48 protein-coding genes (1 of these 48 running past the window's edge) are annotated in these 57,310 nt (G+C 70.5%); 16 read left to right on the top strand and 32 right to left on the bottom strand.

Annotated elements, in window-relative coordinates:
- The 3 genes in view from ACWEOW_RS07380 to ACWEOW_RS07390 are tightly spaced (at most 9 nt apart) and all read right to left on the bottom strand, a layout consistent with a single transcriptional unit that may run on beyond the window.
- Window positions 1-453, bottom strand: partial view of an aldehyde dehydrogenase family protein gene (locus tag ACWEOW_RS07380; protein WP_452268527.1) — the 5' end (the start) only. Its footprint begins 1,044 nt before the window's first position; only the first 453 of its 1,497 coding nucleotides appear in the window; the start codon lies at window positions 451-453; its stop codon lies off the left edge, out of view.
- Window positions 450-1,811, bottom strand: coding sequence for a 4-aminobutyrate--2-oxoglutarate transaminase (gene gabT / locus ACWEOW_RS07385; RefSeq protein WP_452268528.1), 1,362 nt, complete (start codon window positions 1,809-1,811; stop codon window positions 450-452). The genes ACWEOW_RS07380 and gabT overlap by 4 nt, the downstream gene beginning before the upstream one ends.
- A 9-nt stretch (window positions 1,812-1,820) precedes the next feature.
- The gene (locus ACWEOW_RS07390; RefSeq protein WP_452268529.1) at window positions 1,821-3,332 is read right to left on the bottom strand and encodes an APC family permease; all 1,512 of its coding nucleotides are present in this window, start codon (window positions 3,330-3,332) and stop codon (window positions 1,821-1,823) included.
- A 149-nt stretch (window positions 3,333-3,481) separates the two neighbouring features.
- On the opposite strand from ACWEOW_RS07390, the gene ACWEOW_RS07395 reads away from it, so the two are divergent.
- The gene (locus tag ACWEOW_RS07395) at window positions 3,482-5,011 is read left to right on the top strand and encodes a PucR family transcriptional regulator (protein WP_452268530.1); all 1,530 of its coding nucleotides are present in this window, start codon (window positions 3,482-3,484) and stop codon (window positions 5,009-5,011) included.
- A gap of 135 nt (window positions 5,012-5,146) precedes the next feature.
- Window positions 5,147-5,782: a LuxR C-terminal-related transcriptional regulator gene (locus ACWEOW_RS07400; protein WP_452268531.1), complete on the top strand. Its 636-nt coding sequence runs from the start codon at window positions 5,147-5,149 to the stop codon at window positions 5,780-5,782.
- 92 nt (window positions 5,783-5,874) lie between these two features.
- Here the strand turns inward: ACWEOW_RS07400 and ACWEOW_RS07405 are convergent, their stop codons facing one another.
- Window positions 5,875-7,302 carry an APC family permease gene (locus tag ACWEOW_RS07405; protein WP_452268532.1) on the bottom strand — a complete coding sequence of 476 codons (1,428 nt, stop codon included), beginning with the start codon at window positions 7,300-7,302 and terminating at the stop codon, window positions 5,875-5,877.
- 354 nt (window positions 7,303-7,656) lie between these two features.
- On the opposite strand from ACWEOW_RS07405, the gene ACWEOW_RS07410 reads away from it, so the two are divergent.
- Entirely contained in the window at window positions 7,657-8,505 is an 849-nt protein-coding gene (locus tag ACWEOW_RS07410) for a hypothetical protein (protein ID WP_452268533.1), read from the top strand.
- A 178-nt stretch (window positions 8,506-8,683) separates the two neighbouring features.
- Here the strand turns inward: ACWEOW_RS07410 and ACWEOW_RS07415 are convergent, their stop codons facing one another.
- Window positions 8,684-10,123 carry a biotin carboxylase gene (locus ACWEOW_RS07415; RefSeq protein WP_452268534.1) on the bottom strand — a complete coding sequence of 480 codons (1,440 nt, stop codon included), beginning with the start codon at window positions 10,121-10,123 and terminating at the stop codon, window positions 8,684-8,686.
- A 62-nt stretch (window positions 10,124-10,185) separates the two neighbouring features.
- The gene (locus tag ACWEOW_RS07420; RefSeq protein WP_452268535.1) at window positions 10,186-11,499 is read right to left on the bottom strand and encodes a serine hydrolase domain-containing protein; all 1,314 of its coding nucleotides are present in this window, start codon (window positions 11,497-11,499) and stop codon (window positions 10,186-10,188) included.
- Between the two features lie 40 nt (window positions 11,500-11,539).
- Here ACWEOW_RS07420 and ACWEOW_RS07425 point away from each other — a divergent pair, with 40 nt between their 5' ends.
- Window positions 11,540-12,748: a serine hydrolase domain-containing protein gene (locus ACWEOW_RS07425; protein ID WP_452268536.1), complete on the top strand. Its 1,209-nt coding sequence runs from the start codon at window positions 11,540-11,542 to the stop codon at window positions 12,746-12,748.
- Between the two features lie 24 nt (window positions 12,749-12,772).
- On the opposite strand, the gene ACWEOW_RS07430 is transcribed toward ACWEOW_RS07425, so the two are convergent.
- Window positions 12,773-14,218: a gamma-aminobutyraldehyde dehydrogenase gene (locus ACWEOW_RS07430; RefSeq protein ID WP_452268537.1), complete on the bottom strand. Its 1,446-nt coding sequence runs from the start codon at window positions 14,216-14,218 to the stop codon at window positions 12,773-12,775.
- Window positions 14,219-14,366: 148 nt separating this feature from the next.
- Between ACWEOW_RS07430 and ACWEOW_RS07435 the strand changes: the two genes are divergently transcribed.
- Window positions 14,367-16,310, top strand: a complete 1,944-nt coding sequence (locus ACWEOW_RS07435; protein WP_452268538.1) for a primary-amine oxidase — start codon at window positions 14,367-14,369, stop codon at window positions 16,308-16,310.
- Between the two features lie 1,087 nt (window positions 16,311-17,397).
- On the opposite strand, the gene ffh is transcribed toward ACWEOW_RS07435, so the two are convergent.
- The 7 genes from ffh to smc form a co-directional block, all read right to left on the bottom strand.
- Complete coding sequence (gene ffh / locus ACWEOW_RS07440) at window positions 17,398-19,020, bottom strand: signal recognition particle protein (RefSeq protein WP_452268539.1); 1,623 nt, start codon at window positions 19,018-19,020, stop codon at window positions 17,398-17,400.
- Between the two features lie 46 nt (window positions 19,021-19,066).
- Window positions 19,067-21,433 (bottom strand): [protein-PII] uridylyltransferase, encoded by a 2,367-nt coding sequence (locus tag ACWEOW_RS07445; protein ID WP_452268540.1) that lies wholly within the window; start codon window positions 21,431-21,433, stop codon window positions 19,067-19,069.
- Between the two features lie 20 nt (window positions 21,434-21,453).
- Window positions 21,454-21,792, bottom strand: a complete 339-nt coding sequence (locus tag ACWEOW_RS07450) for a P-II family nitrogen regulator (RefSeq protein ID WP_452268541.1) — start codon at window positions 21,790-21,792, stop codon at window positions 21,454-21,456.
- The gene (locus ACWEOW_RS07455) at window positions 21,789-23,264 is read right to left on the bottom strand and encodes an ammonium transporter (protein ID WP_452268542.1); all 1,476 of its coding nucleotides are present in this window, start codon (window positions 23,262-23,264) and stop codon (window positions 21,789-21,791) included. Before ACWEOW_RS07455 ends, ACWEOW_RS07450 begins: the two co-directional genes overlap by 4 nt.
- A 533-nt stretch (window positions 23,265-23,797) precedes the next feature.
- Window positions 23,798-25,012 (bottom strand): signal recognition particle-docking protein FtsY, encoded by a 1,215-nt coding sequence (gene ftsY / locus ACWEOW_RS07460; RefSeq protein WP_452268543.1) that lies wholly within the window; start codon window positions 25,010-25,012, stop codon window positions 23,798-23,800.
- A gap of 64 nt (window positions 25,013-25,076) precedes the next feature.
- The gene (locus tag ACWEOW_RS07465; RefSeq protein ID WP_452268544.1) at window positions 25,077-25,256 is read right to left on the bottom strand and encodes a hypothetical protein; all 180 of its coding nucleotides are present in this window, start codon (window positions 25,254-25,256) and stop codon (window positions 25,077-25,079) included.
- Between the two features lie 73 nt (window positions 25,257-25,329).
- The gene (smc, locus tag ACWEOW_RS07470; protein WP_452268545.1) at window positions 25,330-28,911 is read right to left on the bottom strand and encodes a chromosome segregation protein SMC; all 3,582 of its coding nucleotides are present in this window, start codon (window positions 28,909-28,911) and stop codon (window positions 25,330-25,332) included.
- Between the two features lie 146 nt (window positions 28,912-29,057).
- Here smc and ACWEOW_RS07475 point away from each other — a divergent pair, with 146 nt between their 5' ends.
- Window positions 29,058-29,705, top strand: a complete 648-nt coding sequence (locus ACWEOW_RS07475) for an MSMEG_1061 family FMN-dependent PPOX-type flavoprotein (protein ID WP_452268546.1) — start codon at window positions 29,058-29,060, stop codon at window positions 29,703-29,705.
- 20 nt (window positions 29,706-29,725) lie between these two features.
- Here ACWEOW_RS07475 and ACWEOW_RS07480 read toward each other — a convergent pair whose 3' ends face one another.
- Both ACWEOW_RS07480 and ACWEOW_RS07485 read right to left on the bottom strand, forming a co-directional pair.
- Window positions 29,726-30,028, bottom strand: a complete 303-nt coding sequence (locus ACWEOW_RS07480; protein ID WP_452268547.1) for a chorismate mutase — start codon at window positions 30,026-30,028, stop codon at window positions 29,726-29,728.
- Between the two features lie 18 nt (window positions 30,029-30,046).
- Window positions 30,047-30,358 (bottom strand): acylphosphatase, encoded by a 312-nt coding sequence (locus ACWEOW_RS07485; RefSeq protein WP_452268548.1) that lies wholly within the window; start codon window positions 30,356-30,358, stop codon window positions 30,047-30,049.
- Window positions 30,359-30,512: 154 nt separating this feature from the next.
- On the opposite strand from ACWEOW_RS07485, the gene ACWEOW_RS07490 reads away from it, so the two are divergent.
- Both ACWEOW_RS07490 and ACWEOW_RS07495 read left to right on the top strand, forming a co-directional pair.
- Entirely contained in the window at window positions 30,513-32,489 is a 1,977-nt protein-coding gene (locus ACWEOW_RS07490; RefSeq protein ID WP_452268549.1) for an acyltransferase family protein, read from the top strand.
- A 50-nt stretch (window positions 32,490-32,539) separates the two neighbouring features.
- Window positions 32,540-33,532 (top strand): alpha/beta fold hydrolase, encoded by a 993-nt coding sequence (locus ACWEOW_RS07495; protein WP_452268550.1) that lies wholly within the window; start codon window positions 32,540-32,542, stop codon window positions 33,530-33,532.
- A gap of 40 nt (window positions 33,533-33,572) precedes the next feature.
- Here ACWEOW_RS07495 and ACWEOW_RS07500 read toward each other — a convergent pair whose 3' ends face one another.
- From ACWEOW_RS07500 to ACWEOW_RS07515, 4 genes are all read right to left on the bottom strand, one after another.
- Window positions 33,573-34,109, bottom strand: a complete 537-nt coding sequence (locus ACWEOW_RS07500) for a DUF1269 domain-containing protein (RefSeq protein ID WP_452268551.1) — start codon at window positions 34,107-34,109, stop codon at window positions 33,573-33,575.
- A 119-nt stretch (window positions 34,110-34,228) separates the two neighbouring features.
- Window positions 34,229-35,071: an MOSC domain-containing protein gene (locus tag ACWEOW_RS07505; RefSeq protein WP_452268552.1), complete on the bottom strand. Its 843-nt coding sequence runs from the start codon at window positions 35,069-35,071 to the stop codon at window positions 34,229-34,231.
- A gap of 10 nt (window positions 35,072-35,081) precedes the next feature.
- The gene (locus tag ACWEOW_RS07510; protein ID WP_452268553.1) at window positions 35,082-37,001 is read right to left on the bottom strand and encodes a M3 family metallopeptidase; all 1,920 of its coding nucleotides are present in this window, start codon (window positions 36,999-37,001) and stop codon (window positions 35,082-35,084) included.
- Between the two features lie 42 nt (window positions 37,002-37,043).
- Window positions 37,044-38,342: a hydroxyacid-oxoacid transhydrogenase gene (locus ACWEOW_RS07515; RefSeq protein ID WP_452268554.1), complete on the bottom strand. Its 1,299-nt coding sequence runs from the start codon at window positions 38,340-38,342 to the stop codon at window positions 37,044-37,046.
- A 24-nt stretch (window positions 38,343-38,366) separates the two neighbouring features.
- Here ACWEOW_RS07515 and ACWEOW_RS07520 point away from each other — a divergent pair, with 24 nt between their 5' ends.
- From ACWEOW_RS07520 to ACWEOW_RS07530, 3 genes are all read left to right on the top strand, one after another.
- The gene (locus ACWEOW_RS07520; protein ID WP_452268555.1) at window positions 38,367-39,635 is read left to right on the top strand and encodes an NAD(P)/FAD-dependent oxidoreductase; all 1,269 of its coding nucleotides are present in this window, start codon (window positions 38,367-38,369) and stop codon (window positions 39,633-39,635) included.
- Window positions 39,636-39,701: 66 nt separating this feature from the next.
- Complete coding sequence (locus ACWEOW_RS07525) at window positions 39,702-41,459, top strand: sodium:solute symporter family protein (RefSeq protein ID WP_452268556.1); 1,758 nt, start codon at window positions 39,702-39,704, stop codon at window positions 41,457-41,459.
- Between the two features lie 13 nt (window positions 41,460-41,472).
- A complete protein-coding gene (locus tag ACWEOW_RS07530; protein ID WP_452268557.1) occupies window positions 41,473-41,799 on the top strand; it encodes a hypothetical protein in 327 nt (108 codons plus the stop codon).
- A gap of 29 nt (window positions 41,800-41,828) precedes the next feature.
- On the opposite strand, the gene mutM is transcribed toward ACWEOW_RS07530, so the two are convergent.
- From mutM to ACWEOW_RS07570, 8 genes are all read right to left on the bottom strand, one after another.
- Window positions 41,829-42,683: a bifunctional DNA-formamidopyrimidine glycosylase/DNA-(apurinic or apyrimidinic site) lyase gene (mutM, locus tag ACWEOW_RS07535; protein WP_452268558.1), complete on the bottom strand. Its 855-nt coding sequence runs from the start codon at window positions 42,681-42,683 to the stop codon at window positions 41,829-41,831.
- 6 nt (window positions 42,684-42,689) lie between these two features.
- A complete protein-coding gene (rnc, locus tag ACWEOW_RS07540) occupies window positions 42,690-43,454 on the bottom strand; it encodes a ribonuclease III (RefSeq protein WP_452268559.1) in 765 nt (254 codons plus the stop codon).
- A 19-nt stretch (window positions 43,455-43,473) separates the two neighbouring features.
- Window positions 43,474-43,668 (bottom strand): 50S ribosomal protein L32, encoded by a 195-nt coding sequence (gene rpmF / locus ACWEOW_RS07545; RefSeq protein ID WP_452268560.1) that lies wholly within the window; start codon window positions 43,666-43,668, stop codon window positions 43,474-43,476.
- A gap of 1 nt (window position 43,669) precedes the next feature.
- A complete protein-coding gene (locus ACWEOW_RS07550) occupies window positions 43,670-44,245 on the bottom strand; it encodes a YceD family protein (RefSeq protein ID WP_452268561.1) in 576 nt (191 codons plus the stop codon).
- An 89-nt stretch (window positions 44,246-44,334) separates the two neighbouring features.
- Window positions 44,335-44,826 carry a pantetheine-phosphate adenylyltransferase gene (gene coaD, locus ACWEOW_RS07555; protein ID WP_452268562.1) on the bottom strand — a complete coding sequence of 164 codons (492 nt, stop codon included), beginning with the start codon at window positions 44,824-44,826 and terminating at the stop codon, window positions 44,335-44,337.
- A gap of 125 nt (window positions 44,827-44,951) precedes the next feature.
- Entirely contained in the window at window positions 44,952-45,533 is a 582-nt protein-coding gene (rsmD, locus tag ACWEOW_RS07560; RefSeq protein WP_452268563.1) for a 16S rRNA (guanine(966)-N(2))-methyltransferase RsmD, read from the bottom strand.
- A gap of 2 nt (window positions 45,534-45,535) precedes the next feature.
- Window positions 45,536-47,788, bottom strand: a complete 2,253-nt coding sequence (locus ACWEOW_RS07565) for an ATP-dependent DNA helicase RecG (RefSeq protein ID WP_452268564.1) — start codon at window positions 47,786-47,788, stop codon at window positions 45,536-45,538.
- 2 nt (window positions 47,789-47,790) lie between these two features.
- A complete protein-coding gene (locus ACWEOW_RS07570; protein WP_452268565.1) occupies window positions 47,791-49,545 on the bottom strand; it encodes a DAK2 domain-containing protein in 1,755 nt (584 codons plus the stop codon).
- A 75-nt stretch (window positions 49,546-49,620) separates the two neighbouring features.
- Between ACWEOW_RS07570 and ACWEOW_RS07575 the strand changes: the two genes are divergently transcribed.
- Both ACWEOW_RS07575 and rpmB read left to right on the top strand, forming a co-directional pair.
- The gene (locus ACWEOW_RS07575; RefSeq protein ID WP_452268566.1) at window positions 49,621-50,439 is read left to right on the top strand and encodes a fructosamine kinase family protein; all 819 of its coding nucleotides are present in this window, start codon (window positions 49,621-49,623) and stop codon (window positions 50,437-50,439) included.
- A gap of 195 nt (window positions 50,440-50,634) precedes the next feature.
- The gene (gene rpmB, locus ACWEOW_RS07580) at window positions 50,635-50,823 is read left to right on the top strand and encodes a 50S ribosomal protein L28 (RefSeq protein ID WP_452268567.1); all 189 of its coding nucleotides are present in this window, start codon (window positions 50,635-50,637) and stop codon (window positions 50,821-50,823) included.
- A gap of 261 nt (window positions 50,824-51,084) precedes the next feature.
- Here the strand turns inward: rpmB and thiL are convergent, their stop codons facing one another.
- Entirely contained in the window at window positions 51,085-52,050 is a 966-nt protein-coding gene (gene thiL, locus ACWEOW_RS07585; RefSeq protein WP_452268568.1) for a thiamine-phosphate kinase, read from the bottom strand.
- Between the two features lie 258 nt (window positions 52,051-52,308).
- On the opposite strand from thiL, the gene ACWEOW_RS07590 reads away from it, so the two are divergent.
- Both ACWEOW_RS07590 and ACWEOW_RS07595 read left to right on the top strand, forming a co-directional pair.
- Window positions 52,309-52,542, top strand: a complete 234-nt coding sequence (locus ACWEOW_RS07590; protein WP_147063373.1) for an Lrp/AsnC family transcriptional regulator — start codon at window positions 52,309-52,311, stop codon at window positions 52,540-52,542.
- Window positions 52,543-52,675: 133 nt separating this feature from the next.
- A complete protein-coding gene (locus tag ACWEOW_RS07595) occupies window positions 52,676-53,005 on the top strand; it encodes a DUF3515 family protein (protein ID WP_452268569.1) in 330 nt (109 codons plus the stop codon).
- Window positions 53,006-53,105: 100 nt separating this feature from the next.
- Here the strand turns inward: ACWEOW_RS07595 and ACWEOW_RS07600 are convergent, their stop codons facing one another.
- On the bottom strand, window positions 53,106-54,245 hold the full coding sequence (locus ACWEOW_RS07600; protein ID WP_452268570.1) for a D-alanine--D-alanine ligase family protein: 1,140 nt from the start codon (window positions 54,243-54,245) through the stop codon (window positions 53,106-53,108).
- A gap of 49 nt (window positions 54,246-54,294) precedes the next feature.
- Between ACWEOW_RS07600 and ACWEOW_RS07605 the strand changes: the two genes are divergently transcribed.
- A complete protein-coding gene (locus ACWEOW_RS07605) occupies window positions 54,295-55,380 on the top strand; it encodes a trans-sulfuration enzyme family protein (RefSeq protein ID WP_452268571.1) in 1,086 nt (361 codons plus the stop codon).
- A 51-nt stretch (window positions 55,381-55,431) separates the two neighbouring features.
- Here the strand turns inward: ACWEOW_RS07605 and ACWEOW_RS07610 are convergent, their stop codons facing one another.
- A complete protein-coding gene (locus ACWEOW_RS07610) occupies window positions 55,432-56,430 on the bottom strand; it encodes an NAD(P)H-dependent glycerol-3-phosphate dehydrogenase (RefSeq protein ID WP_452268572.1) in 999 nt (332 codons plus the stop codon).
- On the bottom strand, window positions 56,427-57,224 hold the full coding sequence (locus tag ACWEOW_RS07615; RefSeq protein WP_452268573.1) for a lysophospholipid acyltransferase family protein: 798 nt from the start codon (window positions 57,222-57,224) through the stop codon (window positions 56,427-56,429). The genes ACWEOW_RS07610 and ACWEOW_RS07615 overlap by 4 nt, the downstream gene beginning before the upstream one ends.
- Window positions 57,225-57,310 lie beyond the last annotated feature (86 nt).

A 57,310-nucleotide genomic window follows, 5' to 3' on the forward strand; every position in this document is an offset into this window, starting at 1 on the left:
CGAAGCCGTGTCGTTGCCCAGCACGCCGAAGGCGAAGGGAAAGTTGCTCGCCCCGAAGACGGCCACCGGGCCTAGCGGCTGCCGCACACGGGAGAGGACCGTTCCGTCTCCGATGCGGTCGATGCAGACGCCCAACCACGACCCCTCCTCCGCGACGGCAGCATAGAACCTGAGCTGGGCTGCGGCGCGGGCGATCTCAGTTGTAAGCCGAGCGTGACCAAGGGCAGTCTCGCGGTCGGCGAGCGCAACGAGCTCCGCTGCCGCGTCGGGGAGTTCGAGCGCGTCTGCGACGGCCCGAAGCCAGCGGGCCCGGCTGGTCGGTGCAGTCGCGGCGACGGCGGCCGACGCTGCCGCACACGCAGACAGACGGGCTTGGACCTCGTCCCCCGGTGTGTCCGCGACCTCGTCGCACGGCTCGCCGGTGCGCGGGTCGTAGCCCACGGTTGCCGTCACGTGAGGTCACGCACCCCGCGCTCGAGGACCTCGAGTGCGTCGTCGAGGAGCGCGGGCTCGATGCCGAGCGGCGGCAGCATCCGGATGACGTTGCCGTGCGTCCCGCACACGAGCACGAGGACTCCTTCGGCGTGGCAGTGCGCGGCGACGGCCTTGGCCGCTGCTGGGTTCGGGACGGTCGTCCCGGGCTGGACGAGCTCGATGGCGAGCATCGCGCCCCGCCCGCGGGCTTCACCGACAGCGGGAGCGACCTCGGCGAGCCGGCGTAGCCGAGGAAGTACGAGCGCCTCGACCTGCGCGGCACGCTCGACCAGCCCTTCCCGCTCGATGACGTCGAGGGCAGCGAGGGCCGCGGCGCACGCGACGGGGTTGCCGGCATACGTGCCTCCGAGCCCGCCGGGCGCCACCGCGTCCATGATCTCGGCCCGGCCGGTCACGGCCGAGAGCGGCATCCCGCCACCCAGGGCCTTGGCCGTGGTGATGAGGTCGGGGACGAGCCCTTCGTGCTCGCACGCGAACATCGCCCCGGTGCGCCCGAAGCCGGTCTGGATCTCGTCTGCGACGAAGAGGATGCCCTGTTGACGGGCGAACTCGGCCACTCCCGGCAGGAAGCCGGGGGCGGGGACGATGAACCCGCCTTCCCCCTGGATCGGCTCCGCCACGATGGCGGCCACGTTCTCGGCCCCGATCTGGGTCAGGATCATCTCCGTGAGCCTGGCCAGCGCCTCCTCGGCGCACCGATCCGGGCCTCCGGGCCACCGGTACGGGTAGGCCGACGGGGCGCGGTAGACCTCCGGGGCGTACGGTCCGAAGCCGGCCTTGTACGGCACGTGCTTGGCCGTCATCGACATCGTCATCAGCGTCCGGCCGTGGTACGCGTGGTCGAGGACGACCACCGCCGGGCGACCCGTGGCGGCTCGCGCGATCTTGACGGCGTTCTCCACGGCCTCGGCGCCGGTGGTGAACAGCGCGGTTCGCTTCTCGTGGTCGCCCGGCGTGAGGCGGTTGAGCGCGGCGGCGACGTCGACGAAGCCGGAGTACTCGGTGACCATGAAGCAGGTGTGGGTGAAACGGGCTGCCTGTTCGGCCACGGCTGCCGCGACCGCCGGGTGGGCGGCGCCGACACTGGTGACGGCGATGCCCGACGCGAGGTCGATGAGCTGGTTGCCGTCGACGTCGACGAGGATGCCACCCGCCGCCCGCTCGACGAAGACGGGCAACGCGACACCAAAGCCGCGCGGGAGCTCGGCCTCCCGTTCCCTATGTAGCGCAAGGGATCTCGGGCCGGGTACAGCCGTCTGCACGAGGCGGCGCTGGACCACGTCGTCCAGGGGCGGTCGGGTGAGCATCTCGGTCATGGTTCCCCCTCAGGCGTCCACGGTCGCCGGGACGGCGTCGGTCGTCGGGACGGCGTCGCCATGCGGCGCATCCTTCCGCAGGTGCGGCTTGGCCATGAGCATGTAGACGAGGCCGATACCGACGACGATGGCCGCCGACAGGATGACGATGTAGTTGTCGTACCACGCGGCATCCGGCGTGCGCGGCCAGGCCATGTTGACCGCCGCCAGTACCTGGTAGGCGAAGGCGGCGATGGTCACCGGCAGGCCCCAGGCGCCCAGGCGGAACTTGCCGGACGGCACCCAGCCCTTGAGGCGTGCCCGCAGCGCCGCGAGGACGACCATCATGAAGGCGAGGTAGATCCCGAGTGCTGCGAAGGACACGATCTTGGTGAGCGCGTCTGCGGACACGGCCGAGCCGATGATGATGACCGCGGGCACGACGGCCGCGAGCAGCAGCGCGAAGGGCGGCACCGCGCGTCGCGGGGAGAACTTCGACAGCAGGGCGCTGCCGGGCATCATGTGGTCGCGCGCGTAGGAGTAGACGAGCCGGCTCGCGGCTGCCTGGAGGCTGAGCGCGCAGGAGAAGAACGAGATGAGCACGACAGCCAGGACGACTCGGAACCCGACGGTGCCGAAGGCGTCCTGCAGGATCGTGGTCACGGGGTCGGCGTCCTTGCCGGAGATGACGTCGCCGAAGCTCGGCACCGCGAGCAGCAGCGCAAGGGTGATGAAGAACGAGGCGAACCCGCCGATGTAGATGGTCATGCGCATCGACTTGGGGATCTGGACGCGCGGGTTCTTGACCTCCTCGGCGACGTCGCCGCAGGCCTCGAAGCCATAGAACAGGTAGAGGCCGATGAGCGCCGCGGTCAGGAACGCGGGCAGGTAGGAGCTGCCGTCGGGGACGACGCCGTGGGTGTCCACGATGACGCCTAGGTCGTGGTGGCGTTCGGTGATCAGAAGCCACCCCCCGACCACCAGCGCGCCGGCCAGCTCCGCGGCGAAGCCGAAGAACGCGATCTTGCCGAGCAGCTTCGTGCCGCCGAAGTTGAGCACGGTGACGACCGCGATCATGGCCAGGGCGCAGAGGATCGTGACGGTCGTCGAGGGCTCGATGCCCAGCACCATCGCCACGAACGGACCGGCACCGTAGGAGACGCTCGCGATGGTGACGACGAGAGCCATCATGTAGACCCAGCCGGCCATCCACGCCCAGCGGCGTCCCCAGAGACGCCGTGCCCACGGGTAGATGCCGCCCGAGACCGGGAACTGCGAGACCACCTCACCGAAGACCAGGGACACGAGCAGCTGCCCGACCGCGGCCAGCACCACCGCCCAGATCATCGGCGGACCGCCCGCCGCGAGGGCGAAGGCGAAGAGCGAGTAGACGCCGACAACGGGCGACAGGTACGTGAAGCCCAGGGAGAAGTTGCCCCACAGGGTCATGTCGCGCTTGTAGTCGGACGTGTAGCCGAGTGACGCGAGGTGCGCGTCCTCATCATCGTGCTGCACGTCCCTGTGCTGCTCGACGAAGGTCATAGCCAGGTCCTTTCACGGGTTCGCCGCCCGGCAGGGCGGCGCAGTGGCGCACACGCTAGGAACCGCGGTCACCGAGGTGGTATAGACAGATCGGCGCATGGATGCAGTCGCAATTCGCCATCCAGTCCATTGCGGAGAGGAGACGAGGTATGCCGGTTCCGCTCGCCTGGTTGCTCGCCCAGGACGACCTCGGGCTCCGGCTGGTGTCCGGCCCCGCGGACGACGTCCTCGTCGACTGGGCCCACGCCATCGAGCTCGAGGACCCCGCTCCGTATCTCTCTGGGGGTGAGCTGGTGCTCACGACCGGCCTCCGCCTACCGCGAACCGTCCATGAACAGACGGCATACGTCGACCGCTTGGCGGGCGTGGGCGTCGCCGCGCTCGCCTTCGGGACCGGCGTCCGGTTCACCGCAATCCCTCGTGGCGTCGTGACCCGCAGCGCGGACGTCGGTCTGCCCCTGCTCGAGGTCCCGCTTGCCACACCGTTCATCGCGGTGACGCAGCGCGTGGCCCATCGCCTCTCCGAGCAGCAGCAAGAGTCGCTGCAGCGAGTTGTCGCCTTCCAGCAGTCGCTCACGCGTCGGATGTTGCGCGACGGCCCTGCCGGACTCGTGTCGGGACTCGCGGCCGAGCTGCACGCACCCGTCGTGCTGCTGGATGAGCACGGCCGCACCGTGGCAGCCTCGTCGCGCGCCCAGTCGCTCACCGTCAAGCTGGCCGCCGAGCTGGTCGAGCGCCGCCCCTCCCGCTCGCATGGAGCCATCCACCGGGTGCAGTCCGACAGCGGCGGCGCCCAGCTGCACGCAGTGCACGGTCGCAACGCCCACCGCGGGTGGCTGGCGGTGGGACTCGAGGAGCTGGACCCCGACCAACGACCGCTCGTGCACCATGCGGTGGCACTCGCGACGCTGCAGCTCGACCGACCGCGCGAGCTGGAGGAGGCGCGTCTCTCCGTGGGCGCCACGGTCCTCGGACTTCTCCTGGGGCAGGCTCCGGCCGACCCAGCCCTGGTGCGACAGCTCCTCCACCTCGGCTTCGCCCCACAGGAGGTGGTGCGACTGCTCGTGCTCCAGACCACACGCCCCGCGATCGCAGAGCCGGTGGTCCAGTCGCAGCTGACGGCGGCAGGGGTGCCCCACGCTCTCGTCCGGGTGCCCCCCGGGCTCGTGGCTCTCGTGGCTGATGGCGACACCCCACTCGTGCTGGAGCGGGTCAGGCAGGCCCTGGCCGATGCGGGCGCGGGCGGCGCCTCGGTCGGAGTCAGCGGCGCCTGCGAGCCCGGGCTCGTGGCATACGCGCTCGTGCAGGCCCGCCGTGCCGCCAGGACTGCTCGGCTCACGCGAGTCCCCGTCGAGTGGTTCGACCACCTGACCCTCGAAGCAGTGCTCGACGACACCGTCGTGCGCGAGCGAGTGCGCGCGTTGTCGGAACCGAGTCTGGCCGCCCTCCGCGAGCGCGACGAGCGAGAGGGCGCGCTGCTGCGAACCCTGGAGGTGTTCCTCGACAACAACGGCTCCTGGGAGACGGCCGCCAGGGCGCTCGGCATCCACCGCCACACCCTGCGCAACCGCATCACCCGCATCGAGCAGCTGACCGGCCTCGGCCTCGACGTCGCCCAGCATCGAGTCGTCCTTGCGTTGGCGCTCGCAACGCGTGATTCCGCCGAGTCGGGGCTCTGAGCTCCAGTGAGAGCGACACGAGCTCCCGCAACAGGTCGCAGTCGACCGCCACGGCTCTGGGCGTAGGTCGGGATTCCGCCACGATGCCGGGGCGCCTACTTCCGCGGGCACTGGGGCGAGTGCGACCCTGTGCCTGTGAGCACGTCTGTGCGGCTCTTCCTCGTTTCACCAGCACGCGCGGTGCGACGCGCTCTGGCTCGTGCCCTCGATGCCGAGGAGGAGATCGAGGTCGTTGGGGAGGCAGACAGCTCGAGACAGGCGCTGGCGCGAGTGCCCGCCGTCCGGCCAGATGTCGTCCTGGCGGGGTCGCGACTGCACGATCCCGACTCCGCGGAGCTGTGCCGCCTCCTGCTGGACGCCTTGCCGGAGCTGCACGTGCTGGTGGTCGACGTTGACGCCGACCAGAAGCTGGTGGCGCGAATGATCAGTGCGGGGGCGTCCGGGATGGTGGCGGACACTGCCGACGAGGAGGACCTTGTCGACGCTATCGAGACCGCCGCCGCCGGGCAGATGGTGATGTCGGCCAGGACACTGATGGGCATCCTGCGCCGGCAGCACGAGCCGGAACCGGACGCGGTCGACAGTCTGACGCCGCTCGAGCGCGAGCTGTTCGACCTCATCGGGCAGGGGTTGAGCAACACCGAGATCGGCATCAGGCTGCGGCTCGCGCCCGGCACGGTCCGGAACTACGTGTCCCGGTTGATGCGCAAGCTCTCGGTCGACCGACGGGCCCAGCTGATCGCCCTGGCCGTGCGACGGGAACCCGACTGACGGGGAGGCCTGGACGGCAATGGGCGCCAGGTCCGGAAGGACCTGACGCCCACTGTTGTAGGAACCGCGGACCCGCTAGCTCGGATCGGTTCTCACGCGCTCGCGCCCGCGAGCTCCTTCTGCAGGACCTGCTCCACCTCTTCGTGGGGGACCACCGGCTCCGGGATCCGCGCGATGGCCGCGTCCTCCTCCAGCACGACGTCCGTCACCCGACGGCCGGTCACCTTGGAGAGGACCACGGCGTAGACCACGCCGATCGCTGCCCAGACCAGGCCGGCGATCAGGGCGTCCGCGTGCAGGAAGCTCCAGAGGACGCCCGTCAACAGCATGCCGATGACCGGCAGGACGACGTTCCTGGCAATCTGCTTGCGGCCCTTGTACTCGCGGCGTCGCCACACGAAGTAGGCGATCACCGACAGGTTCACGAAGGTGAAGGCGACGAGCGCACCGAAGTTGATCATCGAGGAGATCAGCTCGAGGCTCGGGCTGATCGCCAGCAGGGACACGACGCCCACGACGATGACCGCGCCCACGGGGGTGTGTCGGCGTGGGTGGATCGTGGCGAAGATGCGCTTCGGGTACAGGATGCCGTTGCGGCCCATGACGTGGAGCATCCGGGACACGCTCGCGTGGGAGGCCAAGGCCGAGGCGACGGTGGCTGCGAACGCGGCGGACATGAAGAGCATCTGGAACACCTGGCCACCGACCTTCAGCGCCATCTCCGGAAGCGTGTCGTCGACCAGCTCGAAGCCGGTGACGTTCGGGAAGACCGCCTGGGCGACGAAACCGGTGACCAGGAAGATGCCTCCACCGATGAGGAGGGTGATGATGATCGCCTTCGAGATGTCGGCCTTCTTGCGGGCCTCCTCGGCATACATCGTGATCGCGTCGAATCCGATGAAGGAGAAGCAGACCACCGTTGCACCGCTGAGCACCGCCGGCAGCATGACGCCCGAGTGGAAGAGCGGCTCGCTCGTGAACAGCGTGCCCTGGCCCATGCCGTGCGAGAGCTGCACGACAGCCAGGACGAGGAAGGCAATGATCATGGCGACCGCGAAGGCCACCAGCAGGAAGTTCAGCTTGGAGGTGGACTTCATGCTCCACGCGTTCAGCGCGGTGATGCCGGCGACGAAGCCGACGACCCAGATCCAGCCGGGCACCGCCGGGAACAGCGACTCCATGTACAGCCGGATGATCAGCGCGTTCACGAGGGGCAGCAGCAGGTAGTCCAGCAGCGCCGCCCAGCCGACCATGAAGCCGACTCGCGGGTGAATGGCCTCGCGGGCGTAGGTGTAGGCCGAACCCGCGGAGGGGAAGACCTTCGCCATCCGGCCGTAGCTGATCGCCGTGAACAGCATCACGACCAGCGCCACCATGTAGGTCAACGGCACCACGCCGTTGGTCTCCTCGGTCACGATTCCGAAGGTGTCGAACAGGACAGTGGGCGTCATGTACCCGAGGCCGAGGCCGACGATGGCCCACAACCCCAGGGACCGCGTCAGTCCGCCTTGCTTGCTCATGCTTTCCTTCCAATTCTTGATGGAGGACTGCAAGAGGACCACCCCGCCTGCAGTCGCCGAACGCCGGTGGGCTAATGTGCCAGCCGTCGTTGTTGGCAGTTCAAATGGTGCCGGGAGGCGACCGGGCGCGAAGCCGTCAAGTGTCACCGACCGTCGCCCGTCTGTCATCAGTTCCGACAACTCTTGTCATCGAATCGTGTGACGGACCGGCTCCAGATGAGGGTGCGGCATCGGAGAGCGGGCCGTCGCTGGACAGAATGTCGATTTCGGGGTAAGGAAGTCGACGACATGTCCATGGATGCTGCACGGGTTCCCTGTCATCGTTGGCTCACCATGAACATGAAGGGATCCACCATGAATGCCAGCGACTCTCTGCCGACACGTGTCGCCGAAGCCCTGCAGCAGGGACTCGCATCCGCCGCAGCGGCGGGCAGCTCCTCCGTCGAGGCCGAGCACCTCGCGCCCGAGCAGCTCGACACCCTCGCCGAAGCCACCTTGGCGCACTTGCGGTCGCGGCGCGGAACGGCGTCCGACATCGAGGGATGGACGCTCGTCACCGCGCGTGATGCCGCCGTGATGGCGTGGTGGACGCAGGTCTCGGAGCTGTCGACGAGCGAGCGGCGCCGGCTCGAGACGCTGCGCCAGCACGTGTATGACGTGCTCGTCGACCGCACACTGGTCGTGCGGGACACGGATCACACCACGTCCCTGCACGTGTCGCCCGCCGCGCAGCCGCGCACGTGGATCCTGAAGCTGTCGCCCTACCTGTACGACGTCAACCGTGTGTTTGGTGCGCCCGATCGACGGGTTCGCTTGTGGTCTGTCGAGGACCACGAGCGCTCCATGAGCATGGAGCAGGGCGACCTGGTCTACCTCTGGGTGGGCGAGGGGGACCCGTACCGCGAGGCCGGCGTGTGGGGTGCAGGCCACGTCGCGGGACCCATCGTGCTCGGTGTCGCCGACGACGGCTGGCTCGACTACGAGGCCGCCAGCCGGGCCAGCACCTTTGTCGTCGTGGACATCGCGCTGCTGGACGCCCCCGTGACCCGTGAGACGTTCCTCGACGACTCACGCCTGGTCGATGCCGAGGTGATCCGCGACCCGTTCGCGCCGAACCCCGGGGTGCTCACCGCCACCGAGGCTGCTGCCCTGGCCGAGTACCTCCCGTCGGACGCCGTGCCGGACCAGCCCCAGGTCGCCTGATACACAAGGGACTTCCTGTCGAACTGCAGGGTGGGCGCCGCCGGGCGAATGGACCCGGCGGCGCCTCTTGTCGTCGCGGGTGCGTACTGGCGAGTGCGTCGTTTGTCGGACCCGCGGTCAGGCTGGGCCGCGGGTCGGGAACCGCGGGACTACGGTCAGCACCAGCGGGGCGACCGCGTCACTTGACGTACGCGATCGGCATCGGTGAGGCAGGTTCGGGGATCGGCTCCGAGACGTACTCCGCACGGATCCCGTCGATGTAGGACCGGCAGCGCTTCGTCAGTCCGTCAGCGGTCTGCATGCGACCCTTGGTGACGAGGATGCCGAGGTCCGCTCCCTTGAAGCGGTAGTCGCCTGTTCCGTAGACGCGGAGGTAGAAGGCCTCGTCCTCGTGGGTGACGTCGTGCCAGTCATTGCTCACGCGCGCGAACTCGAGCCCGCCCTCCTCGTCGAGGTGGTAGGTGCCCGTCCGAGGCGCCCGGAGGATGCGCTCCACGACGTCCGCGGGCTCCTTCATGATCAGCTGGGCCCATACGTCGACCGCTGCAAGCTCCCGCCACCGATCGTTGATCTCCTCGACATCGACGGAGTAGTCGACGTCCATGAACTCCAGCAGGTGGAACAGGAAGAGCGGTACGTCGGCGTAAGCACCGGCGGTCACGTTGGTCATCGAGGAGGCACCCGAGATGCGCGGGTTCAGCTCGCCGAGATAGACCTCGTCGTCATTGAGGTCGACCAGCACGTCGATCTCGAGAAACCCCAAGTAGCCCTCCTCGGCCAGCCGGTCGCCGAGCCGCCGCACGTGGCCGATCGCGGTTGCGCGCTGTTTCGACGTCAGCGCCTCGGGGAACAGGTCGTTTCCGCACCACCCACCCTTGTAGGGCGTGAGCTCCGGGTAGCCAGTCAGGTCGGTCATGAACGGCCCGACGACCGTCCCGTGACGGGTGATGCAGGCCTCGACGGCGGCGGCCTTGTTGTCGATGCGCCTCATGATCTTGAGCTGCTCGCCGACGAGGTCTTCGACATTCCTGTCCCAGTCCTTCTCGGAGCGGAGAAAGAAGGTCGTCTTTCCCGAGTCGCCGTAGGGGGTCTGGACCACCAGGTCGGTCCCGAGACCGTGGTGCTCCGACAACGTCGTGAGCTCCCCCCAGCTGTGCGCAGTGCCAAGGACGTTCGGCACGGACGGAGCGCCCGCCTCATTGCCGAGCTGGGTCGTCACGATCTTCGAGTCCAGGCGTCGCCGGAGCGAGTCAGGCGGCAGGATGAGCTGGTACCCCAGCTCGCGGCAGATGTCCTCGGTCTCCTCGTCGAAGAACACCATGACCACCATCGGCGTGCCGCCGCGGCGTCGCAGGTAGGTCTGCACCTCGACGTCGCGCAGTAGGTAGTTGTTGATCTGCTCGCTCGACTCGAACTCGACATAGGGCTTGTTCCGAGGGGTGAACAACCGTGGATGGGCACCATCCCACGAGTCGTAGTACACGATGTACTCGAAGTTGCGCACCCACCGGTCGATTCCCAGCAGGTTGAAGGCGGTCGGCCCCACAAAGTAGATCGGTTGGGAGTTCGTCCGGAAGAAAGACCTGATCTCGGAGATCCCGTTGAGGTGCTGGGTCATGGTTGCTCCTCCTGGTGCCCTTCAGGTTAGAGCCAATGTCTCGGCGGTGTCACCGCAAGCATTCAGGCGAGGAACCCGCGCGGACGCTGTGAGGATGCGCCGCTCCGCCGAACCCCGGACACGACCCCCGGCAGTCGGCGGGCCGCGCCCGTGGACGGCCGGTTCACGAAGGAGCCGCCGACGGCGTCGAGTGCGCGCAGCGTGTCCTGGACATATGCCGGGTTCTGGGCATCGGGCCAGCTCGACAGCTTCACCGCCACGGTGCCGGTCCGCCGGCTCACGTGCAGCATCTGCCCGTGGATGCCGAGCGCGAGCAGGACATCACCGTGTTCACCGGGCCGGAACCAGAACTGGTTGCGGTACCACCCCCCCGGGAATGCCGCCTCGGCCGGGGAGGACAGGAAGGCCTGCCGGGCGTCGGCGTCCACGGCCCAGGACCTGCGCAGCCATGGGGCAGGCAGCACCTGGACGGTGCCCCCCCTGCCGTCGGGTACCGCGCCACCATCGAGGATCATCTGACCGAACCGCAGGAGGTCGGTCGCGGTAGCGGCCAGTCCTCCGTCGTGAACCGCCGTACCGACGGCGTCGCAGATGATCTCGGCGTCGCGGGCCGCGCCCATGGGCGCCCACACGAGATCCGACATCAGGTCGGCCATCCGCGCGCCCCCTGCCCGCTCGCAGACCCAGCCCAGGGCATCGGTCTCGCCTGACCGGTAGAGGAAGCGGCTCCCATGGGGCGCCTCGGCGCGCAGCGTGCCCAGGAACGGGTACAGCCCGCGTGGCACCTCCGCCGCAGGGCCGGCGCCACCACCAGGAACGATCCACCGGTCGAGCATCCGGACCTCGGCGTCCGGGTCTGTGTAGTCCTCTCGGAACCGCACACCGCTGCGCATGTCCAGCAGCTGCTGGACGGTCGCCCCGGCATACCCCGTGCCATCGAGCTCTGGCACATAGTCCGCCACGTCGCGATCGAGCTCCAGGGCGCCTCGGTCGGCCAAAACTGCGGCGACGCAGCCCACGACCGACTTCGTCACCGACAGGAGGGCGTGAGGCTGCGACGGCCCCCCGGTCGGGGCATACCCCTCCGCGACGACGACGCCGCCCTGCGCCACGGCATACGCGTCGGTGAAAGTCCTGGCGAGGACGTCTCCCACGGTCGCGGTGGACCGGTCGTGCAGCACCACCTCGATCGACAGCAGCTCCGCGTCGGCGGGCGCCCGGGGCAGCTCTCGAACCGGGCCTGCGCCCCGGGACACCCGCTGGGTCGGCAACAGCTCCCTCACATGCCAGAACGACCACCTGTTCTGGGGCGGTTCCTGCCAGTTCGTGGGGGTGGTGGATGCGTCTCGCCGCAGCGGATCGCCCGACCCGAACATGGCGGCAGCATAGTCGAGGGGCGTCGGGTACCGTGACCGCATGCAGCCCGCCCCAGCGGACGTCCCGCCTCGCATGACCGGATTTCCGCCACCCGATGAGACCGTGGTTTCGCTTGCCAGCTGGCAGGATTCGCGCAACGTGCGATGGGCGTTCCAGCACATGCGCGAGCTCATACCCACCCACGCGATCCCCGCCGACCCGGTGCGAGTGCGACCGCTGACCGTCAGGCCCCGGCCGGGTGCACTCGACGTCGACGTCGTCCGGCTCGACGGGTCGTCCGCGACCGCTGCGGAGGTATTCGACGATACTTTCACCGACGCCCTCCTCGTCGTTCGTGATGGTGTCGTCGTCGAGGAGCGCTACGTCGGAGACATGACGGCTCGCACCCCCCACCTGCTGATGTCGGTGTCCAAGTCCGTCGTGGGCTGTGTGGCCGGAATCCTGACCCGGGAGGGCCTGCTCGAGCCCGGGGCGCCCGTGACCGACTACGTCTGGGAGGTCCGGGGCTCGGGCTACGACGGCGCGACCGTCCGCGACCTTCTCGACATGCGCACCGGCGTGGTCTTCCGGGAGACCTACGAGCACCCCGAGGCCGAGGTCCGTGTCATGGAGCGGTCGATGGGATGGCGACCGATCCAGCCCGGCGACCCCGTCGGGATGTACGAGTACCTGACGACGATGCGCAGCTCGGAGCCGCATGGCGGCGTGTTCACGTACCGGTCGGCCGACACGGACATGCTCGGCTGGGTGTGCGAGCGCGCCGCCGGCAGGCGGATGGCTGACCTCGTCTCGCGGCTGCTCTGGATCCCGATGGGGGCCGAGCACGACGCCGACATCACCTGCGACCAGCTCGGTTCCGCTGTTCACGACGGCGGGATGAGCGCAGTTGCCCGAGACCTGGCCCGGTTCGGTCAGCTTCTCCTCGACGAGGGCCGGGTCAACGGCCGTGAGGTCGTGCCGAGCAGCTGGATCAGAGACGCGTGGCGGCCGCCCGCCGACGTTCGTCACGCTTTCGCGGTGACCGACAACAACGAGGTCCTCCCGAACGGGTGGTACCGCAACCAGTTCTGGTTCGTCCCGCACCACCACAGCACGGCGCTCGTCTGCCTCGGCATCCACGGGCAGATGATTCACGTCGACCCGGCCACCCGAACGGTCGGCGTGAAGCTGTCCAGCTGGCCGACGGCCCAGAACACGTCGTACCTCGTCGACACGCTGCGAGCCTTCGGCGCCATCGGTCGTTCCTGACTGTGGGCGGATCCGGGTGAGTCCTCACCCCTCGAAGCCGTGGTGGACCATCACGTGCTTGATCCGGGTGTAGTCCTCGAACCCGTACATCGACAGGTCCTTTCCGTACCCGGAGTGCTTGAAGCCACCGTGCGGCATCTCCGCGACGAGGGGGATGTGGGTATTGACCCACACGCAGCCCGCGTCGATCCGCATCGCCATGCGGTTGGCCCGCCCCACGTCCTGGGTCCACACCGAGGAGGCGAGTCCGTACTGGCTGCCGTTGGCAAAGGCGACGGCCTCGTCCTCGTCGGTGAACCTCTGCACCGTGAGCACCGGCCCGAAGATCTCCGTGGTGATCAGCTCGTCGTCCTGGCGCAGGTCGGCGACGACCGTCGGCTCGTAGAAGAAGCCCGCACCTCCGGCCCGGCGGCCGCCCGTGGTCACCTTGGCGTGTTCCGGAGCGCGCTCGACCAGGCCTGAGACGTGCGCGAGCTGGTTGGGGTTGTTGATCGGGCCATAGAGAATGTCCTCGTCCTCGGCGTCGTAACCCGTCTTGGTGTTCTTGGCGGCCTCCGTCAGCGCGCTGACGAAGTCGTCATACACCCCCTTCTCGGCAAGCACCCGGGTGGCTGCCGTGCAGTCCTGCCCGGCATTGAACAGACCGGCGACCGAGATCCCGTCGACCGCCTGCTCGAGGTCCGCGTCGTCGAAGACCACGACGGGTGCCTTGCCGCCCAGCTCGAGGTGGGCGCGCTTGAGGTCGGCCGCGGCCGCGGTCGCCACAGCGATCCCCGCCCTGGTGGAGCCCGTGATGGACACGAGCTGCGGGATCGGGTGCGCGGTGAGGGCAGCTCCGGTGTCGCGGTCGCCGCAGATGAGGTTGCATACGCCGGGCGGGAAGATCTCCTGCATCTTGGAGACCATCCAGTACGACGAGGCAGGCGTCGTGTCGGACGGCTTCAGCACGACCGTGTTGCCGGCGGCAAGTGCGGGTGCGAACTTCCACACCGACATCATCATCGGGTAGTTCCACGGGGCCACCTGGCCGACCGGACCGATCGGCTCGCGCCGGATCGAGGACGTGAAGCCGCGCATATACTCGCCGGTCGACCTGCCCTCGAGCACGCGGGCCGCCCCAGCGAAGAAGCGGATCTGGTCGACCATCGGGGGAATCTCCTCCGAGCGAGTGAGTGCCACCGGCTTGCCGGTGTTCTCGCTCTCGATCGCGACGAGCTCATCGGCGTTCTCCTCGATGACGTCGGCAAGCTTGAGCAGGGCTCTCTGTCGCTCCGATGGGGTCGTCCAGCGCCAGGTTTCGAAGGCCTTGCCGGCCGCCTTGAAGGCGAGGTCCACGTCCGCCTCGTCTGAGCGAGGCGCAGATGCGTACACGTCGCCCGTCGAGGGATTGACGATATCCATCATCGCGCCCGAGGCGCTCGTCTGGACCTCCCCATTGATGATGTTGTGAAAGACCATCTTGTCCGACATTTCCGTGCCTCCTCGACCGGCGTTGTGGGCACATTCACGCTAGCCCTGATGGACGGGATTTCGACAGACCGGATTCTCACGGTGGCCGTCGTTCGTGCGTGGTGGTTTGATGGCAGGCAATCACGGGGTGCACGGAGGAGGCGGGGACATGGCGCAGCATCCACTCGAGCCGCTCGGAGCCGACGAGTTCCGGAAGACAGCGCAGGTCCTGCGACGAGAGCAACGGGTGACTGATGCCTGGCGGTTCGCGTCCATCGAGCTGGTCGAGCCCACGAAGGCCGAGGTGAAGGCCTGGAGTCCGGGCGACCACCTTCCACGGCAGACGCAAGCGGTCGTGTGGAACCGCGAGGACAACCAGACCTATGAGGCCGTCGTCGACCTCGATCAGGACTCGGTCGTGTCGTGGACGCACGTTCCCGGTGTGGTGCCGAACTTCACGGTGGACGAGCTGTACGAGTGCGACGAGACGATGCGAAAGCATCCCGAGGTGATCGCCGCGCTGGCGAAGCGCGGGATCACCGACCTGTCCCTCGTCCTGGTCGACGTCTGGACCTACGGTCGGCAGCTGATTCCTGAGCAGTGGCGGGACCGTCGCGTGGGATGGTGCGACCTGTGGATCCGGGAGACCCCGGACGGAAACCCCTTCGCCCACCCCGTCTCCGGACTGAAGCTCATCGTCGACGTGAACACCATGGAGCTGCTCGAGATCGAGGAGGAGACCGACCACGGCAGACCAGAGGTGCAGGGCGAGTACGTTCCGGGGCTGTGGACCGGTGAGCAGCGCACCGACCTCAAGCCGCTGTTCGTCACGCAGCCCGAGGGAGTGTCGTTCACCATCGACGGCACGGAGCTGAAGTGGCAGAACTGGTCGATGCGGCTGGGGTTCAACCATCGCGAGGGTCCGGTCATCTTCCTGGTGACGTACGACGACCACGGCGTGACTCGTGACATCGCCTACCGGATGTCGCTCGCCGAGATGGTGGTGCCTTATCGGGATTCGTCGTTCGACCACTACCGGCGCACCGCTTACGACATCGGCGAGTGGGGGCTCGGCTTCCTCGTCACGTCGCTGGAGCTTGGCTGTGACTGCCTCGGCGAGATCGTGTACGTCGACGCTGTCATGCACGACAGCAAGGCCGAGCCCTACGACATCCCGAACGCAATCTGCATCCACGAGGAGGACAACGCCGTCCTGTGGAAGCACGTCGACGGTCACACGGGGGCCGAGGTCCGACGCATGCGCCGGCTCGTCGTGTCCTGTCACGCCACCGTGGCGAACTACGAGTACCTCATCTACTGGCGCTTCTACCAAGACGGGAACATCGAGTGCGAGGTGCGTGCCACCGGCATCATGGTCACCACGCCGTTCGGTGAAGGCGAGGATGCCCCTCGGACAGGCACCGTGGTGGACCGGCGAACCTATGCACCGTTCCACCAGCACTTCATCGTCGCCCGGCTCGACCTCGACATCGATGGCGGGGAGAACACCGTCATGGAGGTGGACTCGGAGGCATTGCCCATCTCCGCCGACAACCCCTACGGCCTGGACCTGGTGACCGTGTCCACCGCGGTCACGTCCGAGGCCGAGGCAGCGCGCGACTACAGCTGGGAACGTCAGCGGTCCTGGAAGGTCGTGAATCCCAACCGCACCAACAAGCACGGGACCAACACGGCATACAAGCTGGTGCCGGGCGGCGCGTTCCCGGCGATGCTGGACCCCACCAGCGCACAGTACCTGCGAGCTCCGGTCATCGGCCACACACTGTGGGTGACCCGGCACCATGACGACGAGCGCTGGCCTGCGGGTGCCTACCCGACGCAGTCCGAGCACGACACCGGCATGTCGAGATGGGTCGCGGACGACGAACCGCTCGAGAACACCGACGTCGTGCTGTGGTACGTCTTCGGCCTCCACCACATCACGCGCGTCGAGGAGTGGCCGATCATGCCCGCGGACATCATTTCGTTCTGGCTCAAGCCGTTCGGATTCTTCGACCAGAACCCGGCCATCGACGTCGCGCAGTCGGAGAAGGCACCTGACGGCGACCACTGCCACACCGTCTACGACTATCAGCACCACCTGCACCACTGACACCACGGCCAGGCACTTGGCCTCCATCATGAGCGCGTCGGCGATGACGGCCGCGTCGGTCCGATGACGTAGCCGTTCGGATCGTCGCACCTCGCCGAGCGTAATTCCGCGGGTGGATGAGCGGCCGCGGTCGGGTTCGTGTCCTTCTCCGACCGCCGAAAAAAACACCCATTCCGAAAAGGCAATCGGCGCCATCAACCGGTCAAACTGCGGATCGCTGCGCATTCCGGGCTCGCCACCGGCGGAAGACCCCATTGTCCCGAACCGGGAGGCAACGGTATTTCTTTCGTTTACGGGAGATGCGTGGCAGAGAAGGAGCCACGACGTCACATACAGCACCCGAACACGCTCCTGCGGCCGACGTGTCCGACCTCGCTGCGCTGGGGTACGGAGGGGACTTCCACCGCTCGATGAACCTCTGGTCCAGCATCGCGTTGGGCTTCACACGGACCCGCTTGCCGCTGAGCTCCGCAGCCGATCGGTAGGTGACGGAGTGGCGGACCTCGCCGGTGAACGTGCCGGGCAACGTCGGCTGGTTGGGGTGCCACTGGGCGCCGGAGCACACCACCACTTCGCGGTGCTCGGTGCGCACGCCGAAGGCCCGCGTCACCAGCCAGTTGCTGTCGGCGATCGGTTCGACCGAGACAACCTCCTCGCCGAACTCGATCCGTTCGGGCCGACCGCCGGGTCCAGGGTTGGGTCCGGCCGTTGGGCGCGCAGCTCGAACGTGCCGTCCCTTGGACATCACGACCAGACGACCATGGCACCAGAGAGGTTCTGGAACCTGACCCCGGTCTCGATGGCGTCCGCGAGGGTGTCACTTGCCATCAACGCCAAGCCGAGGAACCCATGCGGTCAGGTGCTGAGCAGCCCCAACGGACATCCGAGGTGATCGTCCCCCGTCAAGTCCAGTGCTCGACGGATCACCGCGCTGCGCTGCCGGTAGGACTCGCGATCTCCTGCAGCGGGGGTCGCTCAGCGCGCCACCGTTGCGTGACGGCGGCCGGGATGCGCCATGCATTTTCAGGCGCGTCGCAAAGGCTTCAGCAGACCGCAGGTCGGATCCCCGCAGCGGGCGGACGCGGTGTCAGCTCTTGCCGAGGAACTTCTCGAAGCCCTTGGGGAGGTTCGATGGGTCGAAGTCGGCCATCGGGTCGCCCTTGCCGTCTGCACCACTCGGTGCACCGAACGCGCTCGCCGCCGCATTGGCACGCCCGGCGGCGGCACGCTCGGCGGCAGCGCGCTCCTCCGCGGCACGCTTGGCGGGGTTGCCGCTCTTGCTCTTGCGGCGCTGCGGCTGCTGCTGACGACCGCGCTTGCCGGTCCCGGGGATGCCCGGCATACCCGGCAGTCCGCCACCACCTCCGCGCGCGAGCGACTTCATCATCTTCTGCGCCTGTCCGAACCGCTCCAGGAGCTGGTTGACGTCGGTCACGGTCACGCCCGAGCCCTTGGCGATGCGCAGCCGGCGGGAGCCGTTGATCTGCTTCGGGTGGGTGCGCTCGAACGGGGTCATCGACCGGACCATCGCCTCGATGCGGTCGAACTCGCGGTCGTCGAAGGCGTCGAGCTGGTCACGCATCCCCTGCATGCCCGGCATCATCTTGAGCATCGACTTCAGCGAGCCCATGCGCTTGATGGCGTTCATCTGCTGGAGGAAGTCCTCGAAGGTGAAGTCCTCCTCGGCCAGGAACTTGCGCGCCATCTCGTCGGCCTGGCGCTTGTCGAACGCCTTCTCGGCCTGCTCGATGAGGGTGAGCACGTCGCCCATGTCGAGGATGCGGCTGGCCATGCGGTCGGGGTGGAAGACCTCGACATCGGTGACCTTCTCGCCGACCGACGCGAACATGATCGGCTCGCCGGTGATCTCGGTGACCGAGAGCGCCGCACCACCGCGAGCGTCGCCGTCGAGCTTGGAGAGCACCACACCGGTGAAGGCGACGCCCTCGTGGAACGCCTGGGCGGTCTCGACCGCGGCCTGGCCGATCATCGCGTCGATGACGAACAGGACCTCGTCGGGCTGGATCGCGGCGCGGATGTCCGCCGCCTGCTGCATGAGGTCCGCGTCGACGGCGAGGCGACCGGCGGTGTCGACGATGACGACGTCGTACTGCTTGGCGCGAGCCTGCTCGATACCCATCCGCGAGACCGCGACCGGGTCGCCGAACGACCGCGTCCCCTCCCCTGACTCCAGCACGGCGTCGTGGCCGCCCATGTTGCCGCGCTCGGGAGCGAATACGGGCACCCCGGCGCGCTCACCGGTCACCTCGAGCTGCGAGACGGCGTTGGGCCGCTGCAGGTCCGCGGCCACGAGCAGCGGGGTGTGTCCCTGGTCCTTGAGCCAGCGGCCGAGCTTGCCGGCGAAGGTCGTCTTGCCGGAGCCCTGCAGGCCCGCGAGCATGATGACGGTCGGCGGGGTCTTGGCGAAGCGGATCGTGCGCGTCTGCCCGCCGAGGATGCCGACGAGCTCCTCGTTCACGATCTTGACGACCTGCTGGGCCGGGTTGAGCGCCTGGCTGACCTCGGCGCCGAGCGCGCGCTCGCGCACCGCGGCGGTGAACCGCTTGACGACGGGCAGGGCCACGTCCGCGTCGAGCAGCGCGAGCCGGATGTCACGGATCGTCGCGTTGACGTCGTGCTCCGACAGGCGGCCCTTGCCGCGCAGATTCTTGAAAGTGGCGGTCAGCCGGTCAGACAGGGATGCGAACACCCGGCAACTTTATCCGTTTGGCGCGCAACTACCGATTCGACGCCCATCAGCCGCCGTCGCACGTGTCGATGATCATGGCCACGGCCTGCGCCGCGCGCGCCGGCGCGAGCTGCCCGCCGCCGAACTCCGTCACATAGAAGGTGTCCAGCGTCTGGCCGGCATATGTGGCGATATGGGCCGAACGCACCGACAGGGAGGCGCGAGCCAGCGTGATGCCGATGTCCTGGAGCAGGCCGGGGCGGTCCGTCGCCCGCACCTCGATCACGGTCGCGCTGTCCGACGCGCTGCTGATCACCATCGCCCGTGTCGAGTCGGGCGAGCCCGACCCGGGGCTGCGAAGGCCGGTGGAGGACTTGCGGCGCTGCAGCTTGCCGAGTGGTGCCCTGTCCCCAGCTGCGACCCGGACGAGGTCGCGGGCAAGGATCTCGGGCAGGGGCGTCTCGCCGCCGGGCGAGTCGACCCACCACTCGTTGACGGCGAGCCCGTCGAGGGTCCGGACGATGGCGGAGCGCACGACGAACCCGTGCGCTGCGAGCAGACCGGCGGTGTCGGCGAAGAGGCCGGCGCGGTCCCGGGCGATGATGTCGACGCGGTGGGCTCCCCCGAGGGAGGACACCGTCACGTAGGGCTCGCCGGACGCGACGCGCTCGAGCGCAGCGTCCGAGAGCGGCAAGGACTCGATCGGCTCCACGACGAGTGGGCCCTCTCCGTGCGTCTGGGCGGTGAGTGCCGTCCGGCAGGCGGTGTAGAGCCGCATGACGAGCCCGGCTCGCCAGTCGCTCCAGGCCTTCGGGCCGGCGGCTGACGCGTCCGCCTCGGTGAGGGCGCGCAGGAGGTCGAGGGTGGTGACCGAGCCATCGACGGCGGCCGTGAGCGCCGCGATGGTCGCGCGGTCCTCCGGGTCGCGGCGGGTGGCGAGGTCCACGAGGGTGAGGTGCTCGCGGACGAGCCGCACGACGACGGCCCGGTCGGGCGCCGAAACGCCCATGCGCTCGAGCGCCGTCTCGGCGAGGGCGGCGCCGGTGGCGGAGTGGTCCTGCGTGCCGGGCACCTTGCCGATGTCGTGCAGGACCGCCGCGAGCATGAGCAGGTCGGGGCGGGCGACGTCGCGGACCATCCCGCTCGCCGCGACGACCGTCTCGATGAGATGCCGGTCGACCGTGTGGCGGTGCACGGCGTTGCGCTGTGGGCGGCTGCGGACCGCCTTCCACTCCGGGATCCAGCGCTCGACGACACCGGCGAGGTCGAGCCCTTCCCACACAGTCACCAGCCCGGGCCCGGCGGCCAGCAGGTCCGCGAACAGGTTGCGGGCCACCTCCGGCCACGGCTCGGGAAGTGGGGGTGCTTGTGCCGCAAGGTTCTTCAGTGTGGCCGGAGACAGAGGTATGCCGCCGCGCGCAGCGACGACGGCCGCGCGCAGTGGGATGATCGGATCCGACGAGAGGTCTGCCGACGGGCCGAGCACCGCTTCACCGTCGTGCCGGTAGAGCCCGTAGCCGAGCGGGGAGAGCTGGGGCCGTCGCGGGCCGACCCGCAGGGTCCTCGCACGCTGGGACTGCATCGCTCGCCGCAGAGTCCCGTCGACGGCATACGCGATCGTGCGCGCCGATGTGGACAGGTCGGTGAGCAGGTCGTCGGCGTCCGTGTAACCCAGCAGCGCCGCGCTCGCATCCTGGTCGTCCCTGGTGAGGCGGTCGCGACCGCGGCCGGTCACGACGTGGATCGCGTCGCGCACGTCGAGAATCCGCTCGTATGCCGCGTCGACCTCGCCGTGCGGGCGGTCCGTCAGCCAGGCCGCGGTGAGCGCCCGGAGCACCGCCATGTCCCGGAGCCCGCCATGGGCCTCCTTGAGGTCCGGCTCGATGAGGTGGGCGAGGTCGCCCTGGCGCGCGTGCCGGCTCACCACCGACTCGTGCATCTCGTCGAGCCTGGTCCGGGCGTTGGCGCGCCAGTCGTGCGCCACCGTCGAGCGGGCGGCGTTGACGACGTCCGCGTCGCCGGCCACGTGGGTCAGGTCGAGCAGGCCCACGGCCGCCGAGAGATCCTCGGACGCAACAGCCCGGCAGTCGGCCACGGTGCGGACGCTGTGGTCGAGCCGGACCCCCGCGTCCCAGATCGGGTACCAGAGCTTGTCGGCAAAGGCGCCGACCTCCTTGCCCGACAGCCCTCGTGGGTGGTGCACGAGGACGAGGTCGTAGTCGCTGAGCGGCCCGCCGTCACCCCGCGCGAGCGAGCCGACTGCGGCCAGGGCCACGCCCTCGTGCCGGCGGCCGGCGCACGCATCGCGCCAGAGCTCCTGGAGCCACCCGAACCCGAACTCCGCGAGCGCCCGGCGGCGGGTCTGCCCCGCCCCGGGCGTCGCGAAGGTCCGGGTGCCGGCGAGGTCCAGACGTCGTGAGGTCACATCCGTCATGGGGTTCCTCGCCGCCCCTTCTAGAGTGCGTCCACGCCGCGCTCGCCGGTGCGAACCCGCACCACCTCGTCGACGGGAACCGACCAGATCTTGCCGTCCCCGATCCGACCGGTCTGCGCAGCCTTGAGGATGACCTCGAGGACGTCGCCCGCGTCGACGTCGTCGACGAGGACCTCGAGGCGCACCTTCGGCACGAAGTCGACGGTGTACTCGGCGCCGCGGTAGACCTCGCTGTGGCCGCGCTGGCGGCCGTAGCCGCTGGCCTCGCTGATGGTCATGCCGGCGACTCCGAAGGCCTCGAGGGCCTCCTTCACCTCGTCGAGCTGGTGGGGCTTGATGATCGCGGTGATGAGCTTCATGCGGATGCCTCCTCCTTGGCAGCGCTCTCGGCGGACGGAGCGGATGCAGGTGACGGGGTCGTCGCGGACGTGTGGCCGGCCAGGACGCCCGTGCGCGTGCCGCCGATCGAGCCGAAGTCGTACGCGGTCTCTGCGTGCTCCGCGAGGTCGACGCCGCTGGACTCCTCGTCCGGAGTCACCCGGAAGCCGATGGTCTTGTGGAGCAGGAGCCCCAGCAGGTAGGTGACCACGAACGAGAAGATCATGACGGCAAACGCCCCTTCGAGCTGGGCGAGCAGCTGCGATGCTCCACCACCGTAGAACACGCCCTCGTTGACATCGATGCCAGCGGCTCCGGTGGGGCTGCCCTTGGTGGCGAGGAAGCCGATGAGGATCGTGCCGATGAGGCCGCCGACGAGGTGGACGCCCACGACGTCGAGGCTGTCGTCGAAGCCGAACCTGAACTTCAGGCCGACGGCGAGGGCACACCCGACGCCGGCGAGCAGCCCGACGATGAGCGCACCGACCGGCGACACGGTCGCACAGGCGGGAGTGATGGCGACGAGGCCCGCAACGACACCCGATGCCGCACCGAGGGAGGTCGCGTGGCCGTCCCGAACCTTCTCGACGACGAGCCAGCCGAGCATCGCCGTGGCCGTCGCGGCGAGGGTGTTGACCCAGACGCCCGCTGCCTGGGCGCCGGCACCGAGCGCCGAGCCGGCGTTGAAGCCGAACCAGCCGAACCACAGGATGCCGGCACCGATCATCACCAGCGTGAGGTTGTGCGGGCGCATGGGGTCGCGCTTGAAGCCGAGCCGCTTGCCGAGGACGAGGGCCAGTGCCAGGCCGGCCGCACCGGCGTTGATGTGGATCGCCGTGCCGCCCGCGAAGTCGTAGGCACCGACGCCGCCGAGGAACATGCCCTCGGCCTTGTTGGCGATCCAGCCACCGGTCTCCGCGGCGTAGCCGCTGAAGGCGAAGACCCAGTGGGCCGCCGGGAAGTAGACGAACGTGGCCCACAGGACGGTGAAGATCGTCCACGTGCTGAACTTCGCCCGGTCGGCAATGGCGCCCGACACGAGGGCGACCGCGATGATCGCGAAGACGACCTGGAACGCCACGAACGCCATGCCGGGGATACCGCCCGAGGCGGCCGTACCGGTCGCGGCGTCCGCTGGGACGTACCCGTAGATCTTCTCGAGCACGCCGCTCAGGCCGAACTCGGCGAACGGGTTGCCGAGGAGACCGCCACCGATGTCGGGGCCGAACGCCTCGCTGTATCCCCAGAGGATCCACACCGTGCCGACCGTTCCCATGGTGATGAACGACATCATCATCATGTTGAGGACGCTCTTGGTGCGGACCATGCCGCCGTAGAAGAGGGCAAGGCCCGGGGTCATGAACAGGACCAATGCGGCCGCCGCCAGCACCCAGGCAGTGTTGCCGCTGTCGATGAACGGCGTGTCCGCCGTCACGAAGGTAAGAGGGCTCATGGCCACGACGATGGACCGCACGCGTGTCACCCGATGTCACCGTTTGTTACAGCGGTGTCAACAACGGCCGGTCGGTGTTAGCGGGTGGTTTCGGCAGGAGGGGCCGTCCGGGATGTGGACCATCACATGGGCTCGCTTGGCTCGCGGGTCCGGCGCCCCTTGACGTCGCGCCTTCCCTATCTTTGGGCTCGCTCCGCTCGCCAGTTCGGCGCGGCCTGACGTCACGCCTTCCCTCCTCGACTCGCTCGCTGGCGCTCGCCATATCTTCGCGCTCGCTTCGCTCGCGGGTCCGGCGCGCCCTGACGTCGCGCCTTCCCTCCTCGGCTCGCTCGCTGGCGCTCGCTTCGCTCGTCGGTCCAGGCGCGACGCGCGCCGGACTGGCTCATCGGTCCAGGCGCGACGCGCGCCGAACCATGACATGGGCTCGCTCCGCTCGCCGCGTTCGGCGCGCCCTGACGTCGCGCCTTCCCTCCTCGACTCGCTCGCTGGCGCTCGCTTCGCTCGTGGTCCAGGCGCGACGCGCGCCGAACCATTTACATGACGATGGCGTCGACGAAGGCTGCTGGGTCGAAGGGAGCAAGGTCGTCGGGGCCCTCGCCGAGGCCGACGAGCTTGACCGGGACACCGAGCTGGCGCTGGACCGCGACGACGATGCCGCCCTTGGCGGTGCCGTCGAGCTTGGTCAGCACGATGCCGGTGACGTCGACCGCCTCGGCGAAGACCTTCGCCTGCTGGAGGCCGTTCTGGCCCGTGGTCGCGTCGAGGACGAGGAGAACCTCGTCGATCTCGCTCTGCTTCTCGATAACGCGCTTGACCTTGCCGAGCTCGTTCATGAGGTCGACCTTGTTGTGCAGGCGGCCAGCGGTGTCGATGATGACGACGTCGACCTCCTGCTCGATGCCGGCCTTGACGGCGTCGAAGGCGACCGCCGCCGGGTCGGCGCCGTCGCGGTCGGAGCGCACCGTCGGCACGCCCACGCGCGCGCCCCAGGTCTCGAGCTGGTCGGCGGCCGCCGCGCGGAACGTGTCGGCGGCGCCGAGGAGAACGTCACGGTCCTCCGCGACGAGCACCCGGGCGAGCTTGCCGACGGTCGTCGTCTTGCCGGTGCCGTTGACGCCGACGACGAGGATGACGGCCGGGCGGTCACCCACCCTGCGTGACGCGATGCGACGGTCCATCTCCGGCTGCACGAGGGTGAGCAGGTCGTCGCGGAGCCAGCCACGCACGGTCGCCTCGTCGGTCGCACCGTCGACCTTGACGCGGGTGCGCAGCGAGTCGACCAGCTCGGTCGTCGCGTCGACGCCGAGGTCGGCGCCGATGAGGGTGTCCTCGACCTCCTCCCACGCTTCCTCGTCGAGCTTGCCGCGGGAGAGCAGGGCGAGCAGGCCCTTGCCGATCGAGGTGTTGGAGCGCGCGAGACGGGCCCTCATGCGCTGCAGGCGACCCCGGGCGGACTCGGGCCGCTCGATGGCTGGGGCGGTCGGCTCCGGGGGTGCCTCGACCTCCGGCGCTTCCGGCGTCGTGGTCGGCACGCCTGGAGGCGCCGCGACCTCGGTGGACTCGGGCGGCGGGCGCCGGTCGAGATCCTCACCGGGCAGACCCGGCCTCGCCGGCGGCGCCTTCCGCTCGATGGTCGGCGCGCCACCGCGGTCGCGACCGCGCATCAGGTTGACGCCGAACGCGATGATCCCCGCGAGGATGACGACGCCGATGATGACGTAGATCAGGGCTGTGTCCACGGCAGCCATCCAACCACGGGCAGCGGACCTCCTCCCGGGTCGTTCAGCGGTATGCCGCTCGTCAGGTGCGCGCTCAGTGGGTGCGCGCGCGGGTGCCGACCTTTGCGAACCGCCGTCGGACCGACAGCGCGACGTCGAGTCCTCTCTGGGTGAGCAGGCCTCGGCCGCCCCGATGCGCCGGCACCGCGACGTAGCCGACGACCGCAACCCCGAGAACGGTGGCAGTCAGCATCGCGAGGACCAGGAGGAGCATGTGACCAGAGTGACACATGTGACTGGTGTGGCGAAATGGGCTCGCCGGGACACGTCCACCGCGCGGCCCGGACTCAGGCCGAGCGCTGGTCCGCGACGTCGCGCAGGCGCTGCGAGACCACGGTGGTCACGCCGTCGCCGCGCATGCTCACGCCGTAGAGCGCGTCGGCGATCTCCATCGTCTTCTTCTGGTGCGTGATGACGATGAGCTGAGAGCTGTCGCGCAGCTCCTCGAACAGCGTGATGAGGCGGCCGAGGTTGGCGTCGTCGAGTGCGGCCTCGACCTCGTCCATGATGTAGAACGGCGATGGGCGGGCCTTGAAGATGGCCACGAGCAGCGCCACGGCGACGAGGGACCGCTCTCCACCGGACAGCAGCGAGAGGCGCTTGATCTTCTTGCCTGGTGGACGCGCCTCGACCTCGAGGCCGGTCGTCAGCATGTTGGACGGGTCGGTGAGCACGAGCCGACCCTCGCCACCTGGGAAGAGCCGCTGGAAGACGCGCTCGAACTGCACTGCGGTGTCCTCGAAGGCCTCGGCGAACACGCGCTCGACGCGCTCGTCGACCTCCTTGACGATGTCGAGCAGGTCGCGCTTCGAGCTCTTGAGGTCTTCGAGCTGCTCCGTGAGGAACTTGTGTCGCTCCTCCAGCGCCGAGAACTCTTCCAGCGCAAGGGGGTTGATCCGCCCGAGGGCGTTCAGCCGGCGCTCGGCTGCTCGGAGGCGCTTCTCCTGAGCCTCCCGCACGAACGGCACCGGTTCGGGCAGCGCGGCGTCGGGATCGGCGTCGGGGTCGGGCACGAACGGCACTGGACGGTGCGGGCCGTACTCGTCGACCAGCGCCTCGGGCGAGATGCCGAGCTCCTCGACGGCCCTGGTCTCGAGCTGCTCGATCCGGAGCCGCTGCTGGGCGCGGGCCACCTCGTCGCGATGCACCGAGTCCGTGAGCTCGCGCAGCTCGGCCTGCAGGGTCGCGATGTCACGCCGGACCACGGCGAGCTCGGCGTCGCGCTCGGTACGCGCCTGCTCGCCGGCGGCCCGCGCGCGGCCGGCCTGCTCCGCGGACTCGACGAGCAGAGCGTGCGCCCAGCCCGCGGCGGTGCCGACGGCGGCCGCGACGGCAGCCTCGCGCTGCCGGCGCTCGCGCCGGGCTGCAAGTCGTTCGCGGGCCTGCTCCTCGTGCAGAGCCGAGCGCTCGAGGGCATCGGCGCGGTCCTTCAACGCCCGGGCGCGTTCCTCGCGGGTGCGCAGGGCCAGCCGCAGCTCGGTCTCGGCCGCACGGGCCTCGCGGGCGACCTCGTCGAGGCGCTCGCGCTCGTCGGTCGACGGGTCGGTGTCGTCCACGCCCTCGGCACTGGCCGCGTCGAGGCGCTCCAGCAGGGCCGCGTGCTCCAGCTGGTCGCTCTCGAGGGCGGCGGTGGCGTCGGAGATGGCGTGCTCGGTGCGGTCGACCTCGGCCCGCGCCGCGCGCAGCGTCTGCCCGAGCGAGCCGAGCTTCTCGGCCACCGCGGCCATCCGGGCGTCGCTCTCGTTGAGCTTCTCGAGCGCCGCCTCGACGTCGTCGTTCAGGTCGCGGAGGGCGGCCTCGGCTCCGGCGACCCGGAACCTCGCCTCCTCACCGTCACGGGTGGCTGCCGCGACGGTCGACTGGGCGTCCTCGAGAGCCGCCTGGAGCTCGATGAGGCTGGGTGCGGACTGGCTCCCGCCGCGCACGGTGCCCGGTGCGTAGACGTCGCCGTCGCGGGTCACCGCCGTCACGCCGGGGTGCAGGCGGACCAGGCGCGTCGCTGCGCTGACGTCGGCCACGAGAGCCACACGCTCGAGCACCTGCTCGACGGCGGGTCGCACCGAGTCGGGGCAGGTCACGACGTCACGGGCCCAGCGGCCGTCGCCCTCGAGGCGTGGCCAGGCCGCCGGGTCGACCCGGGTCGCGGACTCGGCGACGAGCAGGCTCGCGCGGCCGGAGTCGGACGCGCGGAGCGCATCGAGCGCGGTCGCTGCGGCATCGAGGGACCCGACGACGAGCGCCTCCGCTGCTGACCCGAGCGCTGCCGCCACGGCGTTCTCCAGGCCCGGCTGCACGGTGACGAGCGACGCGACGGAGCCGACGATGGCGTGGGCCTCGTCGGCGGCAGCGAGCAGCGCCGCGGCTCCGTCCTTGCGGCTCAGGCTGAGCTCCAGTGCCTCGACCTTGGCCGATGCGGCCGTGCGCGCCCGGTCGGCGGCAGTCTCGGCGTCCTTCCAGCGGGCGAGCTCGGCCTCAGCGGCCTCGAGCCGCGCCGCCGCCTGCTCGTATGCCGTGTCGAGCCCCTGCTCGCCCTCCTCGTCCTGGGCGACGGTCGCCTCGAGACGCGCGAACTCGTGCTCGGCCTCCGCGGCGCGGGCGAGCCCCTGCTCCACGGTGGCGCGCAAGCGTCCGAGCTCGGCCTCCCGAGCCTCGACGCGCGAGGCCCGGGCGCCGACCTGGCCGCCGAGCTTGGCCAGGCCCTCGCGCCGGTCGGCTGCGGCCCGGGTGGCCCGCGCGAGGCGCGAGGTCTCCTCGGCGACATCACGCTCGGCCGCGGTGCGCAGCAGCACCGCCTCCTCCAGCGACTCGCGCGCCTCGGCGATCTCGGCGAGCAGCTCGGCCTCCTGCTCCCGGACCGTCGCGGCCTGCTCGCGCAGCTGCTCGGGGTCGCGCGCCTGCGTGCCCGCCTCGGGCTCGTCGTCCTCGCTGAGCAGGCGGACGCGCTCGGCCGCCAGTGAGCGGGTGGAGGCCATCCGCTCGACCAGCCGTCCGAGCGAGACGTACTCGTCCTGCGCCTGCGCCAAGGCCGGCCGGGACCGCTCGGCTGCGGTCTCGAGCTCGCCCAGCCGGGTGGAGAGGCCCGACATCGCCGCCTCGACCTCGGTGCGACGCTCGATGAGTGCCGACTCGTCGGCGACCTCCTGCTCGAGCGTCGAGGTGAGCTGGACCAAGTCGTCTGCGACGAGCCGCAGCCGGGCGTCGCGGGCGTCGGTCTGGATGACCGCGGCCTTGCGCGCGGTCTCCGCCTGCCGGCCGAGCGGCCCCAGCTGGCGGCGGATCTCGGCTGTGAGGTCCTGCACGCGCGTGAGGTTGGCCTCCATCGTCTCGAGCTTGCGCAGCGCCCGCTCCTTGCGCTTGCGGTGCTTGAGGACGCCCGCGGCCTCCTCGATGAAGCCCCGGCGCTCCTCAGGGGTGGCCCGCAGCACGGTGTCGAGCTGGCCCTGGCCGACGATGACGTGCATCTCGCGGCCGATGCCGCTGTCGGAGAGCAGCTCCTGGATGTCGAGCAGCCGGCACGGCGTGCCGTTGATGGAGTAGTCGGATCCGCCGTTGCGGAACATCGTGCGGGCGATCGTCACCTCGGTGTAGTCGATCGGCAGCGCTCCGTCGGAGTTGTCGATCGTCAGCGCGACCTCGGCCCGGCCGAGCGGGGCCCGCCCGGCAGTGCCGGCGAAGATGACGTCCTCCATCTTGCCGCCGCGCAGCGACTTCGCGCCCTGCTCACCCATCACCCACGCGAGTGCGTCGACGACATTGGACTTGCCGGAGCCGTTGGGCCCCACGATGCAGGTGATCCCTTGCTCGAGGCGCAGGTGGGTCGCCGAGGCGAAGGACTTGAAGCCCTTCAGGGTGAGGCTCTTGACGTACACGAACCCGAGTTTCCTTTGTCCAGCCAGCGACGATCCCGGTCAGCGTACTAGCCGCGGCCCGGCACCTCCGGGACGTCCGCGGACGCCGGGCGAGGCGGAACAGTCGGCCGAGCGCACGAGGTCTGCTCACGGCATACCGTGTACGGGTGACCCGAACGACCGCCCCAGCAGACCCGCACGCCGTGACGAGCCTCGAGCGTCTGCTCGAGGTCTACCCGACGGCACCGGCGGTCAACTCGATCGCCAAGGAGTCCCGGACGATCACCCGTGGGCAGGCCAGGATCATCGAGGCGTCACCGTTCGTCGTCGTGGCGACCGTGGGCGAGGGCGGGCTGGACCAGTCGCCGAGGGGCGACCACCCGGGCTTCGTGGTGGTCCGCGACGAACGCACGCTCGTCATTCCCGACCGGCGGGGCAACAACCGCCTCGACACCCTGCGCAACATCGTGGCCGACCCCCGCGTCGGCCTGATCTTCCTCGTCCCGGGACTGGGCGAGGAGCTGCGCGTCCGCGGCACCGCGATCCTCTCGACCGACCCTGAAGAGCTCGCCCGGCACGAGGTGCAGGGCAAGCGTCCCGCGTCTGTCATCGTCGTCACCGTCGAGCGCTGCTACTTCCAGTGCGCGCGCGCCATCAAGCGAAGCCGGTTGTGGGACAACGAGGCCCACGTCGAGCGTGGCTCCCTCCCGACTGCTGGGCAGCTCACCCGCGAGGCGGGCGGCTTCACCTCGGACGAGGAGGCAGCGGCATACGACGCCGCCCTGGACGCGAGGCAGGACGCCACGCTCTACTGAGCGCCGCTCGGGAGGGCGCGTCACTCCTCGCCGTTGGCGAGGCGCTCGTGGTGGTGGATGACCTCGGCGATGATGAAGTTGAGGAACTTCTCCGCGAAGACCGGGTCGAGACCCGCCTCGTCCGCGAGCGCCCGGAGCCGGGCGATCTGCCGCTCCTCACGGCCGGGGTCCGCGGCCGGCAGGTGCTGCTCGGCCTTGAGCCGGCCGACCTGCTGGGTGCACTTGAACCGCTCGGCGAGCAGGTGCACGAGCGCGGCGTCGATGTTGTCGATGCTGCTGCGCAGGCGCAGCAGCTCGGCCGGGACATCGGGCGGCTCGTTCATCCGGTCAGCCTAGGTGGGTCACCGTTCGTCGAATCCGCGGATTCCGTCCTTCGGGACGCCGGCCTGCACGACAACGCTCTCCACCTGACCGGGCCGTCGGGTGGTCGACGGCTGCTCCCGGAGCAGCTCCTCGAGGCGCGCCACGGAGTCTCGGTCCCCCTGCGCGACGATCTCGACTCGCCCGTCGGGCAAGTTGCGGGCGTGCCCGGCGAGACCGAGCTCCAGCGCCGTCGCACGCGCCCACCACCGGAAACCGACTCCCTGCACCCAGCCGCGCACGAAGATCGTCACGCGCACCAGGTCCGGTGTCGCGAGCGGGTCGGGGCACATGCCCACACCGTATGCCGCTGGTGCACCTCCCTGGGATGCCGCGCCTCCCGCTCGGGCCCCCCGCGAGCCTCCGCAACCCGTGCCCCAACCGTAACTATGCTCACTCCAGGCACCGTGGTGACTCCACCCACCCTGGGCCCAAGGAGGAAACGACGTGACAACGTCGGCCATTTCTCGGGCGGAAGGTTCCGGACACTCCGCCGACGCGGCCGCGGCAACCAGCCAGCGGTCCGAGGGGCGTGCGCGTCCCTGGCGAATCGAGGGCCTCGACGGGCTGCGGGCGCTGGCCATCATCGGCGTGCTGGTCTACCACCTCAACGCGTCCTGGCTGCCCGGGGGCTTCCTGGGCGTCGACGTCTTCTTCGTCGTGTCCGGCTTCCTCATCACGACCCTGCTGGTCCGGGAGCATCGCCGGACCGGCCGGGTCGCGCTCTCGAGCTTCTGGGTGCGCCGCGCCCGCCGGCTGGTGCCCGCGCTCGTGCTCTGCGTGCTGGTCAGCGTCCTGATGGCACGGCTCGTGAGCCAGGACCTGCTCGTCTCGATCGAGCGGCAGGTCCTCGGTGCCCTGACCTTCTCGACGAACTGGGTCGAGATCACCGCGGGGTCCAGCTACTTCGACCAGACTGCACCGCAGCTGTTCATGAACTTCTGGTCGCTGGCCGTCGAGGAGCAGTTCTACCTCCTGTGGCCGTTCGTCACCATCGTGCTGCTCGCCACGGCCGGACGGGTCCGTGTCGGCGTGGCAGTGGTCGCGGGTGCGGCCTCGGCGTTGCTCATGGCCCTGCAGTTCGTGCCGGGCAGCGACGCCACGCGGGTGTACTACGGCACCGACACCCACCTGGTGGGCCTCATGGTCGGCGCAGCCCTCGCCTTCGCCTGGGCCAGCCCGCGCCTGTCCCAGCGGGTCCTGCCGTCTCGGTGGGGGCGCTTCGGGCCGTATGCCGTCCCGCTGGCGGCCGCGGTGCTGCTCGCCGAGATGGTCCTGCTCGACGAGGAGTCGACACTGACCTTCCGTGGCGGCATCGCGCTCGCCTCGGTCGCGACCGCCGTGCTTGTCATGGGGGTCCTCGACCGGCGTCCCGGCCGGCTCACCCTCTGGCAGCGCATGGTGAGTCATCCGGCTCCGACGTGGGTGGGGGCCAGGTCGTACTCGATCTACCTGTGGCACTGGCCGGTGATCCTGCTCGTCGCGCTGGACAACCCGGCGGCGCCGGGGACAACGAGCTTCTGGCTCACCCGGCTCTGGTGCGTGGTCGTCACGCTGGCGCTCGCCGACCTGACCTTCCGTCTGGTCGAGAGTCCGTTCCGCTCCCGCGGCTTCCGCGGGGTGACCTCGATGGTGCGTACCCGTATCGGCGGGCTGGGCCGGCGGGCGAAGCAAGGCGTCGCGGTGGGCGCCGCGGTGCTCGCCGTGACCACCGCGGTCGTGCTCGCCACCGCCCCCGACATGAGCGAGACCGCCCGAATGCTTGCCGCGAACGAGGCCGACGCGCAGCCGGACTCCTCCGCCGGCTCGACGACGGCCGCCACTCGCGCCGGCACCGCGCCGAGCACGTCACCAAACGCGGCACCAAACGCGGCGCCGATCGCCAGGAACGCCTCGTTCACGATGCCGGCGGGCCCGGAGATCGACGCCTACGGCGACTCGATCATGGTCGGGAGCCTGCAGGCGTTGCGCTACTACTTCCCCGGCATCCGCATCGACGCCAAGTCCAACCGGCGCTGGTCCGACGCGGTCACGCAGGTCACCGAGCGTGGGGCCGACAACCGGCGGGCCGTCATCCTGGCCTTCGGCACCAACGCCGGGGTCGACGAGGACGAGGCGGACAAGGTGCTCGACCTCCTCGGACCGAACCGCATGATCGTCCTCGTCAACATCATGGGTCCCTTCTCACGCATCGACACCGACAACACGACGCTCGACCTCATCGCGCGCGACCGGCCCAACGTCATCGTCGCGGACTGGGCTTCGGCCGTGCGCGCGCACCCCGAGCAGGTCCAGTCCGACCGCGTTCACCCGACGATCAAGGGCGCACACCTGTTCTCGAAGACCGTCCGCCAGGCCCTGGCCGACCTGTCCGAGCGCCACACCGGCAAGCCGGTGGTGCTCAAGGAGCTTCCGATCCCGTGATCGTGGCGAACTCTGGTGTCCGCAGGCTGCGGATGCAGTAGGACGGACCCATGGACCTACGAGCGAGCTCTCGACCGAGCCGTGAAGCCCTCGTTGCCGCTGCCGCGCGGCTTCGCAGCAGCCTGGTGCCCCGGTCGCCGCACGGGACGCCGCGCCACTTCACGCGGCCCTCGACGACGCTCGCCGAACGGTGGACGGCGATCGATGGCGTCCGCGTCTTCTTCCGGGAGACACCGCAGCCCGACCCCGGATCCAGGGTCATGGTCCACCTTCACGGGTTCGGGCTCTCCGGCCGTTACCTGCTGCCCACCGCGGAGCGGCTCTCCGGCGAGTTCCACACGCTCGTGCCCGACCTGCCCGGCTTCGGTCGCAGCGGCAACGCAGCCGACCCTCTCGACGTCACCGGGCTGGCCCGCGCGGCCGCTGCGTTCCTCGACGCACTCGGCATCGAGCGGGCCAGCTTCGTCGGCAACTCCATGGGGTGCGCGGTGATCTGCGAGTTCGCCCACCACTTTCCCGAGCGGATCGAGCGTGCCATCCTGGTGGCCCCGGCCGGCGGGCTGCACAACCAGCCACTCGGGCGCGCGGTCACGCAGCTCGCACTGGACGGCATACGGGAGCCGGCGCGGCTCATCGGTGTCGCCGCGCCCGACTACCTCCGGTTCGGGCTGCCCAGCACGCTGCGACTCTTCCAGGCGCTGACCCGCTTCCCGGCCCTGGACCGCCTGCTCGCCATGGACGTGCCGACGATGGCGGTGATCGGCTCACGCGACCCGCTCATGCCGCTGCCGCCGAGGCTGCGGGAGGTCGCCGGAGAGACCGAGAGCCACGCGCTGCTCGTCGTCATCGAGGGCGCCGCGCACGCCATCAACTTCAGCCACCCCGGCGAGCTCGCGAACGTCATCCGCCAGTTCATGGCCGACGAGGCGATCGTCGACGACCCCGACTCCCCGGGCCAGGCCCGCGCGTACGAGCTGCACCGCGGCCAGGCACGGGAAGCCCGATCGAGCCCGGAGAGCCGTGCGGAGGAAGGCAAGGCCTGACGGCGCCGCGCACGCGCCGCAGCGAAGCGAGGCGCCAACCTTATGCGGGAGCAGCCGCGGCCGCGTCGATCTCGCCCGCCAGCGCCTTCTCGTCGGCCTTGAGCTCCTTCTTCTCGACCTTCTCGGCCCGCTTCAGCTCGGCCTCGACCCGTCGCTCGAGATCGGTCGCGGCGACGACGACGAGCCCGCTCTGGCCCCTGTCGAGGAGCTCGCCGAGCTCCTTGAGGTCCGAGCGGCTCATGCCTGCGGCGACGTGCCCGGCCAGCGCGCCGAGGCCGGCCCCGGTGGCGCCGCCCCAGAGCAGCCCGGCACCCAGTGCGACGGCCGGGAAGAGCGCCACGACGGCGCCGCCGACCAGGCCGATGCCGAGACCGCCCCACGCACCCTGCCGGGTGGGCTGCTCGTGCTTCTCGACGATCTTGACCTTGCCGTCCGAGCCGCGCGTCAGGACCGCCGCGTCGTAGGTGTCGATGAGCCCGGACTCCTTGTAGAGCTCACGCACCGCCTCGAAGTCGGCGACGGCAGCCTCCTCCGACTCGTAGGACGCCGCCAGCACCATGTACGTGTCGAAAGCCATCTGGATCCCCTTGGATTCGTCGGTTCGCGACCCGCGGGCATCACGGGGCGCCCACCGATCGTCCGTTGCCAGGTCGCCGCGCCGCGTCACACGCAGCGGGTGAGATGCGCACCGGCAGGTCAGGTGGGGACGACGGCGTCGCCGACCCGCAGGTGCGCGCCGGCAGGCAGTGGGAGCACGGGTGTGAGCCGGATGCCGAACCATGTCGCGCCGTCCCACTTGCGGTGGCGCGCCAGGGTGCGGATCGGCTCCTTCGTCGTATGCAGCTGCACGCGGTCGATCGTCGTCATGACACACCGATCGACGACCATCGTCGCCCGGAACGGTACGTCGCCGATCCGCACGACCGACCACGAGTCCTCCGCGAAGGGCTCGTTCCCGTCGACGACGACGTTCGGTCGGAACCGCTCCTGGCGCAGCGGCTCGGCGGGCTCCTCGCCCCGTTCGAGGGCTGTCTCGAGCACCCAGTCGTTGAGACGCGTCAGGGACGCCTCCGACGTCAGGTGGATGGGCGCTGCGTCGGCGAACGAGTTGCGGTCGCCCGACTGCCCCCCGAGGTCGGGCCGGATCGGCCGTACCATGTCGTCGTCCTGCCAGACCAGCCGCAGTGGCTGCCCGACCCGTTCCGAGAGCCACTCGGAGACCTCGGGGGATCCCGGCACGGCGCTCGCCTGTCCCCAGAAGCCGACCGGCACGGGCGTCCCGTCGCGCGGCGGGACTGCGACGACGGCCTCCGCGCCCGGGGCGCGCAGCCGCACGGCACCGTCTGCCAGCGGCTCGGCGCTCACCCCCAGCAGCTGGTGCTCCTCGCGCGCCGTGACCTTGGTGCCGTCGGGTGCGACGACGGCCCAGCGACGGTCGCCGACCAGGCCGCGCGCGTCGACGTCTGCCGCCTGTGGTGCGACGCCCGCGAGGGACTTGACCGGGTAGACGTTGAGACCCGTGACGCGCAGCGTGCTCACGCGACCCCGCTCACTCGGCGAGCCACGCGGCATACGCGTCGAAGGTGTACGGCCTCCCGAGGAAGTCCTCGACGAGGTCCGCGGCGTCCCGTCGTCCGCCGGGTGCCAGCACCTTGTCGCGGTAGGCCCCGGCGACCTCCGGGTCGAACAGGTCGCTGCGGTCGAACGCCGAGAACATGTCCTTGGCGATGACGAGCGACCACATGTACGTGTAGTAGGCCGAGCTGTAGCCGTCGAGGTGCCCGAAGTGGCAGTGCATGTGCGTGCCGGCGAGGTACGGGAAGACGGAGTACGTCGCCATGAGGTCGCGCAGCCTGGCGGTGAGGTCGTCGGTCGGGTTGACGTGGAAGTCGTAGGACAGCGCGGCGTAGAACATCTGGGTCCGCGCGTCGTAGCCCTTGCCGAAGTCGTCGGCCCGGCGCATGGCCTCGACGAGCCCGGGCGGGATGGTCTCACCGTCGGCGTTGCGCGCGAAGGTCGCGAGCACCGTTGCGTCCCAAGCCCATTCCTCGAGCATCTGGCTCGGCGCCTCGACGAAGTCCCACTCGGTCGCGACCCCGGAGAAGCGGACCCACTGCTGGCGCCCGGCCAGGACGTGGTGCACGAGGTGCCCGAACTCGTGGAACAGGGTCACCACCTCGTCGTGCTCCATGAGCCCGCGGTTGAAGTTGCAGACGAGCACGCCCTCGGCGAGCTGGACGTCGGTGACGCCGCGCACGAGGTCGAACTGGGCGGCGTGCTTGTACTTGCCGTCGCGAGGGTGCAGGTCGAGGTGGATCCGGCCGATCCGCTGCCCGCCGAACGACACGTCATAGGTCGCGACCTCGTCGTGCCAGGTGCCGGCGTCGGCGACGGGTGCCCACTCGACCCCGAAGAGGCGCCCGGTCACGTCGAGCAGTCCCTGGCGCACGGCCTCGAACGGGAAGTAGGTGCGGACCCGTTGTGCGTCGACCGCGAGCTGCTCCTTGCGGACCAGCTCGCCGTAGTAGAAGGTGTCGGCCCCGTCGATGTCGGTGGCGTCGGGACGGTCCTGCCGGAGCCGCTCGAGCAGGACCGCCTTGTCACGCTCGGCGCTCGACGTGGACAGCTCGGTGATGCGCTCGATGAACTCCCCGATCGCCTTCCCGTTGCCGATCATCTTGACCTCGGCGTCGTAGTCGGCCCACGTGTCGTAGCCGAGCAGCGCGGCGTGCTCACGACGGACGGCGAAGATGTCCTGCAGCACCTGGTCGTTGTCCGGCCAGGCGATGGTGAGGAACTCGGTGACGAGGTCGCGCCGCGCCTGCGCGTCGTGCGCGAAGGTGCGGAAGGGGACGACGTCGGGGTAGTCGGTCGTGACGGTGACGAGGCCGTCCTCGTCAGCTGGGTGAGCCTCGACCCAGTCCTGCGGCATACCGGCGAGGCGCTCGGGCTCGATACGGATGCTGCGGACGTTCTCGCGGATGTTCTTGCTGAAGTCCTGGCTGAGCAGGATCGCGCGCTCGCTCAGCTCGCGCAGGCGCTCCCGGGTAGCCTCGTCGCGGTCGACACCGGAGCGCCGGAAGTCCCGAAGCGTCCGTTCGAGCACTCGAACCGCGTCGGCATCAAGGCCTTCGGCGTCGAGCCCGGCGAACACGGCATACAGCTCCTGGTCGAGCCCGAGGTCGGTGTCGAGCTTCTGGACCTCCTGGGCAACCGCCTCGGCGCGGTCGCGCACCTCCTTGTCGGGGTGCACCTCGGAGAACAGCGAGGCCACCGACGCGGCGTTCGACAGCGCGACCTGCGCGTCGTTCCACGTGCGGAGCACCTCCAGCGACTCGCGGGGCGGGTCGGCCTTGAGCGCGTCGACGAGCGCTCGGGCGCGGGCGAGCTGGTCGTCGCCGCGGGCTCCCACCCACTCGAGCCAGTCTCGGTCGGCGGGCATGGTCAGGTGCGTGGCCTCGGTCGTCACAGACCGCACTGTATGCCGCCGGGGCGACGCCGCGTCGACCGATTACTCCCAGAGCCGAAGCGAGCGTGTGACGATCCTGGTCAGGTCGTCCGCTCCGACCGGCTTCGGGCTGGTCGCAAGCAGCCGCTGCTGCTTCAGTGCGCCCTCGACGAGCGCCTCCACATCGGACTCCCCATAGCCCACGGCCGCGAGGCCGTTGGGCATCCCGATGTCGCGCATGAGGCCGACGATCACGGCGGGGAGGACTCCGGACGGGTCGCCCGGGTCGACCTTCGGTGGCTCGTCCGGAGCGAGCAGCCGGGCAGCGGCCAGGTGGCGCTCGGGCGCCGCGTCGAACGTCCACCGGAATGCCTCGGGTGCCGTCAGGGCCACTGCCATGCCGTGTGGCACGAGGGGTTCGCCGGGCGGGTAGCCGTCGGGGTGGAAGTCGCGGACCCGTCCGGCGACCGGGTACGCGTTCGCGTGCGGGATGTGGACTCCGGCGTTGCCGAACCCGAGCCCCGCGAACGTTGCCGCGAGCGCCATCTCACCCCGAGCGGCCTCGTCCTCCCCGTCACGAACCGCTCTGCGGAAAGCGTTGCCCAGCAAGGCCATCGAGCGCTCGGCCCAGAGATCGGAGATGGGGTTGCTGCCGCAGTACGGCACCCGCTCCCCCGGCTGTTTCCGCTCGAACGAGGTGTACGGACGGGCGGTCCAGCTCTCCAGAGCGTGGCAGAGGATGTCCATCCCGGCCGCCGCGGTCACCCCCGCGGGCTGGCTCGTCGTGAGTCTCGGGTCGACGACGGCGAGCGTCGGCCTCAGGCGCACGTGACTGATGCCGGTCTTGACCTTGAGGGACAGCACGTCGAGCACGCAGATCGTCGTGCTCTCGGCGCCGGTGCCGGTCGTGGTCGGCACCGCCACGAGCGGGGCCAGCGGCGACGTGGGCGCGCGGCCGGCCCCGACGGGAACGTTGACGTAGTCCATCAGCGAGCCGCCATTGGTCAGGATCAGGTCGACCGCCTTGGCCGTGTCGATGGACGACCCCCCGCCGACCGCGACGAACGCGTCGAACGGCCCGTCCGCGCGGGCCCGCTCGACCGCGGCCTCCAGGCTCGCGTCGGTGGGTTCCACGTGGGCCGAGTCGTGCACGACGGCCACGACGCCGTAGGCCGCCATCCGCCCGGCGACGCGGTCGGGCATGCCGGTCGCGCGCAGCCCGGGGTCTGTGACGAGCAGTACCCGCCGGGCTCCGAGCGTGGCCAGGTCGTGGCCGATCTCGTCCGCGGCGCCCGGACCGAACTTGAGCATGGGCGCGCCGTAGGTGAACACCGACTCGGGCCTGGCTGCCGACCACGTCATGATGCGGACCCTACGCTGGGAGGCATGGCAGCCGAGCGGACCGGGACTCTCGTGGTCGGAGCCGGCCAGTCCGGCATCTCACTCGTCACTGCGCTGCGCGAGCTCGGCGACACCGAGCCCGTCATGCTCGTCGGCGACGAGGCTGAGCCGCCCTACGACCGCCCGCCGCTGTCCAAGACCTACCTGCGCGGCGAGCACCACCGCGACTCACTGGTCTTCCACGGCCCGCAATGGTTCGCCGAGCACGGGATCACTCTCGTCACCGGTGACCCGGTCGCGCAGATCGCCCGCGACCGCGAGGGCGGCCGGGCAACGACGCGCGCAGGCCGCGAGGTCGAGTTCGCCCGCCTCGCTCTGACCACGGGTGCGGCCAACCGGGCCCTGCCGGTCGACGGCGCCGACGCGGACGGCGTCCTGTCCGTGCGCACCCTCGCCGACGCCGACCTGCTCGCACCCGCCCTCCGGGAGGCCCGCGAGGTCATCGTCGTCGGGGGTGGCTTCATCGGGCTGGAGGTCGCGGCCGGCGCTCGCCTGCTCGGCGCGAACGTCACCGTCGTCGAGGCGACCGACCGGCTCCTCGGGCGCTCGGTCACCCCCCTGCTGTCCGACTTCTACCTCGCCGCGCACGAGCGCCGCGGCACGCGAGTTCTCCTCGACGCCGATGTTGTTCGGGTCACCGCCCAGGACGGTCGAGCCTCCGGCGTCGAGCTCGAGGACGGCCGCACGCTCACGGCCGACCTGGTCGTGGTCGGGATCGGGGTCGCCCCGCGTACCGAGCTGGCGGAGCAGCTCGGCCTGGCCGTCGAGCGGCGCGGGGTGGTCGTCGACGAGTATGCCCTCACCTCCGACGGCGTGACCGTGGCCGCCGGCGACTGCGCGGTCGGCCCCAACCCCTTCATCCGCGGCCTGCCCGGGCCGACTCGCCTCGAGAGCGTGCAGCACGCGACGGACCAGGCGCGCGCCGCGGCGGCGACGCTCGTGGGACGCCCCGCGGCATACCGGCAGGTGCCGTGGTTCTGGAGCGACCAGGGCCAGCTGCGCCTCCAGATCGCCGGGCTCCCCCACGGCGCCGACCACGTCGTGGTGCGCGGCGACCTCGGCGCCGAGGCCTTCTCCATCCTCAGCTACCGCGACGGGCTGCTCATCGCCACCGAGTCAGTCGGGTCCTCGGCCGACTACCTCACTGTCAAACGCGCCCTGGAGAAGGGTATGAGTATCCCGGCCGATGCGGCCGCCGACGTGAACGTCCCCCTCAAGCGACTCCTCACCCGCGTCGACGACGCCACGGTGTGATGACGCGCCAGGCGCGGGCCCCTGCGCTAGCGTGACAAAACGTCGCAAAACGAAGGGACTGATCGCATGCAGTCAGTGGCAGGTCTGTCCACGGCGGGCACACTCCTCAGCGTCAACGCCGTCGACTACATCATCATCGCGCTCTACTTCGTCTTCGTTCTCGGCATCGGGTTGCTGGCCCGGCGGTCCGTGTCCGACTCCATCGACTTCTTCCTCTCGGGCCGCTCGCTGCCCGCCTGGGTGACCGGCCTGGCGTTCATCTCCGCCAACCTCGGTGCCGTCGAGATCATGGGCATGTCGGCCAACGGCGCCGAGATCGGCATCGCCACCGTGCACTACTTCTGGGTCGGCGCGATCCCCGCGATGCTGTTCCTCGGCGTCGTGATGATGCCCTTCTACTACGGCTCGAAGGTCCGATCGGTGCCGGAGTTCATGTTCCGCCGTTTCGGCACGGGCGCGCACCTGGTCAACGCGATCAGCTTCGCCGTCGCGCAGCTGCTCATCGCGGGTGTCAACCTCTACCTGCTGGGCTCGATCGTCCACGCCCTGCTCGGCTGGCCGCTGTGGGTCGCACTCCTCGTCGCGGCCGCGATCGTGCTGTCCTACATCACGCTCGGTGGCCTCTCAGCGGCGATCTACAACGAGGTGCTCCAGTTCTTCGTCATCGTCGCCGCGCTGCTGCCGCTGACGCTGATCGGCCTGCACCGGCTCGGCGGCTGGCAGGGCCTCAAGGACCGGATCACCGAGTTCGCCGACCGGGCTCCGGCCGCCGCCGGCGTCCCGCCCGCCGACCAGCAGCTCCACTCCTGGCCCGGCGAGGCGCTCTCCGGGTTCTCCTCGCCGTTCTGGTCGGTCGTCGGCATCGTCTTCGGGCTCGGCTTCGTGCTCTCCTTCGGCTACTGGACGACCAACTTCGTCGAGGTCCAGAGAGCGATGGCCTCGAACTCGCTGTCCGCGGCACGACGGACCCCCATCATCGGCGCCTTCCCCAAGATGTTCGTGCCGTTCCTGGTCATCGTCCCAGGCATGATCGCCGCGGTCATGGTGCCCGAGATCGGCCAGCTCAAGAACGGCGGCTCCCCGCCGGGAGGCGCGTCGGGCGAGGGCGTCAAGTACAACGACTCCCTCCTGCTGCTCATGCGCGACATCCTGCCCAACGGCCTGCTCGGCGTGGCCATCGCAGGCCTGCTGGCCGCGTTCATGGCCGGCATGGCCGCGAACATCTCGGCGTTCAACACCGTCTTCAGCTACGACCTGTGGCAGCGCTACATCCGCAAGGACCACTCCGACGACTACTACCTGCGGATCGGCCGCCTCGCGACGGTCGCGGCGACGGTCATCGCGATCTTCACCGCCATCGTCGCCAGCTCCTTCTCCAACGTCATGGACTATCTCCAGACGCTCTTCGGCTTCTTCAACGCACCGCTGTTCGCGACCTTCATCGTCGGCATGTTCTGGAAACGGATGACACCGACGGCCGGCTGGGTGGGCCTCGTGAGCGGCACCCTGGCCGCGGTCCTGGTCGCGTTCCTGAGCAAGGACGCCTTCGGCAGCGTGAGCCGTGGCGTGCTGCCGATCGAGGGACAGGGCGCGGCCTTCCTCGCGGCCTCGGCGGCGTTCATCGTCGACGTCGCGGTGAGCGTGTTCGTGTCCTACCGGACCCAGCCCAAACCCGCCTCCGAGCTGCGCGGTCTCGTCTACTCCGAGACGCCGCGCGAGGAGCTCATCGACCCGCACGAGGCACGGGCGCCGTGGTACCAGCGCACGCTGCCGCTCGCCGGGGTCGCGCTCGCGATGGTCATCGTCCTCAACATCGCCTTCTGAGAGGAGCTGCGACATGACCGAACAGCCTGATGACCTGAGCCTTCCGACCACGCCCGACGACGCGGGGTCGAAGCGGCATACGGCCGGAGCCTTCGACATCCGCAACTTCATCGGCGGGCTCATCGGCATCTACGGCCTGATCCTCACCCTGATGGGCATCTTCGGCGACAAGGCCTACGCCCGCACGGGCGGGGTCAACGCCAACCTCTGGGCCGGCATCATCATGCTCGTCGGCGCGGCGTGCTTCATGCTGTGGGCACGGCTGCGGCCGATCGTCGTTCCCGACGACGTCGATCCCGTCCAGGACGACCCGACCCGGCCGGCTCCCCGGAGGCGCTAGCAAAGGCCGGGTGCGCCGTCGGGGCGATATCAGCCCCGGCGGCGCGGCCGCGGCTGGCACACGGGACAGGAGAACGACGAGCGGTTCATGAACTGCTCGCGTCGCATGATCGCGCCACAGCGGTCGCACGGGGTGCCCGCCCGGCCGTACGCGTGCAGCGACCGGTCGAAGTACCCGCTCGCGCCGTTGACGTTGACGTAGAGGGCATCGAAGCTCGTGCCGCCCTGCCCGAGGGCCTCGGCCATGACGTCGTGGGCGTGGTCGAGGACGCGGGCGAGCGCCGGCTTGGTCAGGGCCGAGCAGAGCCGCTCGCCGTGGACCTTGGCCCGCCACAGCGCCTCGTCGGCGTAGATGTTCCCGATCCCGGACACGAGCCCCTGGTCGAGCAGGGCTCGCTTCACCGCGCTGTCCCGCAGTTTCATCCGGGCGACGACCGAGTGCTGGTCGTAGGCGGGCTCGAACGGGTCGGGCGCGATGTGCGCGACGGACTCGGGTATGCCGTCCGCACCCAGAGGTGACAGCGACAGTCCCCCGAAGGTGCGCTGGTCGACGAACCGCAGCTGCGGTCCCCCGTCGGCGAAGTCGAACCGGGCATGGCAGTGCCTCTCGAGCGGCGCGTCCGCGGGCTCGACGAGCATCTGGCCGCTCATGCCGAGATGCACCACCAGTGCGTCCTCGTCGCCGAGGGCGAGCCAGAGGTACTTGCCCCGGCGCGCCGCGGCGGTGACGGTGACGTCGTGCAGGCGGGAGGCCAGGTCGCCCGCGCCCGCGTCGTGGCGGCGCGCGACCCGCACCCCGGTGATCCGGGCTCGAGTGATGTGGCGGCCGACGACGTGGTCCTCGAGGCCACGCCGCACGACCTCGACCTCGGGCAGCTCGGGCACCGGGCCTCAGCCCTGCGGCAGGCTGGCGTCCGCGTCGGTGCGGCGGCGTTCGAGCGTGTGCCAGGCCTGCTTGGCGGCCTTCTGCTCGGCTTCCTTCTTGCTCCTGCCGCGCCCTTCGCCGAGGACCTCCTCGCCGACGACGACGCGGGCGTGGAACTCCTTCTCGTGGTCCGGCCCCTGCTCGCCGACGTGGTACTCCGGAGACCCGAGCGATGCGCCTGCGGCCATCTCCTGCAGGCTCGTCTTCCAGTCGAGGCCTGCACCGAGAGTGGCGGCCTCCTCGATGATGCCGTCGAAGTGGTGGTGCACGAACGTGGCCGCGTGGTCGATGTCGGTGGACAGGAACACCGTCCCGATGAGGGCCTCGAGCGTGTCGGCCAGGATCGAGGCCTTGTCACGGCCGCCCGTGGCCTCCTCGCCCTTGCCGAGCATGACGTACTCGCCGAGGTCGAAGGTGCGGGCGACGTCGGCCAGGGCGCGCATGTTGACGACCGCCGCGCGCAGCTTGGCCAGCTGGCCCTCAGGCAGGTCGGGGTGCTCGCGGTAGAGCGTCTCGGTCACGACGAGGCCCAGCACCGAGTCGCCGAGGAACTCCAGGCGCTCGTTGTTGGGCAGGCCGCCGTTCTCGTAGGCGTAGGACCGATGAGTCAGGGCGCGCAGAAGCAGCGGCTCGTCGATGTCCTGGCCGACCACCTCGCGAAGGTGGTTGACCAGCGCATCGACGGGCCGCTGCGGCACCGTCGGAACATCCCCTGACGCAAGGTCGCTCACGGGGCTGCCCACCGGATGCTCAGGCCTGGTGCTCGGTGCGCTCGGCGGCGGCGTAGTGACGGCCCTTGTAGGTGCCACAGGACGGGCACGCGATGTGCGGCTGGGTCGCCGCACCGCACTGGGGGCACGTGGTCAGCGTGGTCGCCGTTGCCTTCCAGTTCGCGCGACGCGAACGGGTGTTGGAGCGCGACATCTTCCGCTTCGGGACAGCCACGTCAGTTCCTCTTCTCTTGCGGGTCGTCGCCCAGCAGCCCGCTGAGCGCCGACCATCGGGGGTCGATCACTTCATGATGGTGGTCCGGGTCGTCCGCGAGGCGCATCCCGCACTCGGAACACAACCCCGGGCAGTCGTCCCGGCACACCGGTTGGAACGGCAGCGTCGGCACGATGGCGTCCCTGAGCACGGGCTCGAGGTCGATGAGGTCACCGACCAGCTCGTGCACATCGTCCTCGTCGTGGTCGGCTGCCACCTCGTGGTGGTGCGCCGCCCGATCGGCGTAGGCGAACAGCTCCTGGAAGGTCCCCTCGACATCGATCTCGACGGGATCCAGGCACCGCACGCAGGCGCCGGTCGCCGTGCCGCTGACCGAACCCGTCACGAGGACGCCCTCCACGACGGACTCCAGCCGCACCTCGACCTCCACCGGCATGCCGGCCTTGATCGAGATGACGTCCGTGCCGAGATCGTCGGGAAACGTCACGGTGCGCCTGAGCTCGTGCATCGTCCCCGGTCGCCTGTTCAGCTCCCTGGTGTCGAGCACCAGCGGCGAACGGGGATCGGGGCGGTCCATGACTCCTGCGCACAGTAGATGGTTCGGCCCGCGCCAAGACGGACGTGGACCGACGTCCAAGGCTACCGGAGGCGTCCCCAGTGCCCAAATCAGGCGAGGCGCTCCTTGAGCGCGGCCAGGACCGCGTCCGGGACGAGGCCGGTGACGTCGCCGCCGTAGCGCACGACCTCCTTGATGAGCGAGCTCGAGACGTGCTGCAGGGCCGGGTCCGCGGCGATGAACAGGGTCTCGACGCCGGTGAGGTGCCGGTTCATGTGTGCCATCGGCAGCTCGTAGGCGAAGTCCGTGCCCCCGCGCAGCCCCTTGACCATGGCCTGGGCCCCGACCTCGCGGCATACGTCGACGACGAGGGTCTCCGCCCAGGCGGCCACGCGGACGTTGGGCAGGTGGCCCAGCGACTGCTCGAGCAGAGCACTGCGCTCGGGCACCGTGAAGGTGCCCTGTTTGCCCGGGTTGTGCAGGATCGCGACGATGACCTCGTCGAACAGCCGGCTGGCCCGCGAGACGACGTCGACGTGCCCGTTGGTGACCGGGTCGTAGGAGCCGGGGCACACGCACCGGCGGATCTCGTGGCTCGTCACGGCCCCCAACCTACCGGGGAGCGCGCCGGGCAGGCTGTGACCGGCTCAGCCAGCCCAGTCCAGCCCAGCCCGGTCCAGCCCAGCCCGGTCCCAGCCCAGGCTGGCTCGAGCCGGCTCAAACTCGCTCAGGCGACGACGTCGCTCGGCGGGGGCTCGGCGAACCACATCGTCGTCTCGCCGTAGCGCTTCTCCCCCGACAGCTCGAGCCCCTCGGGCCATCGTGGCTGGGGCGATCGGCTGGACCGCTCGACGACGACGAAGGCGTCGCGCGCGAGCCAGGCCCGCTCGACGAGGCTCGCGAGGACGCCCGCGAGCGCGTCCTCGGACAGGTCGTAGGGCGGGTCGACGAGCACGAGGTCCATCCGTATGCCGCCCGGCGGGCCTGCGCCGAGTGCTCGCTCGACCGTCTCGGCCAGCAGCCGCACCCCGGGGCGGCCCACGGTCTTGATGTTGGCGCGGATCACCTTGGCCGCCGCCTTGCCCGACTCGACGAGCAGCACGAGGACGGCGCCGCGGCTCGCGGCCTCGAGGCCGAGGGCGCCGGAGCCGGCATACAGGTCGAGCACGTTGGTGCCCTCGAGGAGGCCGCGGTGCTCGAGGCGGCTGAACAGCGCCTCGCGGACCCGGTCCGAGGTCGGGCGCGTGGTCGGGCCGGACGGCGTCTGCAGGCGACGGCCTCCGGCGCTGCCGCTGATGATGCGGGTCATGCTCAGCCCCGTTCCAGCCAGACGGCCTCGTGCTCGTCGAGCCGCATCGCGACCGCCGCGGCCAAGGCCGGGTGAGCCCGCAGGTCCGGGTCGTCGTCGATCAGGGCGAAAGCGTCCTCGCGGGCGTCGGCGATGATCTGCTCGTCCTCGGCGCGGCCGAGGCGTAGGTGGCGCACGGAGCTGCCTCGGCCGCTCTGGCGCGCACCGAGCACGTCGCCCTCGCGCCTGAACATCAGGTCGGCGCGGGCCAGCTCGAAGCCGTCGTTGGTCGCCGCAACCTGCTCGAGGCGCTCCATCGCCCGCTCGCCGGGGCCCTGGGTCATGAGCAGACACAGGCCCGGCACCGATCCGCGACCGACGCGGCCCCGCAGCTGGTGCAGCTGCGAGATGCCGAACCGGTCCGCATCGACGACGACCATGACCGAGGCGTTGGGGACGTCGACCCCGACCTCGATGACGGTCGTCGCGACGAGCACGTCGACCTCCCCGGCCGTGAACGCCCGCATCGTGGCGTCCTTGGTGTCGGCGTCGAGGCGGCCGTGCAGCACAGCCTTCCGCACTCCGTCGAGCGCGGGGTTGGCACGCAGCGTCGCGAGCATGGAGTAGACCCCGGTGAGCTCGCGCACCGGGCCCGGTTCGTCGGCCGCGCCGGCGGAGTCCTCGTCCCAGTCGCCGACGTCCCAGTCGGTCGCCTCCTCGTCGGACGTGTCCGTGGACAGCGCGCCCGCCTCGTCGTCGACGTCGCCGATGCGGGGGCAGACGACGTAGACCTGGTGACCCTTGGCGACCTCCTCGGCGACCCGCTGCCAGGTGCGCTCGACCCACCCGGGACGCTCCGCGTCGACGACATGCGTGGCGATCGGCGATCGGCCTTTGGGCAGCTCGCGCAGGGTCGAGGTCTCCATGTCACCGAACACCGTCATGGCGACGGTGCGAGGGATGGGCGTCGCCGTCATGACCAGGACGTGAGGTGGGCGGTGGCCCTTCTCCCGCAAGGCGTCGCGCTGCTCCACCCCGAAGCGGTGCTGCTCGTCGACGACGACGAGCCCCAGGTCGGCGAACTGCACGTGCTTCTGGATGAGGGCATGGGTCCCGACGACGATCCCGGCCTGGCCGGACGCGGCATCGAGGAGGGCCTTGCGGCGTGCACCCGCACTCTGGCTCCCGGTGAGCAGGGCCACCGTGGTGCCGAGCTCCGACCCACCGAGCATGCCGCCCTGCGCGAGCTCGCCGAGCATCGTGGTGATGGAGCGGTGGTGCTGAGCTGCGAGCACCTCCGTGGGCGCGAGCAGCGCGGCCTGACCGCCCGCGTCGATCGCGGCGAGCATCGCTCGCAGGGCCACGATGGTCTTGCCGGAGCCCACCTCGCCTTGGAGCAGGCGGTGCATCGGCCGCTCCGAGGCCAGCTCCTGCGCGAGGATCTCGCCCACCTCCCGCTGGCCTTGGGTCAGCTCGAAGGGCAGCCGTGCGTCGAAGGCAGCGAGCAGACCTCCAGGTCGGGGCGGACGCGGCGTGGCGAGGTCGGCCTCGGCGGCCTTTCGCCGCTGGGCCAGGATCGTCTGGAGCACGAACGCCTCGTCGTACTTGAGCCGGTGCAGTCCGCGCGAGGCGTTCTCGGTGAGCAGTGGACGGTGCACGAGCTCGAGCGCGGTCCGGCGGTCGGGCAGCCCGCGAGCCTCTCGCACGTCCTCCGGTACTGGCTCGCGCACCCGGTCGACGGTGTCGAGCGCCTGGTGCAGGAGCTTGCGCATGCGGAACGAGTTGAGCTTCCCGGTCGTGGAGTACACCGGCACCCAGTGCGTCCGGTAGTACTCGACCTGTGCCTCTCCCTCGTCGTCGTCGATGAGCTCGTAGTCCGGGTGGGTCAGCTGGAGACGGCGGCCGTATGAGCCGACGGTGCCGACGAAGAAACCCCGGCGGCCCGGGACGAGCTTGCGCTCGTGCCCGAAGGCGTTGAAGAACGTGATGTCGAGGTGGCCGCCCCGCTCGTCGGTGAGCACCACGGTGAGCATCTTCCCGCGGCGGTTGCGCATCGGGCGGGTCGTCGCCGCAGCCACCTCGGCGACGACGAGGACGTCCTCGCCCACGCGCAGCCTCGACAGGTCGGTCAGCTCGCTGGGCTGGACATAGCGCCGCGGGACCAGCTCGAAGAGCTCCCCGACGTTCTCGATGCCCTTGTTGCGTGCCATCGCCTCGGCGTCGGGCTTCTTGAGGGCCAGCTTGGTCAGAGGCGACTCCTCGGTGAGCACCGGCATCCTCACTCCACCCCCAGCAGGACGGTGTACACCGCCTGGCCGCCGTCGATGAGCGACACCTCGATGCCGTGGTGCGCCCGCCTCGCCTCGCTCGTCACGGCGTCGAGCAGGCCGTCCGGGGCGTCGATCCCGGCGACCACCGTGACGAGCTCGCCACCGCTGGCGAGCAGGCGCCGCACGACCTCGCGGGCGACGTCGAGCTGGTCGGAGCCGACGATGACCACGTCGCCGTCGACCACCCCGAGGGCGTCGCCCGCCTGGCACGGGCCACCGCTCGTCAGCGCCGCGCGGTTGGCAACCGTCACCGCGCCGTGGCGGGTCGCGGAGGCGGCCGCCTGCATCGCGAGGACGTTGGCGGACGCCGGTGCGGACGGCTCGAAGACCGCGACCGCGGCGATGCCCTGCACCGCCGTGCGGACGTGGACGACGTGCGACTCGATGCCGTCGTCGGCCGTCGCTCGAGCCGCCGCCTCGGCGGCCAGCAGCGTGTCGCCGTCGTTGGGGAGCACCACCACGCCGGCTGCCCCGCGGACGTGCTGCTCGCGGATCGCGGCGATGAGGCCGCCGGTCGATGCGCGGCGGCCCGGGCCCGATGCGACGACGACGGCACCGGCGGTCTCGAAGAGGGCCTCGAGCCCGGCGCCGGCAGCACATGCCACCACGCCTGACGCGACCCGCTCGGCCGGCTGGACCTCCCCTACCGTTGCGGCCTGGCGGAGGTGCTGGTCCTCGACCAGGTGCGTGATGCGGATCCGGTGCGGACGACCCGCCTCGACCCCCGCCTCGACGGCGGCGCCCGCGTCGTCGACGTGGGCGTGGACGTTCCACTCCCCCTCGCCGCCGACGACGAGCACGGAGTCGCCCAGCGCGACGAGCCGGTCGCGCAGCGCTGCGACGGCCTGCTCGTCGGAGTCTCGCAGCAGGTACATGACCTCGAACTCGGGGCTGCCGGACTCGCCCGTCCCGTCGCCCGACCGGCTCGCTCCCGCAGCGTGCGCCGCTCCCAGGGCTGCCGACAGTGCCGCACTCTGCGGGCTCGGACGGAACCGGGACCGACGGTCCGAGTCGCCGAGGTCGGAACGCGCCCGCTGGCCTGCGCAGACCCGCTCGAGCGACTCGAGGAGCACGACGAGCCCCGCGCCTCCGGCATCGACGACCCCGGCGCGGGCGAGCACCTCCAGCTGCTCGGGCGTGCGCTCGAGCGCCGCTCGGGACGCCTCGAGCGCGGCGAGCGAGACGGCATACACGCTGGGTATGCCGCCGTCGGCCTCGCGCGCTGCCTGGTCGGCCGCTGTGGCCGCCTCGGCCATGGCCCGCGCGACCGTCAGGATCGTGCCCTCCTTGGGGTCGGTCACGGCTTCGCGGGCGCGCTGCTCGGCGCGCCGGAGCCCGGTGGCGAGAAGGCGTCCGTCGATCTCGTCGGAGCCGGCGCAGCCCTCGGCGAGCCCGCGAGCGAGCTGGCTGAGGATGACGCCGGAGTTGCCGCGTGCGGTCCACAACAGGTGCCGGGCGAAGGTCGCGAGCAGCGCGTCGGCGGTTGCAGCGCCGCCCTCGGCGAGGGTGCGCTCGACGGCGCCGTCGAAGGTGAGGTAGAGGTTCGTGCCGGTGTCGCCGTCGGGCACGGGAAAGACGTTGAGCGCGTCGATCTCGGCGCGGCGGGCCGCGAAGAGCGACCGGGTGAGCACGGCCCAGCGACGCACTGCGACGAGGTCGAGGCGCGTGAGCGCACCCTCGGGCAACGGCGCTGCGCCGGGCATCGGACCTCCTGCGTCGTGCTGTGCGTACGGGCTCGCCGACGCTCGGCAAGGCTAGCGCCTCCCCCAGACGGTCGCATGCAACGCGCGCCGGGCGTCGTGCCCGGCTACGTTGGAGCTGTGTCGAGCTCCGCCACTGCCGTTCATCGAAAGTCCTGGGCAGGGGCACCTCCCGGCTTCTTCGCAGTCGAGGCGGCCGGGCTGCGCTGGCTTGCTAAGGCGATCTCTCGCGGCGGCGCGCGCGTGGTGGACGTGAAGGCGGAGGCCGACGACCACCTCGACCTGGCCGTGCTGCACCCCTCGCGTCCGACACTCGAGGCCGCCGAGTCGCTGGGCCGGGGCCTGGCTGTCACCCATGGCATGGGTGCGCCGGCCTTCGGGGCTCCGCCGCCAGGCTGGACGGGCCCTGCCTGGATCGGTCGGCAGAGCCAGCCCAACGAGCCGACCGCCACCTGGGGCCTGTTCTACGCGGAGCAGCGCGTGCGGCCCTTCGTGCGGCGGGCCGTCGAGCGAGGCCATCTCGACGTGTCCGGGGCCCGGATCGTCGAGCGGGTCTGCGACCGCGTCGCCGCCGGAGACTTCGACGACGACCGCCCACCCGCCCGGATCCACGGCGACCTGTGGTCCGGCAACGTCGTCTTCACGACCGAGGGCGCAGTGCTCATCGACCCGGCCGCGCACGGCGGCCACGGCCTCACCGACCTCGCCATGCTCGCCCTCTTCGGCTGCCCGGGGCTCGACCGGATCAGGGCCGCGTACGAGGAGGCCGCCGAGCTTGCGCGGGGATGGCGTGCCCTCATCGAGCTGCACCAGCTGCACCCGCTCGCGACCCATGCCGCGTCCCACGGCCCTGCGTATGCCGCGCAGCTCGTCGAGGCGGCGAGGACCTTTCTCTGACCGGCCGCACCGCGGGGGGCGCTGGAGCCGGCGCTCCGCGCCCGGAGGGCCGTTTTGTCGTCCGGACGCCACGTCGGCTACTCTTGACCGGTTCCCCTCGTGCATCACGGGGTGAGGCGTGTCCACATGCGTGCCCACCTTCGCCCGAGGCGGAGCACCAGCACTTCGTCAACATCGATCATTCAGGAGCTATCCGTGGCTGCCAACTGCGACGTCTGCGGCAAGGGGCCGGGTTTCGGCCACAACATCTCGCACTCGCACCGCCGCACCAAGCGCCGCTGGAACCCCAACATCCAGCGGGTCCGCACGCTGGTCGACGGTGTGACGCCGAAGCGGCTCAACGTCTGCACCTCCTGCCTCAAGGCGGGCAAGGTCGTTCGCTGAGCGTCCCGCACCAACGCTGAAGGCCGGTCCCCCTCGCGGGGTGCCGGCCTTTGTCGTATCCCGTCGGTGTCCGCTGCGGCCTGAACCCCTCGACCCGCCGACCCGCCGACCCAGCCCCCGCCCTTCTCTGCGCAACACACCGAGCACCTGCAAACTTCGACGGTAATAACCGCAGAAGTTTGCAGGTGCTCGGTGTGTTGCCGGGGTCATGGGCGCGGTCGGTGGGCTTGGGGAGGTGCTCCGGAGGTCAGGGTCTGCGGGCTAGGTCGTGCGGAAGTGGTCCCACCCGAGGTGGGTGACCTCCCGGCCCCCGACGACGATCCCGGGCCGTTCCCCGGGCGCCACCGCACGGACGCGACCGATCGGTCGCCAGCCACGCGGCATCCGTCCCGGAGGGAAGGTGGCCAACAGCGAGTGCTCCTCGCCGCCCGCGAGCACGCAGTCGAGCGCGACCTCGGCGCCGAGCACGCCGGCGAGCTCGGCCACGTCCGAGGCGATCTGGGACGGGTCGATGTCGATGACGACACCGCTCGCGCGGGCGATCCGGCGCCCGTCGCGCAGCAGACCGTCGCTGAGGTCGAGCATGGCCGAGGCCCCGGCCGCTGCGGCCTCAGGACCCGCTGACAGGGGCGGTCGAGGACGGCGCTGCCGCTCCACGGCGGCGGGATGCCGTTCGGCCTGGTCCGCCTGGAGCAGACGCAGGCCCGCGTCGGCGAGCCCGAGAGAGCCGTTGACGGCGAGCACGTCACCGTGCCGCGCCCCCGACCGCAGCACCGGCTGGCCGTCGAGCCGCCCGAGCGCGGTCACCGAGACCATGACGACGCTGGGGGGCGCAGACGACAGGTCCCCGCCGAGCACCGACACGCCCGCGTTGACGCAGGCGTCGGCAATGCCGCGAGACAGGTCCAGCGCCCACTCCAGCGACAGCGCCGGATCCGCGACGAGCGTGACGAGCACCCCCGTGGAGCGGCCCCCCATCGCGGCGACGTCGGCGAGGTTCTGGGCGACGACCTTGTGGCCGATGTCGGCTCCCGAGGACCACGCGTCGAGCCAGTCGCGGCCGAGCACGACGGTGTCGGTCGTGGCTATCGTCCGGTCCGTCGTGCGGAGCACGGCAGCGTCGTCTCCGGGGGCGACGTCGACGCCCTCGGCCTGCGGGAAGAGCGGCAGGATGGCTGCGAGCACCTGCTCCTCGTCGAGCTCGCGCAGCGGCGTGCCCTCGGTCATCATCGGTCCCCGCGACGCCCTGCTGCGGTTCGGCACCGATCAGTTCCTTTCATCGAGCGCGCGACGGGCTCGCTGGCGCCACAAGGCAGCCGAACGGCCACGTGTCCCGGGGACGAGAGGTCCCATGGCAAGGTAGCGTCAGGGCACGGTCGCAGTCACACTGGGTCCAGCCGGTCAACGCCGGCGTCCCTGGGCTGCCGGTCCCGTCAGCGCTCGTCAGATCCGTACAGTCGATCGTCCAACACAGTGAGGTGACACGTGGTTCAGGCCTACATCCTGATTCAGACCGAAGTCGGCAAGGCCGCCAGCGTGGCGGAGCAGATCGCAGGGATCTCGGGCGTGACTCTGGCCGAGGACGTGACCGGGCCCTACGACGTCATTGCGCGGGTCGAGGCCGCGAATGTCGACGACCTCGGTCGCCTCGTCATCGCCAAACTCCAGGACGTCCCGGGCATCACCCGTACCCTCACCTGCACGGTCGTGCACGTCTGAGGCTGTCCTGACCACACGATCCCGCTCGACGGCGGCGCTCACCGGCGCCGCCGTCGCGCTGTCCGCGGCCCTCAGCGCGTGCAGCCACGCCCCGGAGGTCGCGCTCGCGCCGCAGGCCTCCGCACCGGTGTGCATGTCTGTCGCCTGGCCTGCGCACGTCAGCGGCTACGCGCGCGTGGACACCCAGCCCGAGTCACCGTCGGTGGCGGCCTGGGGGGACCCGGCGATCATCGCGCGGTGCGGCCTGGACGCGCTGGGCCCGACGACCGAGGAGTGCGTCACGGTCGACGGGGTCGACTGGGTGGTCCGCCGCCTGACCGACGGCTCCGCGGCGACGACGTTCGGACGCGACCCCGCCATCGAGGTGCTCGCTCCGGGCGAGTACGGTCCGGTGCCGCTGCTGCTGCCGGCCTTCAGCCAGGTCGCGGGAGCCTTGCCCAAGAACGGCCACCGCTGCTCCTGACCCCTGCTCCCGGCAACACACCCGGAAACCGGCTGCTCCGCATGGGTGCACCTATGACGAGCTGCCGGTTTCCGGGTGTGTTGCGGTCTGGGGCCGGGGGTCAGCGCAGGCCGGTGCGGCGCTCCAGCGCCAGCGAGATCAGCTCGTCGATGAGGTCGGGATACGCCAGGCCCGTGGCCGCCCACATCCTGGGGTACATCGAGTGTGGCGTGAAGCCCGGCATCGTGTTGATCTCGTTGATGACGACGCGGCCGTCGTCGGTGTAGAAGCAGTCGACGCGGGCCAGGCCCTCGCAGCCAAGCGCCTCGAACGCCTCGGCGGCCAGCCGGCGCACCTCCTTGCCGATCTCCTCGGGCACCTCGGCCGGGCAGCTGAGGTCGACGTCGGCCTCGGCGAGGTACTTGGCCTCGAAGTCGTAGAAAGCGTGGTTGGCGTGCACCGCGACCTCGCCGACGTGTGACGTGCGCGGACCGTCGGTGCCGTGTCCCTGGAGCACGGCGCACTCGAGCTCACGCCCCGCGATCCCCTCCTCGACGAGGACCTTCGGGTCGTGCTCGCGAGCCGTCTCGACGGCTGCCTCGAGGTCGTCGGGGTGATCCACCTTCGTGATGCCCATCGACGACCCGGCCCGCGCGGGCTTGACGAAGAGCGGGTAGGCCAGACCGGCACACGCGTCCATCGCGGCGACGCGGTCGGTGCGCCACGCGCGGTCGGTGATGACGGCATACGGCCCGACGGGCAGGCCGTGACCCGCGAAGACCACCTTCATGTAGTGCTTGTCCATGCCTGCCGCAGAGGCGAACACGCCCGACCCGACGTAGCGCACGTCGGACAGGTCGAGGAAGCCCTGGAGAGTGCCGTCCTCGCCGAACGGGCCGTGCAGCAGCGGGAAGACGACGTCGACCTCCCCGAGCTCCTCCGGCGGACGGCCGGCCTCGAGCACGGTCAGCGAGGACTCACGCGTCGACAGTGGGAGCACGACCTGCGAGCGCCCGGCCTCGACCTCCGGGGTGCGGCCGGCGGTGAGCTCGAAACGCGACGGGTCGTCGGCCACGAGCACCCACTGGCCGTCGCGGGAGATCCCGACCGGGACGATGTCGTACTTGGTCCGGTCGATGGCGCGCAGCACTCCGGCGGCGGTGGCGCACGAGACGGCGTGCTCGGAGGAGCGTCCTCCGAAGACGATGGCGACGCGCGGGCGGCGGCTCGGCTGGTCGGGCAGGGGCTGGTCCGTGGTCATCAGACGAGACTCTATCCCGAGCCCACAGGCCCGCTCGTACGCTGGCGAGGTGGGTACCGAAGCAGAAGCAGGCCGGCTCCACGTCGACACCTTCCTCGTCGCGGCGGGCCGACCCGAGCGCGCGCCCGGCGCGTCGGTGAACGTCCCGGTGGAGCTGACGTCGACGTATGCCGCTGACGGCGCGGTGAGCTATGCCCGTTCGGGCAACCCGACGTGGCACGCGTTCGAGGCGGCGCTCGGCGGTCTCGAGGGCGGACGCGCCCTGGTTCATGCCTCCGGCATGGGCGCGATCTCGGCCGCCATGTCGCTCGTCGACGCTCGGGGCACCATCGTGGTCCCTGACCAGACCTACAACGGCACAGGCGACCTGCTCGCTGCCTTCGAGAAGGCCGGCGGCACGGTCGTCCGGCTCCACGCGTCGGACACCGCGGGATTCCTCCACGCGCTCGAGTCGGCCGACCTGCTGTGGCTGGAGTCACCGACCAACCCGCTCATGGACGTCATCGAGCTGTCCGTCGTGCTGGCGCGGTCGCGAGAGCTCGGCGTGACCAGCGTCGTCGACAACACGTTGTCGACGCCGCTGCTCTGCCGGCCGCTCGACCTGGGCGCGGACGTCGTGGTGCACTCCGTCACGAAGTACCTCTCCGGCCACTCGGACGTCGTGCTCGGCGCAACGGTCGTCGCCGACACCGAGCGCGGCCGGGCCCTGGGCGAGCAGCTGCTGCGGCACCGCACGCTGCACGGCGCCATCGCCGGCCCGCTGGAGGTCTACCTCGCGCTGCGTGGGCTGCGCACCCTCGGCGTCCGGTTCGAGCGCGCCTGCGCGAACGCCGCCGAGCTGGCCAGGCGGCTCGCGGCCCACCCTGGCGTCGCGCGCGTCCGCTACCCCGGCAGCGGCGCGATCCTGTCCATCGACGTCGCCGGAGACCTCGAGGCCGCCGAGCGCGTGTGCGACGCGACCCGGCTGTGGCTGCACTCGACGAGCCTCGGCGGGGTCGAGTCACAGATCGAGCGCCGGCGGCGCCACCCGAGCGAGTCCGAGCACGTCCCAGACAACCTGCTGCGCCTCTCGGTCGGCATCGAGCACGTCGAGGATCTCTGGGCGGACCTCGACCAGGCCCTGCGCGCCGTCTGACGCCCAGACCCTGGAGAGCCGGGCCCCCTGGAGAGCCGGTCGCTCGGAGGCTCAGCGCTTCTCGGCCTTGAGGTCGCGCGACATCAGCCGCGGCCCGACCTCGGTGGCCGGGTGGCCGTCTCGGATCACCGCCACGACCTGCTCGCAGATCGGCATGTCCACGCCGTGCTGGCCGGCGAGGGTGAGGATCGACTCGCACGACTTGACCCCTTCGGTCGTCGTGCGCAGCTCAGCGGTCGCCTCGGCGACCGACATCCCCCGCCCGAGGCGCACCCCGAACGAGTGGTTGCGCGACAGCGGCGACATGCACGTCGCGATGAGGTCGCCGACGCCGGCCAGGCCCATGAAGGTCTGCGGGTGCGCGCCGAGCGCGAGGCCGAGCCGCGTGGTCTCCGCCAGCCCGCGGGTGATGATCGTGGCTTTGGTGTTGTCGCCGAAGCCCATCCCTTCGGCCATCCCCGAGGCCAGCGCCACGACGTTCTTGGTCGCGCCGCAGACCTCCGCACCGATGACGTCGTTGTCGGTGTAGGGCCGGAAGTACGGCGTCGCGCAGGCCGTCGCGACCCGCTCGGCGGTCGCCATGTCGCGGCACGCCACGACCGCGGCAGCCGGCTGGCGCCGGGCGATCTCGGGCGCGAGGTTCGGGCCGGACACGACGACGACCCGGTCGTCCTCGACTCCCCCCGCCTCCGCGATGACCTCGCTCATCCGCATCGTCGTGCCGAGCTCGACCCCCTTCATCAGCGACACCACCGGCGCCTCCGACGGGATTGCCGCGCCCCACTGGGTCAGGTTGTCGCGCAACGTCTGCGACGGCACGACGAGGACCACCAGATCTGCCGCGGAGACGGCCTCCCGCGGGTCCGTCGTCGCGCGGATCGAGGGCGGCAGCTCCAGCTCGGGAAGGTAGAACTCGTTGCGGCCGGCGTTGATGCTCGCCACCTGCTCGGGTTGGCGACCCCACATCGTCACTGTGCACCCGGCGTCAGCGAGGATCGCGGCGAAGGCCGTGCCCCAGTTGCCGCTGCCCATGACCGCGACGTGGGTCATGATCGCCCCCTCCTGTGGATCCTAGACTTCGTCTCGCGGCCGATGTCCTCGTGCTTCACGGGGACGCCGATCTCGGCCACGCCGTGCCTGCGCGGGTCGAACCGGTCCGCCGGAGCCTTCTCGTCGCGGATCTGCTCGAGCAGGCCGGTGATCCGGTCCATGAGCCGGTCGGTCGCCTCGCGGAGCACCTTCGCGTCGATGGGCTGCCCGTAGAGGTCGCTCAGGTCGACAGGCGGGCCGGCGATCATGTGCATCGTCTTGCGCGGGAAGAGCGAGGGCCGGTGGCCGTAGGGCGACAGGATCTCCTGAGGGCCCCACTGGGCGACCGGGATGAGCGGGCACTGCGTCTCGAGGGCGACCCGTGCAGCACCGGTCTTGCCGCGCATCGGCCACAGGTCGGGGTCGCGGGTGATGGTGCCCTCGGGGAAGATCGCGACGGCCTTGCCGGCTCTCACGGCATCGACCGCCGCACGGTAGGCGCTCGCCGCCGCTGCCGAGTTGCGGTAGACGGGGATCTGCCCGGAGCGGCGCACCACCCAGCCGACCACAGGAATCGTGAAGAGGCTGTCCTTGGCGAGGAAGTAGGGCGCGTGGTCGTTGTCGTAAAGGAAGTGCGCGAAAGGGATCGGGTCGGCGTACGAGATGTGGTTGGGCGAGACGACGAAGCCGCCCTCGGCGGGGAAGTTCTCGGCACCGCGCCAGTCACGCTTGGTCAGGACCATGAACAGCGGGCGCAGCAGGAAGGCGGCGAGCCGGTAGGCACCGGGGAGTCGTCTCCGGCGGGCACCCGTCACGTTGTCACGTCCTCTTCGTCGTGCACACGCCGGTCGACGTGGCTGGGCATCATCTTGTCCACCTCGCGGCGCGGTGTCGAGCACGC

It is taken from the genome of Monashia sp. NPDC004114 (genome assembly GCF_053603855.1).

Bases quoted from the DNA above. Each gene is read 5' to 3' on its own strand.
- gabT (WP_452268528.1), bottom strand. From the start codon at position 1,811: ATGACCGAGATGCTCACCCGACCGCCCCTGGACGACGTGGTCCAGCGC.
- ACWEOW_RS07390 (WP_452268529.1), bottom strand. From the start codon at position 3,332: ATGACCTTCGTCGAGCAGCACAGGGACGTGCAGCACGATGATGAGGAC.
- ACWEOW_RS07395 (WP_452268530.1), top strand. From the start codon at position 3,482: ATGCCGGTTCCGCTCGCCTGGTTGCTCGCCCAGGACGACCTCGGGCTC.
- ACWEOW_RS07405 (WP_452268532.1), bottom strand. From the start codon at position 7,302: ATGAGCAAGCAAGGCGGACTGACGCGGTCCCTGGGGTTGTGGGCCATC.
- ACWEOW_RS07410 (WP_452268533.1), top strand. From the start codon at position 7,657: ATGAATGCCAGCGACTCTCTGCCGACACGTGTCGCCGAAGCCCTGCAG.
- ACWEOW_RS07415 (WP_452268534.1), bottom strand. From the start codon at position 10,123: ATGACCCAGCACCTCAACGGGATCTCCGAGATCAGGTCTTTCTTCCGG.
- ACWEOW_RS07420 (WP_452268535.1), bottom strand. From the start codon at position 11,499: ATGTTCGGGTCGGGCGATCCGCTGCGGCGAGACGCATCCACCACCCCC.
- ACWEOW_RS07425 (WP_452268536.1), top strand. From the start codon at position 11,540: ATGCAGCCCGCCCCAGCGGACGTCCCGCCTCGCATGACCGGATTTCCG.
- ACWEOW_RS07430 (WP_452268537.1), bottom strand. From the start codon at position 14,218: ATGTCGGACAAGATGGTCTTTCACAACATCATCAATGGGGAGGTCCAG.
- ACWEOW_RS07435 (WP_452268538.1), top strand. From the start codon at position 14,367: ATGGCGCAGCATCCACTCGAGCCGCTCGGAGCCGACGAGTTCCGGAAG.
- ACWEOW_RS07445 (WP_452268540.1), bottom strand. From the start codon at position 21,433: ATGACGGATGTGACCTCACGACGTCTGGACCTCGCCGGCACCCGGACC.
- ACWEOW_RS07450 (WP_452268541.1), bottom strand. From the start codon at position 21,792: ATGAAGCTCATCACCGCGATCATCAAGCCCCACCAGCTCGACGAGGTG.
- ACWEOW_RS07455 (WP_452268542.1), bottom strand. From the start codon at position 23,264: ATGAGCCCTCTTACCTTCGTGACGGCGGACACGCCGTTCATCGACAGC.
- ftsY (WP_452268543.1), bottom strand. From the start codon at position 25,012: ATGGCTGCCGTGGACACAGCCCTGATCTACGTCATCATCGGCGTCGTC.
- ACWEOW_RS07465 (WP_452268544.1), bottom strand. From the start codon at position 25,256: ATGCTCCTCCTGGTCCTCGCGATGCTGACTGCCACCGTTCTCGGGGTT.
- ACWEOW_RS07480 (WP_452268547.1), bottom strand. From the start codon at position 30,028: ATGAACGAGCCGCCCGATGTCCCGGCCGAGCTGCTGCGCCTGCGCAGC.
- ACWEOW_RS07485 (WP_452268548.1), bottom strand. From the start codon at position 30,358: ATGTGCCCCGACCCGCTCGCGACACCGGACCTGGTGCGCGTGACGATC.
- ACWEOW_RS07495 (WP_452268550.1), top strand. From the start codon at position 32,540: ATGGACCTACGAGCGAGCTCTCGACCGAGCCGTGAAGCCCTCGTTGCC.
- ACWEOW_RS07500 (WP_452268551.1), bottom strand. From the start codon at position 34,109: ATGGCTTTCGACACGTACATGGTGCTGGCGGCGTCCTACGAGTCGGAG.
- ACWEOW_RS07515 (WP_452268554.1), bottom strand. From the start codon at position 38,342: ATGACGTGGTCGGCAGCCAGGCCCGAGTCGGTGTTCACCTACGGCGCG.
- ACWEOW_RS07520 (WP_452268555.1), top strand. From the start codon at position 38,367: ATGGCAGCCGAGCGGACCGGGACTCTCGTGGTCGGAGCCGGCCAGTCC.
- ACWEOW_RS07525 (WP_452268556.1), top strand. From the start codon at position 39,702: ATGCAGTCAGTGGCAGGTCTGTCCACGGCGGGCACACTCCTCAGCGTC.
- ACWEOW_RS07530 (WP_452268557.1), top strand. From the start codon at position 41,473: ATGACCGAACAGCCTGATGACCTGAGCCTTCCGACCACGCCCGACGAC.
- ACWEOW_RS07550 (WP_452268561.1), bottom strand. From the start codon at position 44,245: ATGGACCGCCCCGATCCCCGTTCGCCGCTGGTGCTCGACACCAGGGAG.
- rsmD (WP_452268563.1), bottom strand. From the start codon at position 45,533: ATGACCCGCATCATCAGCGGCAGCGCCGGAGGCCGTCGCCTGCAGACG.
- ACWEOW_RS07565 (WP_452268564.1), bottom strand. From the start codon at position 47,788: ATGCCGGTGCTCACCGAGGAGTCGCCTCTGACCAAGCTGGCCCTCAAG.
- ACWEOW_RS07570 (WP_452268565.1), bottom strand. From the start codon at position 49,545: ATGCCCGGCGCAGCGCCGTTGCCCGAGGGTGCGCTCACGCGCCTCGAC.
- ACWEOW_RS07575 (WP_452268566.1), top strand. From the start codon at position 49,621: ATGCAACGCGCGCCGGGCGTCGTGCCCGGCTACGTTGGAGCTGTGTCG.
- thiL (WP_452268568.1), bottom strand. From the start codon at position 52,050: ATGACCGAGGGCACGCCGCTGCGCGAGCTCGACGAGGAGCAGGTGCTC.
- ACWEOW_RS07595 (WP_452268569.1), top strand. From the start codon at position 52,676: ATGTCTGTCGCCTGGCCTGCGCACGTCAGCGGCTACGCGCGCGTGGAC.
- ACWEOW_RS07600 (WP_452268570.1), bottom strand. From the start codon at position 54,245: ATGACCACGGACCAGCCCCTGCCCGACCAGCCGAGCCGCCGCCCGCGC.
- ACWEOW_RS07610 (WP_452268572.1), bottom strand. From the start codon at position 56,430: ATGACCCACGTCGCGGTCATGGGCAGCGGCAACTGGGGCACGGCCTTC.